The sequence below is a fragment of the Paenibacillus ihumii genome, assembly GCF_001403875.1.
Taxonomy (GTDB): Bacteria; Bacillota; Bacilli; order Paenibacillales; family Paenibacillaceae; genus Fontibacillus; species Fontibacillus ihumii.
Map to the genome: position 1 here is coordinate 4,014,387 of NZ_LN884299.1, position 57,671 is coordinate 4,072,057.

At 51.0% G+C, this 57,671-nt stretch carries 50 protein-coding genes, 2 pseudogenes and 1 riboswitch (1 of these 53 only partly in view); of the genes and pseudogenes, 14 read left to right on the plus strand and 38 right to left on the minus strand.

Annotated features, from left to right (window positions below):
• From BN2762_RS25225 to BN2762_RS25275, 11 genes are all read right to left on the minus strand, one after another.
• Positions 1-574 carry the 5' end (the start) of a glycoside hydrolase family 43 protein gene (locus tag BN2762_RS25225; protein WP_055109671.1) on the minus strand. 1,034 nt of this gene lie to the left of the window's left edge, so 574 of the gene's 1,608 nt are visible here — the first part of the coding sequence; its start codon is at positions 572-574; its stop codon lies beyond the left edge, outside the window.
• A gap of 610 nt (positions 575-1,184) precedes the next feature.
• Entirely contained in the window at positions 1,185-1,457 is a 273-nt protein-coding gene (locus tag BN2762_RS25230) for a hypothetical protein (protein ID WP_055109673.1), read from the minus strand.
• Positions 1,458-1,569: 112 nt separating this feature from the next.
• A complete protein-coding gene (locus BN2762_RS25235) occupies positions 1,570-2,823 on the minus strand; it encodes an ABC transporter substrate-binding protein (RefSeq protein WP_055109675.1) in 1,254 nt (417 codons plus the stop codon).
• A gap of 57 nt (positions 2,824-2,880) precedes the next feature.
• The gene (locus tag BN2762_RS25240) at positions 2,881-3,777 is read right to left on the minus strand and encodes a carbohydrate ABC transporter permease (RefSeq protein ID WP_055109677.1); all 897 of its coding nucleotides are present in this window, start codon (positions 3,775-3,777) and stop codon (positions 2,881-2,883) included.
• Between the two features lie 214 nt (positions 3,778-3,991).
• Positions 3,992-4,900, minus strand: a complete 909-nt coding sequence (locus BN2762_RS25245) for a carbohydrate ABC transporter permease (protein ID WP_222861121.1) — start codon at positions 4,898-4,900, stop codon at positions 3,992-3,994.
• Positions 4,901-6,607: 1,707 nt separating this feature from the next.
• A complete protein-coding gene (locus BN2762_RS25250) occupies positions 6,608-7,225 on the minus strand; it encodes an NUDIX hydrolase (RefSeq protein WP_055110406.1) in 618 nt (205 codons plus the stop codon).
• Positions 7,226-7,483: 258 nt separating this feature from the next.
• Entirely contained in the window at positions 7,484-8,758 is a 1,275-nt protein-coding gene (gene ilvA, locus BN2762_RS25255; protein WP_055109681.1) for a threonine ammonia-lyase IlvA, read from the minus strand.
• 254 nt (positions 8,759-9,012) lie between these two features.
• The gene (locus BN2762_RS25260) at positions 9,013-9,993 is read right to left on the minus strand and encodes a ring-cleaving dioxygenase (protein ID WP_055109683.1); all 981 of its coding nucleotides are present in this window, start codon (positions 9,991-9,993) and stop codon (positions 9,013-9,015) included.
• A gap of 163 nt (positions 9,994-10,156) precedes the next feature.
• Positions 10,157-10,405, minus strand: coding sequence for a hypothetical protein (locus tag BN2762_RS25265; protein ID WP_055109685.1), 249 nt, complete (start codon positions 10,403-10,405; stop codon positions 10,157-10,159).
• A gap of 95 nt (positions 10,406-10,500) precedes the next feature.
• The gene (locus tag BN2762_RS25270; RefSeq protein WP_055109687.1) at positions 10,501-10,689 is read right to left on the minus strand and encodes a helix-turn-helix transcriptional regulator; all 189 of its coding nucleotides are present in this window, start codon (positions 10,687-10,689) and stop codon (positions 10,501-10,503) included.
• A 16-nt stretch (positions 10,690-10,705) separates the two neighbouring features.
• Entirely contained in the window at positions 10,706-10,912 is a 207-nt protein-coding gene (locus BN2762_RS25275) for a hypothetical protein (protein WP_055109689.1), read from the minus strand.
• Positions 10,913-11,228: 316 nt separating this feature from the next.
• Here BN2762_RS25275 and BN2762_RS25280 point away from each other — a divergent pair, with 316 nt between their 5' ends.
• Positions 11,229-11,753, plus strand: coding sequence for a GNAT family N-acetyltransferase (locus BN2762_RS25280; RefSeq protein WP_055109691.1), 525 nt, complete (start codon positions 11,229-11,231; stop codon positions 11,751-11,753).
• 93 nt (positions 11,754-11,846) lie between these two features.
• On the opposite strand, the gene purD is transcribed toward BN2762_RS25280, so the two are convergent.
• From purD to purE, 14 genes are all read right to left on the minus strand, one after another.
• Entirely contained in the window at positions 11,847-13,112 is a 1,266-nt protein-coding gene (gene purD, locus BN2762_RS25285) for a phosphoribosylamine--glycine ligase (RefSeq protein ID WP_055109693.1), read from the minus strand.
• A gap of 192 nt (positions 13,113-13,304) precedes the next feature.
• A complete protein-coding gene (gene purH, locus BN2762_RS25290) occupies positions 13,305-14,852 on the minus strand; it encodes a bifunctional phosphoribosylaminoimidazolecarboxamide formyltransferase/IMP cyclohydrolase (protein ID WP_055109695.1) in 1,548 nt (515 codons plus the stop codon).
• Between the two features lie 337 nt (positions 14,853-15,189).
• Positions 15,190-15,822 carry a phosphoribosylglycinamide formyltransferase gene (gene purN, locus BN2762_RS25295; protein WP_055109697.1) on the minus strand — a complete coding sequence of 211 codons (633 nt, stop codon included), beginning with the start codon at positions 15,820-15,822 and terminating at the stop codon, positions 15,190-15,192.
• On the minus strand, positions 15,822-16,865 hold the full coding sequence (purM, locus tag BN2762_RS25300) for a phosphoribosylformylglycinamidine cyclo-ligase (RefSeq protein ID WP_055109698.1): 1,044 nt from the start codon (positions 16,863-16,865) through the stop codon (positions 15,822-15,824). Before purM ends, purN begins: the two co-directional genes overlap by 1 nt.
• 89 nt (positions 16,866-16,954) lie before the next feature.
• Positions 16,955-18,433, minus strand: coding sequence for an amidophosphoribosyltransferase (purF, locus tag BN2762_RS25305; protein WP_055109699.1), 1,479 nt, complete (start codon positions 18,431-18,433; stop codon positions 16,955-16,957).
• Positions 18,418-20,661 carry a phosphoribosylformylglycinamidine synthase subunit PurL gene (gene purL, locus BN2762_RS25310; protein WP_055109701.1) on the minus strand — a complete coding sequence of 748 codons (2,244 nt, stop codon included), beginning with the start codon at positions 20,659-20,661 and terminating at the stop codon, positions 18,418-18,420. The genes purF and purL overlap by 16 nt, the downstream gene beginning before the upstream one ends.
• Complete coding sequence (gene purQ / locus BN2762_RS25315; protein WP_055109703.1) at positions 20,639-21,328, minus strand: phosphoribosylformylglycinamidine synthase subunit PurQ; 690 nt, start codon at positions 21,326-21,328, stop codon at positions 20,639-20,641. The genes purL and purQ overlap by 23 nt, the downstream gene beginning before the upstream one ends.
• 3 nt (positions 21,329-21,331) lie before the next feature.
• Positions 21,332-21,577, minus strand: a complete 246-nt coding sequence (purS, locus tag BN2762_RS25320) for a phosphoribosylformylglycinamidine synthase subunit PurS (RefSeq protein WP_055109705.1) — start codon at positions 21,575-21,577, stop codon at positions 21,332-21,334.
• A complete protein-coding gene (locus tag BN2762_RS28005; RefSeq protein ID WP_222861122.1) occupies positions 21,574-21,738 on the minus strand; it encodes a hypothetical protein in 165 nt (54 codons plus the stop codon). Before BN2762_RS28005 ends, purS begins: the two co-directional genes overlap by 4 nt.
• Before the next feature lie 132 nt (positions 21,739-21,870).
• Complete coding sequence (locus BN2762_RS25330; protein WP_055109709.1) at positions 21,871-22,770, minus strand: phosphoribosylaminoimidazolesuccinocarboxamide synthase; 900 nt, start codon at positions 22,768-22,770, stop codon at positions 21,871-21,873.
• A 25-nt stretch (positions 22,771-22,795) separates the two neighbouring features.
• The gene (gene purB, locus BN2762_RS25335) at positions 22,796-24,094 is read right to left on the minus strand and encodes an adenylosuccinate lyase (protein WP_055109711.1); all 1,299 of its coding nucleotides are present in this window, start codon (positions 24,092-24,094) and stop codon (positions 22,796-22,798) included.
• Positions 24,091-25,206 (minus strand): 5-(carboxyamino)imidazole ribonucleotide synthase, encoded by a 1,116-nt coding sequence (gene purK / locus BN2762_RS25340; protein ID WP_392391608.1) that lies wholly within the window; start codon positions 25,204-25,206, stop codon positions 24,091-24,093. Before purK ends, purB begins: the two co-directional genes overlap by 4 nt.
• 152 nt (positions 25,207-25,358) lie before the next feature.
• Entirely contained in the window at positions 25,359-25,535 is a 177-nt protein-coding gene (locus tag BN2762_RS27170) for a hypothetical protein (RefSeq protein WP_154674790.1), read from the minus strand.
• A gap of 90 nt (positions 25,536-25,625) precedes the next feature.
• Positions 25,626-26,129, minus strand: coding sequence for a 5-(carboxyamino)imidazole ribonucleotide mutase (gene purE / locus BN2762_RS25345; protein ID WP_055109716.1), 504 nt, complete (start codon positions 26,127-26,129; stop codon positions 25,626-25,628).
• Between the two features lie 524 nt (positions 26,130-26,653).
• Positions 26,654-26,755: riboswitch (purine riboswitch) on the minus strand.
• A gap of 361 nt (positions 26,756-27,116) precedes the next feature.
• Here purE and BN2762_RS25350 point away from each other — a divergent pair.
• Both BN2762_RS25350 and BN2762_RS25355 read left to right on the plus strand, forming a co-directional pair.
• Positions 27,117-27,461: a transposase gene (locus tag BN2762_RS25350; protein ID WP_230202599.1), complete on the plus strand. Its 345-nt coding sequence runs from the start codon at positions 27,117-27,119 to the stop codon at positions 27,459-27,461.
• On the plus strand, positions 27,368-28,378 hold the full coding sequence (locus tag BN2762_RS25355; RefSeq protein WP_148500013.1) for an IS3 family transposase: 1,011 nt from the start codon (positions 27,368-27,370) through the stop codon (positions 28,376-28,378). The genes BN2762_RS25350 and BN2762_RS25355 overlap by 94 nt, the downstream gene beginning before the upstream one ends.
• Before the next feature lie 512 nt (positions 28,379-28,890).
• Here the strand turns inward: BN2762_RS25355 and BN2762_RS25360 are convergent.
• The 5 genes from BN2762_RS25360 to BN2762_RS25375 all read right to left on the minus strand — a co-directional run bounded on the left by BN2762_RS25360 (position 28,891) and on the right by BN2762_RS25375 (position 32,648).
• Positions 28,891-29,172 carry a hypothetical protein gene (locus BN2762_RS25360; RefSeq protein WP_055109722.1) on the minus strand — a complete coding sequence of 94 codons (282 nt, stop codon included), beginning with the start codon at positions 29,170-29,172 and terminating at the stop codon, positions 28,891-28,893.
• A 46-nt stretch (positions 29,173-29,218) separates the two neighbouring features.
• On the minus strand, positions 29,219-29,653 hold the full coding sequence (locus tag BN2762_RS25365; RefSeq protein WP_055109724.1) for a universal stress protein: 435 nt from the start codon (positions 29,651-29,653) through the stop codon (positions 29,219-29,221).
• A gap of 82 nt (positions 29,654-29,735) precedes the next feature.
• Positions 29,736-29,999 carry a DUF1294 domain-containing protein gene (locus BN2762_RS25370; RefSeq protein WP_055109726.1) on the minus strand — a complete coding sequence of 88 codons (264 nt, stop codon included), beginning with the start codon at positions 29,997-29,999 and terminating at the stop codon, positions 29,736-29,738.
• Between the two features lie 125 nt (positions 30,000-30,124).
• The gene (locus BN2762_RS28120) at positions 30,125-30,256 is read right to left on the minus strand and encodes a hypothetical protein (protein ID WP_262362842.1); all 132 of its coding nucleotides are present in this window, start codon (positions 30,254-30,256) and stop codon (positions 30,125-30,127) included.
• Between the two features lie 259 nt (positions 30,257-30,515).
• A complete protein-coding gene (locus BN2762_RS25375; RefSeq protein ID WP_055109728.1) occupies positions 30,516-32,648 on the minus strand; it encodes a DNA topoisomerase III in 2,133 nt (710 codons plus the stop codon).
• Between the two features lie 814 nt (positions 32,649-33,462).
• Between BN2762_RS25375 and BN2762_RS25380 the strand changes: the two genes are divergently transcribed.
• Together BN2762_RS25380 and BN2762_RS25385 are read left to right on the plus strand one after the other, a co-directional pair.
• Positions 33,463-34,461 carry a ketoacyl-ACP synthase III gene (locus BN2762_RS25380; protein WP_148500014.1) on the plus strand — a complete coding sequence of 333 codons (999 nt, stop codon included), beginning with the start codon at positions 33,463-33,465 and terminating at the stop codon, positions 34,459-34,461.
• A 35-nt stretch (positions 34,462-34,496) separates the two neighbouring features.
• Positions 34,497-35,066 (plus strand): thymidine kinase, encoded by a 570-nt coding sequence (locus BN2762_RS25385; RefSeq protein ID WP_055109732.1) that lies wholly within the window; start codon positions 34,497-34,499, stop codon positions 35,064-35,066.
• A 467-nt stretch (positions 35,067-35,533) separates the two neighbouring features.
• Here BN2762_RS25385 and BN2762_RS25395 read toward each other — a convergent pair whose 3' ends face one another.
• Positions 35,534-36,169 carry a hypothetical protein gene (locus tag BN2762_RS25395; protein ID WP_055110407.1) on the minus strand — a complete coding sequence of 212 codons (636 nt, stop codon included), beginning with the start codon at positions 36,167-36,169 and terminating at the stop codon, positions 35,534-35,536.
• Positions 36,170-36,389: 220 nt separating this feature from the next.
• Between BN2762_RS25395 and BN2762_RS26400 the strand changes: the two genes are divergently transcribed.
• The 4 genes from BN2762_RS26400 (at position 36,390) to BN2762_RS25415 (ending at position 39,868) form a co-directional block, all read left to right on the plus strand.
• A complete protein-coding gene (locus BN2762_RS26400) occupies positions 36,390-36,602 on the plus strand; it encodes a hypothetical protein (RefSeq protein ID WP_074048691.1) in 213 nt (70 codons plus the stop codon).
• Positions 36,603-36,624: 22 nt separating this feature from the next.
• Positions 36,625-37,476 carry a sulfurtransferase gene (locus tag BN2762_RS25405; RefSeq protein WP_055109738.1) on the plus strand — a complete coding sequence of 284 codons (852 nt, stop codon included), beginning with the start codon at positions 36,625-36,627 and terminating at the stop codon, positions 37,474-37,476.
• A gap of 237 nt (positions 37,477-37,713) precedes the next feature.
• Entirely contained in the window at positions 37,714-38,853 is a 1,140-nt protein-coding gene (locus BN2762_RS25410) for an amidohydrolase family protein (protein WP_230202600.1), read from the plus strand.
• Positions 38,795-39,868 (plus strand): LacI family DNA-binding transcriptional regulator, encoded by a 1,074-nt coding sequence (locus tag BN2762_RS25415; RefSeq protein ID WP_083485178.1) that lies wholly within the window; start codon positions 38,795-38,797, stop codon positions 39,866-39,868. The genes BN2762_RS25410 and BN2762_RS25415 overlap by 59 nt, the downstream gene beginning before the upstream one ends.
• A gap of 865 nt (positions 39,869-40,733) precedes the next feature.
• On the opposite strand, the gene BN2762_RS25425 is transcribed toward BN2762_RS25415, so the two are convergent.
• Positions 40,734-41,708, minus strand: a complete 975-nt coding sequence (locus tag BN2762_RS25425; RefSeq protein ID WP_230202601.1) for a helix-turn-helix domain-containing protein — start codon at positions 41,706-41,708, stop codon at positions 40,734-40,736.
• A 450-nt stretch (positions 41,709-42,158) separates the two neighbouring features.
• On the opposite strand from BN2762_RS25425, the gene BN2762_RS25430 reads away from it, so the two are divergent.
• The 4 genes from BN2762_RS25430 to BN2762_RS25445 all read left to right on the plus strand — a co-directional run bounded on the left by BN2762_RS25430 (position 42,159) and on the right by BN2762_RS25445 (position 47,204).
• Positions 42,159-43,520, plus strand: a complete 1,362-nt coding sequence (locus tag BN2762_RS25430) for an MFS transporter (RefSeq protein ID WP_055109745.1) — start codon at positions 42,159-42,161, stop codon at positions 43,518-43,520.
• Between the two features lie 75 nt (positions 43,521-43,595).
• Positions 43,596-45,083, plus strand: a complete 1,488-nt coding sequence (locus BN2762_RS25435) for a serine hydrolase domain-containing protein (protein ID WP_055109747.1) — start codon at positions 43,596-43,598, stop codon at positions 45,081-45,083.
• 29 nt (positions 45,084-45,112) lie between these two features.
• Entirely contained in the window at positions 45,113-46,015 is a 903-nt protein-coding gene (locus BN2762_RS25440) for a polysaccharide deacetylase family protein (RefSeq protein WP_083485179.1), read from the plus strand.
• Positions 46,016-46,073: 58 nt separating this feature from the next.
• Positions 46,074-47,204, plus strand: coding sequence for an alpha/beta hydrolase (locus BN2762_RS25445; RefSeq protein WP_055109751.1), 1,131 nt, complete (start codon positions 46,074-46,076; stop codon positions 47,202-47,204).
• A 203-nt stretch (positions 47,205-47,407) separates the two neighbouring features.
• On the opposite strand, the gene BN2762_RS25450 is transcribed toward BN2762_RS25445, so the two are convergent.
• From BN2762_RS25450 to BN2762_RS25460, 3 genes are all read right to left on the minus strand, one after another.
• Positions 47,408-49,669 carry a beta-glucosidase family protein gene (locus BN2762_RS25450; RefSeq protein ID WP_055109753.1) on the minus strand — a complete coding sequence of 754 codons (2,262 nt, stop codon included), beginning with the start codon at positions 49,667-49,669 and terminating at the stop codon, positions 47,408-47,410.
• 13 nt (positions 49,670-49,682) lie between these two features.
• Positions 49,683-50,930: a PTS sugar transporter subunit IIC gene (locus BN2762_RS25455; RefSeq protein ID WP_055109755.1), complete on the minus strand. Its 1,248-nt coding sequence runs from the start codon at positions 50,928-50,930 to the stop codon at positions 49,683-49,685.
• Positions 50,931-51,142: 212 nt separating this feature from the next.
• Positions 51,143-53,638 carry a GH39 family glycosyl hydrolase gene (locus tag BN2762_RS25460; protein ID WP_055109758.1) on the minus strand — a complete coding sequence of 832 codons (2,496 nt, stop codon included), beginning with the start codon at positions 53,636-53,638 and terminating at the stop codon, positions 51,143-51,145.
• A gap of 501 nt (positions 53,639-54,139) precedes the next feature.
• On the opposite strand from BN2762_RS25460, the gene BN2762_RS25465 reads away from it, so the two are divergent.
• Positions 54,140-55,021 (plus strand): alpha/beta hydrolase, encoded by an 882-nt coding sequence (locus BN2762_RS25465; protein WP_055109760.1) that lies wholly within the window; start codon positions 54,140-54,142, stop codon positions 55,019-55,021.
• Between the two features lie 373 nt (positions 55,022-55,394).
• Here the strand turns inward: BN2762_RS25465 and BN2762_RS26405 are convergent.
• The 3 genes and pseudogenes from BN2762_RS26405 to BN2762_RS25475 all read right to left on the minus strand — a co-directional run.
• Positions 55,395-55,972, minus strand: a pseudogene (locus BN2762_RS26405) (FGGY-family carbohydrate kinase); the annotation flags it as partial.
• A gap of 34 nt (positions 55,973-56,006) precedes the next feature.
• Positions 56,007-56,195: pseudogene (locus BN2762_RS28260) on the minus strand (SDR family NAD(P)-dependent oxidoreductase); the annotation flags it as partial.
• A 737-nt stretch (positions 56,196-56,932) separates the two neighbouring features.
• The gene (locus BN2762_RS25475) at positions 56,933-57,634 is read right to left on the minus strand and encodes a hypothetical protein (protein WP_055109764.1); all 702 of its coding nucleotides are present in this window, start codon (positions 57,632-57,634) and stop codon (positions 56,933-56,935) included.
• Positions 57,635-57,671 lie beyond the last annotated feature (37 nt).

Below are 57,671 nucleotides of genomic sequence, written 5' to 3' on the forward strand. Positions count from 1 at the left end.
AAATATGAGGGCCTTCCGTGAGCCCCAGCGGCGTTCCCCTGAAGATGTTGTAGATCGGCCCGGTCAGACGCTGTTCCTCTTCCGAATACTGCTGCATAACGATGCCGCCGAAGTGGTTTTTCCCTTTGCGGTGGTCCCATACCATGTTCAGCACCCACTTCGTGCCGTCCTCCTCATGATACATCGATGGATCGAAGCCGCTGCTGTTCAGGTAGATCGGCTCCGACCACGGGCCGCGGATATCCTGGGCGGTAACCAAATAATTATGCGTATCCTTGAACGGCCCCATATGGCTTTTGACATCGGTATATATTAAATAATAAGTACCTTCATGGTAACTCAGACAAGGGGCCCATACGCCGCCAGAGTCGGGATTCCCCATCATATCAAGCTGGCTCGTCCGGCTCAGCGGATGGCCGATGAGCTGCCAGTTCCTCAAATCCCGGGAATGATGAATCTGAACCCCCGGGAACCATTCAAACGTTGAAGTCGCGATATAGTAATCCTCGCCTACCCGAATGATCGATGGATCCGGGTTGAAGCCCCTCAAAATCGGATTGATAATTTCAGACACCGCATATTCCTCGCTTCCATTCTAGTTGTCTGCATAACTGCCGTTTCACTTAATATGTTCAGTCTTACACTGAGCAATCGTGCATTAAACTGCCATACACTAAGCTGTATCGCACACTGAGCAATCGCATCCTAAATTGCCATGCACTAAACCGTGTCGCACACTGAGCAATCGCATCCTAAATTGCCATGCACTAAACCGTGTCGCACACTGAGCAATCGCATCCTAAATTGCCATGCACTAAACCGTGTCGCACACTGACCAGTCGTGCACTAAACTGTGTCGTACACTAAATGGATTTCATGTGACTAATTACACTCCAAACCAATGTTTCGAAAAATTAGATGGATTTCATGCATCTAAAATCAAGTATCTAGCCCATGATGGCCATCTTCCTTCTTCTAATGACATGAAATACATTTAAATCTACTTTCCATTCCTTAACACAGAAATTAGCTGCTAAAAATCCATTTATACAAGTGTGAACCATGGAAATGAAAGTTGAACGAAAGGGGATGCAGGGCAAGTTCCGCAAAATGTTCCTGCGATCGCTGTTGCTCCCAATTTTCTTAGATGATTCAGGTTCATATATGTCCATAAGAGGTAGAAATCAGGTCACTAAGGCGACCACAAGCTTAGGCTTTCGAGCAACTTTTAAGTAGATCACAAACTTAAGCTCTCGAAGCAGCTTTAAGCCGATCACAAACTCAAGCTCTCGAAGCAGCTTTAAGTAGATCACAAGCTTAGGCTCTCGAAGCTGCTTTAAGTAGATCACAAGCTTAGGCTCTCGAAGCTGCTTTAAGCCGATCACAAGCTTAGGCTCTCGAAGCTGCTTTAAGCCGATCACAAGCTTAGGCTCTCGAAGCAGCTTTAAGCCGATCACGAGCTTATCCGCCCCAAGCAGCTTTCTTTCAGCAAGCTTGCAAATTCTCCGGAATCATTGATCTCCCTTGCCCGCATCCCATTTCGTAGTTCAACTTATAGTTTCGCCGCCCTTACTTAATCTTCGCCAATTCTTCCTTCACATCATTGCTGCTCTGGCCGACGATAGCGCCCATCAGATCCAGGAATTGGTCGGCCCGTCTCGCATCAAGCGTCTGGTCGTAATAGCCGAAGAAGCCTTCCAGATTGTCGCTGATCGACTTATCGTATTCATAAGCAAGCGGATGCATCTTGGAATCGTCCAGCCCCGGATTCTTCATTGGGCTGATATTGGCGCCTTCGTAAATTTCCTTTCTCTGTTCCGGACTGGACAGGAAACGAATCGCGGTATATGCTGCATCCTGATCCGCCTTGGCCGAGATCGCCATGCCTACGCCGAAGCCGCCTTGATACACATTGATGCTGCCTTGGCCGCCATCAACCGCAGGGAACGGCACGAAGCCCACCTTCTCCGCAAACTCATCGTTCAGAAAAGCCTCCATCGCCCATTCTCCCTGCAAATACATCGCCGCACGCTCGTTAACGAACAGCGATTCCGCAGCGGCATAATCAAGTCCCAGGAATCCGTTTACAAATCCCTTTCTATCAATGGCTAGTTCTCTTAACATCTCCCCGGCCTGCACGAAGCTGTCCTGCGTGAAATCGGCTTCCCCGTTTTTGGCCTTCTCGAACGGCTCCGTTCCACCGACCCGCTGAGCCAGGTAAGAGAACCAGTGCAGCATCGGCCAGCGTTCCTTGCCGGCGATCGTAATCGGCGTAATCTCCTTTGCATTCAGTTGATCCACCACACTTAAAAGTTCATCATAGGTTGCAGGCGGAGTCAAGCCGTTCTCGGCGAAGATCTCTTTATTATACCAGAGCGACACCCCGCTGAATAAGACGGGAATGGCGTAGGTCTTATCTTCATAGGTGAACGTATCCAGTCCACCTGGGAGCACGTTATCCTTGAACTCAGCATCCTGGGCCAGCTTGTCCGTAATATCGCCAAGCATATTCGTGGACACCAGCGTATCGAACGTTTCCCCGCTCCAGTACGTAATAATGTCCGGCAGCTGATTGCCCGCAATCGCTACCTTCATCTTCGTTTTCAAAGCCTCATCCTCAAAAAACTCCGCCGTCAAATGAATATCCGGATGCGTATCATTGAATTCCTTGATCGACTTCTCGATCGTCTCCCGGCTGCGTGTCTCCATGCTCCACATCGTCAATTCCTTGACATCGGCCTGCTTCTTGCTCTCTCCTGGAGCAGAGCATGCTGTTACAGTTAGCAAAACAGCAAGCATAACGATTACGAATGCCTTTTTCATTGGTGTTTCCCCCTCGTTTTCTCATGTTTTATTATAAACCCCGTCCTGTCCCTGCACCTAGCCCTTTACCGAGCCGGCTACAACCCCTTTATGAACGTATTTTTGCAGGAACATATACAGAATCAGGATTGGGGCTGTAGTTATGACCAATGCTGCACTGATCAGTGAATAGTCTGCGCTAAAGTTGCCTTTGAACATCATTAATCCGATCGGCAGCGTTTTCAAAGATTCCTTGGAAATCATCACTAACGGGAAGACGAAATCATTCATGATATTGAAAAAAGAAACAATCGTCACCGTAGCCAGCACCGGCTTGGCCAGCGGAAAGTATACGCGGAAGAAGCTCTGGTAAATGCCGCAGCCGTCCACTGTGGCCGCCTCTTCGATCTCCCTTGGTACCTCCCGGAAAAATCCATAGGACAGAAACACAGCCACCGGCAGATTGAAAGCGATGTAAGGAAAAAATAATGCCCAAAACGTATCATAAGTGCCGATCCGGTTCGAGATCATGAACAGCGGGATCAGCGTGCTGTGAACGGGAATAAGCATGCCTAGAAAGAACATTCCCAACAATAGCCCGGAGCCTTTGAACGGACGGGCCGCAAAATAAAACCCGATCAAGGTCGCCACAATCAGCAGACCGATCACAGAGAACAGCGTAATGTACATGCTGTTGAACAGATAGCCGCCAATTCCCTCGCTCCAGGCTTTTGCAAAATTGTCGAACCGCCACTCTGCCGGCAACCCCCACGGATTCGCGAAATACTCCTTGTTGCTCTTAAAGGATGAGATGACCATCCAAACAAAAGGATATCCTGTAAATACCAAATGAGTCAGCAGAATGGCGTACAGCAGGGCTCTCACGGCGGTTTTTCGGCTAAAAAAGCGCCTCTCGCTGTTCACTCCCGTAGTCTTTGGCTGTGGATGATGTGCTGCCGCTTGGGCTCTGAGCAAGATGACCCACTCCTTTCTTAAGGTGATGAAATTCATTCATAAGCTTGCTCAGCCTACGTTTATTGCTTCTTGGCCTATGTTTAAGCTCTCTCAGCCTACCTCTTGGCTTCCTCTCCTCGGCTTACGTTTGAGGTTCCTCAGCCTACGTTTAAGCCCCCTTAACCGACGTTTGAGCTTCCCCGGCCTACGTCTAAGCCTCCTCAGTCTATTTTTCTTATTGGAATTTAGCGTTTCCCTTGTTTAGCAATTTAAAAATGATCAATGCCAAGACCAACCCAAACAGCAGCAGGAAGGTTGATATAGCGCTCCCATAGCCGTAATCCATCAGCTTGAAGGCGTTCTTCATCATATAGCTGGCAATGACCTCGCTGGAGTTGTTGGGTCCGCCGCCTGTCATAATGTAAATGAGGTCAAAGTACTTCAGCGAGTTGATAACGCAGTTCAGCACCGTGAAGGTGATCGTCCCCCAAATGAGCGGAATTTGAATGTTGAACACGATTCTCCATTCACTAGCCCCTTCAACCCGGGCGGCCTCGAGCACTTCGTCGGAAATATTCTGCAGCGCCGCGAAATATACGACGACGTAGAAGCCAATAAACTGCCAGGCGACGACTGCAATGACCGAAGCCAGCGCCGTCCCCGTTTCCCCGAGCCAGGCATGCGTCCAGCTCTGCAATCCGAGCTTAATCAGCAGATTGTTCAGCAGGCCGAAATTCGGATCATAAATTTGTGCCCAGAGGATGCCCAGCACTGCGGTTGACAGCATCACCGGCGTAAAGTAGATCGTTTTCATAAAATTGGAGCCTCTGAGCTTGTAGCCGAGCAGAATCGCCAGAAACAGCCCGACCGGCAGCTGGATTAGCAGCGCTCCCAAAGTAAGAAACAGCGAATTTTTCAACGAGATCCACAGGACCGGATCCTGAAACAGCCGCGTGTAATTGTCCATTCCGGTAAAAATCCTGGCAGAAATCGCATCCCACTGAAACAAACTGTAATACATGCTCATTCCGATAGGTATAATAATGACTGCAGCAAAAATCAACAGCGCAGGCCCCATAAAAAACGCCCCGCTCGTCAGCCGCTTCAAGCCCGTCTCTCTCATTGCAGCTCTCCCCTTTCTCATCTCATTTCCCCTGGTTTCTTTCATGGACAGTCCCCTAGATTCTCCCGCGAAGGGCTCGTGGCTTCTAACCAAACAACTCATCGCGAACGGCTTCTCGCGCGAAGGGCTCATCTCTCGATCAGCTCTTGGCTTCTCGCCCGAAAGGCTCATCTCTCTAGCACCTCTTGGCTTCTAACGAAACAACTCATCACGAACAGCTCACGATTTCTCGCGTGAACCACACCGTGCACCGCTACCGCCATGCGGCGTTCACTGCCTTGTCTTCCGTACCCGCGAGCCTTCCAACGGTGGGCGGTTGCAGTGCTTTCCCTTTCCGCACACACCCCAAAGGGGGTAGTGTGAGGCTTTGCTTTCCGCACATCCACACTCCAACGGGGGGGTGTTTGCATGCTTTTCCTTTCCGCACCTCACACAGCCTCAACGGAGGGGGGATGCATGCTTTCCTTTCCGCACCTCACACACTTCCAACAGGAGGCGGTACGATGCTTTGCTTCCACACTTCACACAGACCCAACGGAGGGGGGATACATGCTTTCCTTTCCGCACCTCACACAGCCTCAACGGAGGGGGGATGCATGCTTTCCTTTCCGCACCTCACACACTTCCAACAGGAGGCGGTACGATGCTTTGCTTCCATACTTCACACAGACCCAACGGGAGCTGTTTGGCGTCACATCACAACGGTAGGCCACCGCTCGCTCGCAGCCTGTATACGCTTACAGGAACAATTGTAGCAATTGTTCCTTCGCTTGTTATGGCACGATGATTAGTTAAAATAGGACATCGATTGGATTCTTCTCTAGCTCAGCTTGTAATTGCTACGCTGTCCGTATCGGTGGAGTTCAGCAGTATGGGCAACAAATACAAGGATAAATAAAGCGTGCGAGTAATAAGAGCAAGTATAGGGGCAAGTCGCGAATGTAGGGACTAAATATAGAGACGAGTCGCGAATGTAGGGCGAATATCGAATATAGGTGAAGTGCAGGGTATAGGTAAGGGAGCAGGGTGGGGCAAGTGGAGAGCGAGAAACTTACGGACACCAGAGGCGCTATCTGTGACAAAACTGCTAAATTACCATACCTATCGGACACAGAATACGCTATTTCGCTGAAAACCACCGCCAAAAGCTCCTTTTAAGCCGAATAAGGTCTCTCGGGTCCGTTAGCCTTGTGTTTGTGCTCAATTTTGTGAATATAGCGGATCCTCGGTCCGTTAGCCTTGAGCTAACCTCAATTTTGCGATTATAGCGATCCTCGGTCCGTTAGTAGCCTGCTGGCAACCAAAAAAGCAGCCCAGCTAGCTCAAATTAGATTCTGAGTCCATGGGCGAGAAACTTACGGACACCAGAGGCGCTATCTGTGACAAAACTGCTAAATTACCATACCTATCGGACACAGAATACGCTATTTCGCTGAAAATCACCGCCAAAAGCTCCTTTTTAGCCGAATAAGGTCTCTCGGGTCCGTTAGCCTTGTGTTTGTGCTCAATTTTGTGAATATAGCGGATCCTCGGTCCGTTAGCCTTGTGCTAACCTCAATTTTGCGATTATAGCGATCCTCGGTCCGTTAGTAACCTGCTGACAACCAAAAAAGCAGCCCAGCTAGCTTAGTGAACTGTGGCCCATTCCATAAATCGGGTCACAGTTCCGTTGGCCGCTATAGGCTGCTTTTAATTTTCACTTTTTTCATACTGGCTGGCTGCTAAGCATTAATCCACAATCGCCGGCTTATCCGGATTCTTCAGAAACTGGAACATCGTTCTGATCTGCTGCTCCGTGTTACGCTGGAGGGATAGCTTCGGAAGCTGTGTCTCTGCAAAGAAAGCCACGCCGCTCGTCTCCAGCCCCTCCGCCGCTTCGCCGCCGACAATTTCGCATTGGATAAAAAATTTATAGACGTGATAAGGTTCTGGAGGATGCTGATGAAATTTTTTGTCTAGGACAGCAAGCAGACGCACCGGCCTTGTCTCGTAGCCGGCCTCCTCCTTGATTTCCTTCACCGCTACCTCGGAAGGAGACAGCCCGATGTCCCCCCAGCCCCCGGGCAAAGCCCAGCAGCCGTCATGCTTCTCCTGAACGAGCAGCACTTTGTCATCCTTGAACACAACGCCGCGGATATCGACCTTGGGTGTTGCATACCCGCGCTCATTGGCGAACGACAGCTCGATGATCTCCCGATCCACGGTCGTATAGCTGTTCAGTATGTCAACGCTGACTTCCCGCAGTGCCTCATAGCGTTCCGCATCATACACATCCTTGGTATAGGCAAGCCCGGTCTGAGCGAGCGCCTGGATTTGCTTCGCCCATTCCAGCCATTTTGGAGTCATGTTCATCTGCAGCGACCTCCGTTTTATCAAACTCAGATTACTCAGAAATTTGAGCTGCTAGAAACCCTCTACGAAATATTCTTCTAAACGCTTTACGAAAAACTCTACGAATGCTCCTCTAAACGCTCTACAAAATGTTCTTCTGAATGCGCTCTAAGAAATATTCTTCTAAACGCTGTACAAATCTCTACAAAATGTTCCTACAAATGCTCTACAAAAGGCTCTACGAAAAGCTCTAAAACGAATCTGCCGTCCGGATCAAATCAACAAATTAAACAGATTCAAATCCCGGTTCAGCTCCGTATAGGCAATTCCCTTGGCGTCCATGCGGCCGATCAGCGCTTCGTAATCCGCTGGATCGCTTAGCTCGATGCCCACCAGCGCCGGCCCGTTCTCCTTATTATGCTTCTTCGTATACTCAAACCGGGTGATATCATCGTTCGGCCCGAGCACATCCTGCAGGAACTCGCGCAGCGCCCCGGCGCGCTGAGGGAAGTTCACCAGGAAATAATGCTTCAAGCCTTCGTATATTAGCGAACGCTCCTTCATTTCCTGCATGCGATCGATATCATTATTGCCGCCGCTGATTACACAGACGACCGTTTTCCCGCGAATTTCATCTTTGTACATATCGAGCGCTGATACCGGAAGCGCACCGGCAGGCTCGACGACAATCGCACTATCATTATATAAATCAAGAATGGTCGTGCATGCTTTTCCTTCCGGCACCTTTACGATATCGTCCAGCAAATCGGCGCAAATGCGATAATTCAAATCGCCGACTCGCTTCACGGCCGCACCGTCCACGAACTTGTCGATCGTCTCCAATGTGACGACCTGCTGCTGCTCGAACGACTCGCTCATCGAAGCGGCTCCCAGCGGCTCCACGCCGATCAGCTTCGTCTCCGGATTCATCGCCTTGATGTACGTTCCGACGCCCGAAGCCAATCCGCCGCCCCCAATCGTTACAAACACATAATCCGCAGCCGTGTCGAGATTCTCCAGGATTTCCATGCCAATCGTCCCGTTTCCCGCAACGATCTTCGGATCGTCGAACGGGTGGATGAACGTCATGCCGCGTTCCCGGCAAGCCTTCATCGCTTCTTCAAAAGCATCGTCATAAGTATCTCCCGTCAAAATGACCTCCACATGAGAGCCGCCGAACCGTTTAACCTGCTTCACCTTCTGATTCGGCGTCGTGCTCGGCATGAAGATGGCGCCTGGAATCCCCAGCGCATTGCAGGAGAATGCCACGCCTTGCGCATGGTTGCCTGCGCTCGAGCAGACGATGCCCTTCTCCAGCTCCTCCGGACTTAAACTGCGAATCTTATTATAGGCCCCGCGGATTTTGAAGGAACGAACGACCTGAAGATCCTCCCGCTTCAGAAATACCCGGCATCCGTATTTCGCCGACAGTGTCGCATCCAGCTGCAGAGGCGTGCGCACCACAACCTCCTTGAGCACATGATGGGCCCGAACGATTTCCTCCATGCCTACCGTACGTTGTTCTGTCTCTTGTTCCGTTTGACTCATCTTTTCTCCTCACTTCTGTTCAACAAATTATTAATCTATCTAACACAATAAAAGTTTGTCACCAAAAATATCTCTTCTACCGAAGCCAAACAAGCTGCTTGAGCTCCTGACTATGCGTCCTAACTAAGCGTTCTACCTAAGCGTTCTACCTAAGCGTTCTGCCTAAGCGTTCTGCCTAAGCGTCCTGCCTGAGCTTTATCCCGAGCTCTGCCTGAGCCGGATCGCCACAGGATCCATTCTACTCCAAATACGCCTCATTCCTTTGCCCCTGCCCCTGACTCTTCCTCCGCCTCCTCCTCAAACTCGAAGAACCGGACCTGAAAGCTGCTTAAATGGGACAGTATCGTGCTTCGATGCGGTTCGTACCGGTCTGGCAGCATCAGCTTCTCCCCGAGCTGCATAAGCGGCTCGTCAACCGTAAACCCTGGAGGATCGGTAGCGATCTCGAACAGGATGCCGCCAGGCTCGCGGAAATACAGTGCTTTAAAATAATCGCGATCCATGATTCGCGTTGGGTGAAGGCCGCACTGCTCGATCATCCGCCGCCATTCTTCCTGCTCCTCGTCATCCTTCGCCCGCCAGGCAATATGATGAACGGTTCCGGCTCCGCCGCCGCTTCTCGGAATATCCTCCGCATTCAAATCAATCCAATTACCGAGGTCACCCGCGGCCTGATATCGAATCAGCCCTTCTTCCTCGCCAATCCGCTTCATATCGAGAATCAGCTCCAGCACCCTTGCCGTGCTTTGGCTGTCGCTGCTGAACAGTAATGCGCCGCCAAATCCCTTGATCGCGTACTTCTGCGGGACCCCGCCAAAAGACCAGGTGCTCTCCGGCCCTTCCGCGCGCTCAACCAGATCGATCAGCAAACCGGAATTATCCGTAAAACGAACATAATCCTCACCGAAGCGGGAATTGTCCATAATCGGAATGCCGAATTTCTTCAGGCGCTTGCGCCAGAACAGCAGACTCCCCGGCGGGACGGCAAACACAGTGACTCCGACCTGCCCTCCCCCGATCATTCCGACCTCCGCGCCATCCTGCGGGAAGAAGGTGATGATCGTTCCCGGACTGCCTGATTCATTCCCGAAATATAAATGATACACCTCTGGTGCATCAAAATTGACCGTCTTCTTGACCAATCTCAAGCCGAGGACGCCTGCGTAAAAATCCACGTTCCCTTGAACATCTCCTACAAACGCCGTAATATGATGTATTCCTGTTGTAGTTGGCATGGCTCGTCCTCCCGAATAAACTTCTTCTCGTTATTATACGTAACCTGAGCCAACAATTCATCTTCTATCGAAAAATATAGGCCAAAAAATAGCAAAAAGCACCAGATAATATTCTGGCGCTGAAGCGGATTGCTCTTGTTTCAGGTACAGCATTTGGGTAAGATCACTCCACTTGGCCGCTGCGGCGTTTACCTGAATGCCCTGTATTCTCGAAGTCATCCGAAATATCGCGGTCAGCCGCATCCTCGGCAAGCTCTGTGAGCTTCCATTCCGTCGTGCCCATAATGAGATCCGCAGGAAACTCCTGCCCCCGGTACAAATATTCCGAACGTCCCCATTCATCCGTGTACAGCCCTTCAACCTCCACCCTCTCGCGGGAGACTGGAAGCATATCCTTCTTTTCCTTGCTCATGATCGATTCGACGCCTCCTTCATCAATAATCGCAATAGCTATTACCTTTAAGATGCATCAGAAACAGGCTGCTTATCCGGGAATTTTGGATTGCGCTATTCAAAGAACAGCTCCTCCACGGTTACTTGGAGAACCTTGGCGATGTTCATGGCCAGCTTCAAGCTCGGGTCATACTTATTATTTTCTACCGCATTAATGGTTTGGCGCGTCACCCCTACCCTCTCAGCCAGCTCCAGCTGGGACAGGCCCAATTCCTTTCTCTTTGAATGTATGTGATTTTTCATCGTACCCCGCTCTCCGTCATTGCATTCTTTGTCTCATAATCATCATCGAAACGAAAAAGATAATTAATCCCATTAATAAAATAATAAATTGTATGCCTAAATGATTGTTAAAAACCAAATCTAAAATGGTCCAAACTAATAAACTGACTGTATAAAAAATACCAAGCCATTTCGTAGCTTTTGTAGCTAGCGACAGCTGCATTTCATCGGCTTTCCTTTTCATTTCTACACCTCTTTTTCCGCTGTATTTGTTAATAATTGTAACAATAATAAGGCGAAATGTAAAACATGTTTTACATTTTGGGCCGTAGGTCAGTGATATTAGCGGCGGTTTGTCAGAGGTTTTCCTTATGAACGGCGGAGTCACTTTATAAAGGGCCATATTGTACGATAATGTGCATAACCGCAAATCGGGAACAAACATACTGCAATTTTAGGTGTAACCCTTTTGGGAGTTGATATATATAGGCAAGGATTTTGAAAACACAATAACGAATAAGAAAAATGGTACTCAGCCAAACGAAAGGAGGGATTTCGAGATGATAATAAAAATGAGGCGCTCAAATCTATGTGATTTTAACAAGCCGAACGAACGCTTCGTGGTATCGGGGAGGATTATCCCTAAGTATGAAAACGACCATTGGACCTATACGGAAGAGGCATTCCCTGAGCCATACTTTAAGCAATATGAGAATGAAGATATCGACACAACTTACACCGAAGATCCAGGAAAAGCTGTTTTTTTATATTACGTTGATCATATGTGCATCGGACAAATTAGGCTTCGTTCAAATTGGAACGGATATGCTCTTATCGAAGACATTGGAGTATCCAAAGACTGGAGACAACAAGGAATTGGAACCAAACTATTAAAAAAAGGTGTGCAGTGGGCAAAAGAAAATAAACACGTTGGTCTGATGCTTGAAACGCAGGATGTCAATATATCGGCTTGCCGGTTTTATGCAAGCAACAGCTTTATTATTGGCGGAGTTGATAGCATGCTCTACTCCAATTTTTCAAATGCTAATGAAAAAGCCATCTTCTGGTACTATAAGTTTGAATGACGTTTGAATGGCTTAACGATGGTCCTAATTAAGAAAGCCGTCCTACAGCAAAACAACTGCTTGGACGGCTTCTCCTATTAGTCTTGCATTTTATTATCGCAACGCTTTAACCGCAATGTCCGAGCGCTGATGCTTGCCTTCGAAGGTGATGCGCTCCGCTGCAGCATAGGCCTTCTCGCGGGCTTCCGCAATACCCTGCCCCAGCCCTACTACACCAAGCACACGTCCGCCGTTGGTAATCCACTCCCCGGCTCCATTCCTTGCCGTTCCTGCATGGAATACAAGCGCATCCCCGGCCTCATCCAGCCCGGAAATCGGCAGTCCCTTCGGATAGGAAGCAGGGTACCCGCCGGAAGCAAGCACGACGCATACCGCCGCTTCATGGCTCCACTCGATCTCCACCTTGTCCAGCGTGCCGTTCACCGCAGCCAGGAAAATTTCCAGCAGATCGCTCTTCAGCCGGGGCAGTACGACCTGGGCCTCCGGGTCGCCGAACCGGGCGTTGAACTCGATCGTCTTCGGCTTACCATCCGGCGAGATCATTAGACCGGCGAACAGTACGCCGCGGAATGGGCGGCCTTCCGCCACCATCGCTTTGGCTGTAGGTTTAATGATCGTCTCGACCGCTTCCTCGATGATGGTATCCGCGATATGCGGCAGCGGTGAGTAAGTACCCATGCCGCCCGTGTTTGGTCCCTTATCGTTATCATAGACCTGCTTATGATCCTGCGCTGCCGACATCGGACGAACAACTTCTCCATCTACAAAAGCAAGGATCGACATTTCCTGCCCTTCGAGGAACTCCTCGATGACCACCTGGCTGCCGGCATCGCCGAATACCTTGCCAACCATAATATTCTTCAAAGCCGCGTCCGCTTCCTCGCGGGTGAAGGCTACCGTTACCCCTTTGCCCGCAGCAAGCCCGTCTGCCTTGATGACGATCGGCAGCTTCTGTTGGTCAAGGTATGCCTTGGCCTCCTCATAATCGTCGAACTTTTCGTAAGCGGCTGTCGGAATGTTGTATTTTTTCAGCAAATCCTTCATGAACGTCTTGCTGCCCTCAATATGAGCTGCATTTTTGCGCGGCCCGAACACCGGAATGCTCTTCGCTTCGAACGCATCCACGATGCCGTCCGCCAGCGGATCATCCGGACCGACGACCACCAGTCCTACCTGCTTCTCTTGGGCGAACGCCGTTAGCTTATCAAATTCGTTCACCGCAATCGGAACGGTCTCCGCTACTTGAGCGATCCCTGCGTTGCCCGGCGCGCAATAAATTCTGCCTGCCTTCGGGCTTTTGGCCAGCGCCCAGCAAATCGCATGCTCCCGGCCGCCGCCGCCAATTACTAAAATGTCCATACCACTGCTCCTCCTCATATCCAAACAGCAAACGGCAGGCCGCCGCTGCGGTCCACCGTCCCTGTCCATCTTGAAAGTTTTATTCAATTACACGTTCTGTATCAGAAGCTCCCGCTGGATTCAAGATTCGACGCCGAATTCGCTCCTTTGAAATTACTTCGTGATCAAAAGCCGACTTTTAAAACTACCTCTCTAGTGCTTGAAGTGGCGGACGCCGGTGAACACCATGGCAACCCCATACTTGTTCGCCATCTGGATCGACTCCTCGTCCTTGACCGAGCCTCCCGGCTGGATGATCGCTGTCACACCAGCTTTAGCCGCGGCTTCCACCGTATCGCCCATCGGGAAGAACGCGTCGGAAGACAGTACGCTGCCCTTCACTTTGTCACCGGCCTGCTCGATGGCGATTTTCGCCGAGCCGACACGGTTCATTTGACCAGCGCCTACACCGATCGTCATATCGTCCTTCGCCAGTACGATCGCATTAGATTTAACATGCTTAACTACTTTCCAGGCGAACAGGAGCTGCTTCAATTCTTCCTCGGAAGGAGCGCGGTCAGTAACGACCTTCAAATCGGACTCCTGCAAGGAATGAACGTCGCTGTCCTGAACGATCATGCCGCCGTCGATCGAGGTGACCACAAGCTGGCTCTTGCGATTGGCTCCAAGCTCCAGGCCGTTTACCTTCAACAGGCGAATGTTTTTCTTCTGCGTCAGTACGGCAAGGGCTTCATCCGTAAAGCCGGGAGCGAGGATAATTTCCAGGAAAATCTCCTTCAGCAGCAGTGCCGTTGCTTCGTCAATGATGCGGTTCGCCGCGACGATGCCGCCGAAGATCGATACCGGATCAGCCTCATGCGCTTTGCGGAACGCCTCGTAAACGCTCTCCCCAATGCCAACCCCGCAAGGATTCATATGCTTAACGACCACGACCGCAGGCTCTTCGAATTCCTTCACGATTTGCAGAGCCGCATTCGCGTCATTGATGTTATTATAGGATAGCTCTTTGCCATGCAGCTGCTCGGCCGAAGTGAGCGTGTCCGCCGCAGCCAGAGGCTTGCGGTAAAACGCGGCCTTCTGATGTGGATTCTCGCCATAACGCAGATCCTGAATTTTCTCGTAAGTAACTGTTAAACGTTCAGGAAGCGGATCCCCGTTCACATTCGACAAATAATCGGAGATCAAGGCATCGTAAGCCGCCGTATGACGGAAAACTTTGGCCGCAAGCCGTTTGCGCGTTTCCAGGGTTGTATCTCCTTCGGCCGCAATCTCATCCAATACCTTGCTGTAATCGCCGGAATCCACGACGACGGAGACGAAAGCATGGTTTTTGGCAGCGGAACGCAGCATGGTCGGCCCGCCGATGTCGATATTCTCAATCGCATCCTCGTAAGTAACGTCTGGCTTCGCAATCGTCTCCTGGAACGGATACAGATTGACGACGACCAGATCGATGTAATCCAGGCCAAGCTCCTTCATTTGCGCCTGATGCTCGGCGCTGTCCCGTACCGCCAGCAGTCCGCTGTGCACAGCAGGATGCAGCGTCTTCACGCGGCCGTCAAGCACTTCCGGGAAGCCCGTGACATCGGAGATGCCGATGACAGGAATTCCTTCCTTCGACAGCAGGTTTTTCGTGCCCCCCGTTGAAATGATTTCTACTCCTAATTGCGACAGCCCGCGGCAAAAATCCACGATACCCGTTTTATCCGAAACGCTAACCAGCGCTCTTTTGATACTCACGATTGGCTTCCTCCTCTATATTATGGCAAGAATAAGGCCATGGCTTCAGGCCGTACTGACTAATAGCAATGGTGCTCCTCTATTCAACCGCTTGGATCCATAACCCGATATTTCTCGGGAAATATCGAAAACAATCCATTTAACCAAAATTATAAAAACGTTAATCGACATATACTCTCGGAAAACAGACTGCAATTAGCGGCAGTTCTTGCAAAACGACAGTGTTATTTCGCTAAACCATGTTTGGAATCCACATCTAGGCTCGTTTTTAACATGCAGCACAGCCAATCCCGTACATTCATATCGGCTGGTTTGACTTCATTCTGCTGGTCTGATTTCATTCTATCGTAATTCGCCGTCCATCGACCCGAACCTTGCCCACGGCAAACCAGTTTACCACCTGCGGATACAAATCCCGTTCAGCGGCGTGAATCTTCTCCTCAAGGGATTCGATCGAGTCCCCTGGCTCGATTTCAACAACTTTTTGGGCAATGACCGGCCCCGTATCCATGCCCCCGTCAACCAGATGCACGGTAACTCCGGTGATCTTGACGCCGTACTCCCATGCCTGCCCGATCGCGTCTTTTCCCGGAAAAGACGGCAGCAAGGACGGATGGATATTAATCATGCGCCCTTGATAAGCGTCAACGAGAACCGGAGTCAGCAGCAGCATATATCCAGCTAGCACAATCAGGTCAACGCCTCTGCGCTCCAGCTCCTGCGCGATCTCTGCCTCGTAATCCTCGCGGCGGGCATAGGCCCTCTTCTCGAACAGGAAGCAGTCCACGCCAGCGCGCCGTGCTCTCTCCACAACGGGGGCCTCCGGCTTGTTGCAGACAAGCAGCACGATTTCTGCGCCGAGCTGGCCCTCGCGGGAGTGATCCAGCAGCGCCTGGAAATTGCTGCCCTGCCCGGAAGCGAAGACCGCGATCCGGTAGGGCTTTGAGCTCCCTACAGTTGTATCCGTCATTATACGTCCGCTCCTGTAAACTTCACTTCCCGGCTGCCTTCCGTAATCCGGCCGATCACATAAGGCGTTTCTCCGGCGGCACGCAGCGCCTCAACCGCCTTCTCGGCATCTTCCTTCGCTACAACTATAACCAGTCCGATACCCATGTTAAAGGTCGTGAACATATCACGGTTGCTGACATCGCCCTTCTGCTGAAGCAGCTCGAAGATCGGCAGGATCGGCCATGAGCCATGATCGATCTCAGCGTTGACGTTATCAGGCAGTACGCGAGGAATATTCTCGATGAAGCCGCCGCCTGTAATATGCGCCATTCCTTTCACTTGTACCTGCTCCAGCAAAGCCAGAACCGGCTTCACATACAGCTTGGTCGGCGTAAGCAGCACATCGCCTAACCGTGCTCCGTCAAGCTCAGGCAGCGTATCATGCAGACTGTAGCCGCATTGCTCCAATAGAAGCTTGCGGACGAGCGAGAAGCCGTTGCTGTGCACGCCGCTCGAAGCCAGGCCGATCACCGTATCGCCTGCCGCAATTGTGCTTCCGTTGATAATCTTGCTCTTATCGACTACGCCTACCGTAAACCCGGCGATGTCATACTCGCCCTCGGCGTACATGCCCGGCATTTCCGCCGTTTCTCCGCCGATCAGCGCGCATCCGGACTGGCTGCAGCCATCCGCGATGCCCGATACGATCGCTTCGATTTTCGCAGGAATGACCTTGTCGCAAGCCAGGTAGTCCAGAAAGAAGAGCGGCTCCGCGCCTTGAACGACCACGTCGTTGACGCACATCGCCACCGCATCGATTCCGATCGTATCATGCTTGTCCATCGCGAAGGCGATCTTCAGCTTCGTTCCCACGCCATCGGTTCCCGACACGAGAACCGGCTCCTCATATTTATCCTTGTTCAAGCCGAACAAAGCCCCAAAACCGCCCAAATCCGTTAGCACTTCAGGGCGGAATGTCCGCTTCACGTGACTTTTCATCCGCTCTACCGCTTCATTGCCCGCTGCGATATCCACACCGGCATTTTTATAGGCTTCAGACACGAAGGACACTCTCCTTAAGCAATCATTTTTATTTAATCATATTAATTTAGTCATAACAGCTTTGTTCACATTGGTTTAATCAAATTACCTTAGCAGCTGCAGCCGAACTTCTTTTCGCCTTCAAAATCCGTCCGCGTCGGATAATCGTTGTCAAAGCAGGCCATGCACAGGCCGCCCTTATAATCCCTCGCGTTATCCCCTTCCACCGCGCTGATCAAGCCTTCGGCGCTTAGAAACTCCAGCGAGTCCGCATTGATCTCCTTGCGGATTTCTTCAATGGACTTCGAGGAAGCGATCAGCTCGGCCCGGCTCGGTGTATCGATGCCGTAGAAGCAGGGGTTTTTGAACGGCGGCGAGGTAATCCGCACATGCACCTCCGTCGCCCCGGCTTCGCGCAGCAGATTGACGATCCGGCGCGATGTCGTCCCGCGAACGATCGAATCATCAATCATGACGACACGCTTGCCTTCAACCACCCGGCGCACAGCGCTCAGCTTCATCTTCACGCCCTGCTCGCGCAGCTCCTGGCTCGGCTGGATAAAGGTGCGTCCCGTGTATTTATTTTTGATCAGGCCAAGCTCGTAAGGAATGCCCGTCTGCTCGGCGTAGCCAATGGCCGCGGAAATACTGGAATCCGGCACCCCGGTTACGACGTCGGCATCAACGAACGATTCCTGTGCCATCACCTGGCCCATCCGTTTGCGGGCCGCATGCATATTGGAGCCGTTCATATCGCTGTCCGGTCGGGAGAAGTAGATATACTCCATAGCGCACAGCGCCTTGCGCTGAGGCTGCGCATAACGGTCCTCATGCAGACCTTCCGCATCCAGCACCAGCATTTCACCAGGTAAAATATCACGGATCGACTCCGCTCCGACCACCTCGAACGCGCAGGTCTCCGAAGAGAACAGATAGGCGTCGCCGAGGCGGCCCATCGTGAGCGGGCGCAGTCCATGCGGGTCGCTGGCTATAATCATTTTATCGTTCGTCAGCAGCATGAACGCGAACCCCCCAACCAATTGCGCCAGCGCTTCCCTTGCCGCCTCGACGAAATCCTTCGGCGAGCGGGCGATCAGATGCGCGATCACTTCGGTATCACTCGTCGTCTGGAAGATGGAGCCGCTCTGTTCCAATTGATGACGGATTTGCGGCGCATTGACGATGTTGCCGTTCGTGGCTACCGCGAGATCTCCGTCCCGATATTTGAAGACGAGCGGCTGCGCGTTCATCAGGCTGCTGTCGCCGTTGGTAGAATAACGGACATGCCCGATGGAACGGTCCCCATGCAGCGAAGCGAGCAAATCCCGGTCGAACACTTCCTTCACGAGGCCCATGCCGCGATGGTAATTGAACTCATCGCCGTTCGTTACGCAAATCCCTGCGCTCTCCTCACCGCGATGCTGCAGCGCATGCAGGCCGTAATAGGACAAAGAGGCGGCCTCAGGGTGCCCGAACACCCCGAATACGCCGCATTCCTCTTTTAATGTGTCAAAAATATCGCTCTTGCCTGTTCCTTGATTATAATAGTCTCCTGTCCAAAGCCCTTGCGGAATTATTGCATCAGACATGGAATTACATCCTCCCAGACCTGCTTCAGCTCGCTTACCGGTCTAGCCAGCACGGAGCGGGCATTCACAGAAATCTCCAGTTTGTCGCCTGTGACTTGACCGATCTTTTGAACCGGAACGCCGTAGGACGCGATCAATTGCTCAAGCTCGGCAGCCTTGTCCGGCGCAGCCGACAACAAGATGCGGGATTGCGATTCGCTGAATAGAGCAAAGTCAGGACGAAGCTCTGTCGCAAAATCGACTTTCGCGCCTAGGCCGCCGCTGATGCAGGATTCGGCCAGGGCTACGGCCAGACCGCCTTCGGACAAATCGTGTGCCGATTGCACAAGTCCTTTTTGAATCGCGGCCAGTACGCCGTCCAGCAATTTTTTCTCGACATTCAGATCCAGCGCCGGCGGACGTCCTTCTGTCACACCATGAACTACGGCCTGGAATTCGCTGCCGCCCAGCTCTGCGAAAGTCTCGCCGAGCAGGAATACCACGTCGCCCTCAGCCTTGAAGCCTTGAGTTGTAATGTGATCTGTATCGTGCACAAGACCGACCATACCGACGACAGGCGTCGGATAAATTGCGCCTTTGGCATTCTCGTTGTACAAGCTGACGTTACCGCCGATAACCGGCGCATTCAGCACACGGCAGGCTTCGGCCATGCCGTCAACCGCTTTTTCCATCTGCCAGAAAATATCCGGCTTCTCCGGGCTTCCGAAGTTCAGGTTGTCCGTAATTGCCAGCGGCTCGGCTCCCGAGCAAACGACGTTGCGCGCCGCTTCGCTGACCGCGATGCGTCCGCCCACTTCCGGATCCAGGTACACGAACCGTCCGTTGCAGTCCGTCGTCATGGCCAGTCCCTTGCGCGTGCCGCGGATCGTCACAACCGCCGCGTCAGAGCCCGGCTGAACCGCCGTACTGGTGCGAACCATGTAATCGTATTGGTTATATACCCACGCTTTGCTCGCTACGGAAGGAGAGGACAATACTTTGTCCAGCGCTCCGTTCAAATCCGTAACTTCTTCATAACGCAGAGTATCTACATTTGCATTTTCTTCATAGTAAGCCGGTACAGCGGATGGCTTGTTGTAAATTGGGCATTCGTCGACAAGCGCCGTCACCGGCATGTCACCAACGACCTCTCCTTTATGGATCAGTCTGAGGCGGCCGTCGTCGGTCACCTTACCGACTTTGGCGCAAATAACGCCCCAACGCTCAAAAATTTCCATCGCCTGGGCCTCATCCTTCGGCTCCACGACGAACAGCATGCGCTCCTGAGACTCGGAGAGCATCATTTCATACGGAGTCATGCCCTCTTCGCGCTGTGGAACCTCATCCAGGTACAGCTCCAGGCCGTTCCCCGCTTTACTTGCCATCTCCGCGCTGGAGCAGGTTAGTCCTGCCGCGCCCATGTCCTGAATACCAAGGACGATGCCGGAATCGATCAGCTCGAGACAGGCTTCCATAACCAGCTTCTCCATGAATGGATCGCCGACCTGGACGGCTGTCCGCTTCGATTCGGACTCCTCCGTCAGCTCCTCGGATGCGAAGGTTGCCCCGTGGATGCCGTCGCGGCCTGTTGGAGGACCCACGTAGAATACCGGGTTGCCTACGCCTTTCGCTACGCCGCGCTGGATTTTGTCATGATCGATCAAACCTACGCACATCGCGTTAACAAGCGGATTGCCTTCATAAGCTTCATCGAACACCACTTCGCCGCCAACGGTTGGAATGCCGATGCAGTTGCCGTAGCCCGCGATCCCGGAGACGACATGCTCGAACAAGTATTTCACGCGGTCGCTTTCCAGCTTGCCGAAGCGCAGGGAGTTCAGCAGTGCCACCGGTCTTGCGCCCATCGAGAAAATATCGCGAATAATGCCGCCTACGCCTGTCGCCGCGCCTTGGTAAGGCTCTACTGCGGAAGGGTGGTTATGGCTTTCGATTTTGAAGACGACCGCCTGGTTATCGCCGATGTCGACGATGCCGGCGCCTTCGCCCGGCCCCATCAGGACGCGCGGTCCGTCGGTCGGGAATCTGCGAAGCAGCGGTTTGGAATTTTTATAGGCACAGTGCTCAGACCACATGACGCTGAATACGCCAATTTCGGTATAGTTCGGTTTGCGTCCCAGAAATCCGCAGATCAGCTCGTACTCACTGTCGGATACACCCATCTGTTTGTAAATTTGCTGTTCAGCGATTTGCTCTGCATTTGGTTCCTTAGCGGACACTTGCTGACTCATGCCGATCCCTCCAAGCCTTTAATATCGATGTAAACATGCGTTTTCCGTCCTCAGACCCCAGCAGGCTGTCCACCGCACGCTCAGGGTGCGGCATCATGCCGACGACGTTGCCGCGTTCATTGGAAACTCCCGCAATGTCGTCTACGGAACCATTTGGATTATCTACATATCGGAAAATAATTTGATTGTTCGCCTTCAATTGCGCGTGCGTCTCTTCATCACAATAGTAGTTCCCCTCGCCATGAGCGATCGGAATATGAATCTCCTCGCCCTTCTGGTATTGGGTCGTGAACGGATTGTCGTTGTTCTCTACGCGAAGAACGGTATCATGGCAGCGGAATTTCAGCGACGTGTTGCGGCGCAGCGTGCCTGGCAGCAGCCCCGCCTCGGTCAGAATCTGGAATCCGTTGCAGATGCCAAGAATATATTTACCTTGTTCGGCGGCTTTAGCGACCTCGGCCATCACCGGAGCAAATCTCGCAATCGCTCCGCAGCGCAGATAGTCGCCGTATGAGAATCCGCCTGGAACAAGGATGCAATCATAAGCGGAAAGATCTGTGGCGGTATGCCACACATAATCGACTGGCTCGCCTAATGTGTCTTCAACGGCTTTGTAGCAGTCGATGTCACAGTTGGAACCGGGAAATACGAGTACTGCGAATTTCATGGATTAGCCCTCCAATTCAAAGCGGTAATCTTCAACGACCGTATTGGCCAGCAGCTTCTCACACATCTCTTTGACGCGGGCTTCCGCCTCGTTGCGATCATTGGTATCAAGCTGCAGCTCCAGATATTTACCGATGCGGACACTTTCAACCTCTGCAAATCCCATGGAATGCAGAGCACCTTGTACGGCAACCCCTTGCGGATCAAGTACGCTTTGCTTGATGGTGACATAAACGGACGCTTTAATCATATTCCTCGTGTTCCTCCTAAAAAGAATGATAATAAAAATAATTCATGACTTTGATGCTGTTTGTTGCTTGGTTGCATTGCTTGTTGCATTGCTTCTTGCGTTGGTTGTTGCGTTGCTTCTTGTATTGCTCCTTGTATTGCTCCTTGTATTGCTCCTTGCATTGCTTGTTGCGTTGCTTCGTTTCTTTGCTTTGTTGCAATATATAGTGAAAGCCTTAGTGCCTGCCTAGCGCGATCCGGAGATCACACATGCTTGCCGCTGGTCACTACTGCCTTACTCCCGTTAAAAACACCTCAAGATAACCGTTCGCCCGTCAGACGAGCATAAATGTCAAGGTAGCGCCGGGCCGTCTCTTCAACGACGAAAGGGGGCAATGGCGCCGGTCTGCTGTTCTTGTCCCACCCTGAGCCGGCCAAATAGGCTCGTACCGGCTCTTTATCCATGCTGTCGATATCTGTGTCGAGCGCGTAATTTTCCTTGGCCCAGAAGCGTGCAGCGTCAGGGGTGAAAATTTCGTCGATCAGGATGAGCTTGCCGTCCACGATACCGAATTCCAGCTTGCAATCCGCGAGGAGAATTCCCCGTTCATCGCAATACCGACGTGCGAACTCGTACAATTCGAGGCTCCGGCTGCGCAGCTGCTCAGCTAGTTCCGCTCCGACCAGCCCCGCCATCCGTTCAAACGAAATATCCTCGTCATGGCCAACGTCGTTCTTTGCAGCAGGCGTAAAAATCAGCTCCGGCAGCTTGCCATTCTTCCGCAGACCTTCCGGCAGCTTCCTGCCGTTGATCTCGCCCGTCTCTTCATACTGCCTCCAGCCGCCGCCCGTCACGTAGCCGCGCACGACGCATTCGACGGGAATCCGCTCCGCTCTCCGGGCCACCATAATCCGATCCTTCAGCAGGTGCTTGTGCTCCGGCTTCACTACATCGCCAAGGCGGTCTATATCGGTATGGATGACATGATTGCCAATCAGTCCGCCAGTTAGCGAGAACCAATGGGCGCTTAAGCGGTTGAGCACCTTGCCCTTGTCCGGCACGGCCGGCTCGAGCACGTAATCGAAAGCGGAAATACGATCCGTCACCACGATCAGGAAGTGCTCTCCCAAATCGTACAGCTCGCGGACTTTGCCTTTATACATTAGCGGCGCATTCACCAGCTCCACTGCAGTTGAAATTGCTTGTGATGCCATTGTTCCAGCCCCCTTAGCTTCGTAGTTATTCAGACAATCCGAGCTTGCGGAAAATCGTGTCTACATGCTTCAAATGCCAGGACGGATCAAAAGCATCCTCAATATCTTCCTTGCTTAGTACGGCGGTAATTTCCGGCGTCTCCTCGATCAGCTCGCGGAACTGGCGCTGCGTCTCCCAGGCCTGCATCGCCCGGGGCTGAACCGTGTCGTAAGCCTGCTCGCGGCTGAAGCCCTTGTCGATCAGCTTCGTCATCACGCGTCCGGAGAACGGAACGCCGAACGTGCGGCTCATATTGCGCTTCATGTTCTCCGGGAACACCGTCAGGTTCTTCACGATATTGCCGAAGCGGTTCAGCATGTAATTGAGCAGCATCGTCGCATCCGGCAGAATGACGCGCTCGACCGAGGAATGCGAGATGTCGCGCTCATGCCACAGCGTCACGTTCTCGTAAGCGGACACCATATGGCCGCGGATGACGCGGGACAAGCCGGAAATGTTCTCGCTGCCGATCGGGTTGCGCTTATGCGGCATCGCTGAGGAGCCCTTTTGGCCTTTGGCGAAGGCCTCCTCCACTTCCCGGAACTCGCTCTTCTGCAGAGCACGGATTTCGGTCGCAAATTTATCGAGCGATGTCGCAATCAGTGCCAGCGTAGCCATATACTCAGCATGGCGGTCGCGCTGCAGCGTCTGCGTCGAAATCGGCGCCGGCTTCGTGCCCAGCTTCTTGCAGACGTATTCCTCGACGAACGGGTCGATGTTCGCGTAGGTGCCAACGGCACCGGAAATCTTGCCGTACTGCACGCCGTCTGCGGCCCGGCGGAACCGCTCCAGGTTCCGTTTCATTTCCTCATGCCACAGGGCCATTTTTAAACCGAAGGTCGTCGGCTCCGCATGAACACCGTGGGTACGGCCCATCATCGGGGTATTCTTGTAGGCAATAGCTTTTTCGCGGAGGATTTCAATGAAGTTCACAATATCTTGTTCGAGTATCTCATTCGCTTGTTTCAGCAGATAACCTAGAGCGGTATCCACAACGTCTGTGGAGGTCAGGCCGTAATGCACCCATTTGCGTTCTGCTCCCAGGCTTTCCGATACGGCTCGGGTAAACGCGATCACATCATGGCGGGTCTCCTGCTCGATTTCGTAAATGCGGTCTATATCGAAGGAGGCATTGCGGCGAAGCAGCTGAACGTCTTCTTTCGGGATAACCCCTAGCTCTGCCCAAGCCTCACACGCGCAGATTTCTACTTCCAGCCAGGCTTTGAACTTGTTCTCTTCGGTCCAGATCGCTCTCATCTCGGGTCTGCTGTAACGTTCGATCATATGAGCTGATTCCTCCAGATTGTAGTTTGCTGTATAAAATCAATCGCGTCCTGCACATCGCTGCACAGTACGTTGACATGTCCCATTTTGCGTTTGGCGGCCGATCCGGCCTTGCCGTACAAATGCACCTTCGGCACAACGTTCGCCAATGCGGTGCTGCCTGCTTCAACTTCGCCCCAGCGTCCCGTCGCCACGGCTTCCGTTACGGCTTCGACATGCTCGCCAAGCACGTTCACCATAACGACCGGCGTCAGCAGCTTCGCCTCGCCGAGCGGCAAATTGCAAATCGCCCGGACGTGCTGCTCGAATTGCGATGTTGTACAGGCCTCCATCGTATAGTGCCCGGAATTATGCGGCCGCGGCGCCAGCTCGTTCACGTAGATCCGTCCGTCCCCGGTCAGGAACATCTCGACCGCGAGCAGTCCGACGGCTTCCATTGACTCTGCAATCCGCGATGCCAGCCGTTCTGCTTCACGCTGTACTTCCTGATCAATTCTCGCCGGCACGATGGAGGCGTGCAGAATATTATCGACGTGAATATTCTCAGCCACCGGGAATGTTCGGATTTCGCCGCGCGGGCTGCGGGCTGCAATAACGGACAATTCCTTCACAAAAGGAATGAATTTCTCCAGCACGAGCTCGGTGCCCGCCCGGCTTAGCTCAGCATAAGCAGGGCCGATCTCCGCTTCCGAGCGGATCACCCATTGCCCTTTGCCGTCGTAGCCGCCGGTCGCCGTCTTAAGCACGCTTGGGATGCCCAGCCGTGCCACGGCCTCGCGCAGCTCCTGCTCGCTGCCGATCTCCGCGTAGGGAGCCACCGCAGCTCCCGCCGCTTCAACGGCCCGCTTCTCGCGCAGGCGGTGCTGCGTCGTATAGAGCAGCCGGCTGCCCTGCGGCACGTGCGACAGCTCCTCGAGCAGCGCTGCTACGCCGGCGTCCACGTTCTCGAATTCGTACGTGATGACGTCCGACCGCTCGGCCAGCTTCTTCGCCGCCTCCTGATCGTCGTAGCTGGCGACGATCTGCTCGGCTACTTGTCCGCAAGGCGATGATGGCGTTGGATCGAGCGTGACGAACCGGTAACCGAGGTTCGTTCCTGCCAGCGTCATCATGCGTCCCAGTTGTCCGCCGCCAAGCACGCCGATCGTCGACCCCGGCGGGATCACTTTTACAGAGCGCTTGGTATGCTCAAGGCCTTCAGATTGCCCAGTGTGACCAGCAACAGCATCGGCTTGTCTTGCGTGTCCTGCTTGTCCAACTTGCCTTACGTCTCCAGCGTCTCCAACGTGTCTTGCGTCTCCAGCAATAACATCAGCTTGTCCTCGGTGCCCCACTTGCCCCGAATGGCCTGCAACAACATCAGATTGTCCTGCGGCATCACTTGCTTGTCGCACATCAACATCTTGCCCACTTGCTTGTCCAGCAGCGACATCTTGTCCATCTAATTCCGCCTGCTGCTTCGTTTGCTCAGTTTCGTGATTTCTAGCACTCTTGTCCCGTGCGCCATTTGCTGACTTAGTGGATCGATTCATTATTGGCTCTCCCCCAGATCGGCCGAGCTTGCCAGCACTTCTTCACGAATCCGATCGCGGCGTTCCTGCACACGGGACGCTATCTCAGGATCGAAGGCTCCGATCATTTGCGCTGCCAGCAATCCGGCATTGATCGCACCAGCCTTGCCGATGGCCACCGTAGCCACCGGAATTCCGCCCGGCATTTGCACGATGGACAGCAAGGAGTCGAGTCCGTTCAAGGCCGCCGATTTCACCGGCACCCCAATTACGGGAAGAACCGTCTTGGACGCGACCATGCCCGGCAAATGCGCTGCTCCCCCGGCACCGGCGATAATGACCTTCAACCCCCGGCCTGCAGCTTGCTCCGCGAATTCAAACATCAAATCCGGCGTGCGGTGCGCGGATACCACCTGCTTCTCGTAAGGTATTTGGAGCTCCTCCAAAACGGCGCAAGCATGGGACATTGTCTCCCAATCCGATGTGCTGCCCATGATCACTGCCACCTGTGCCTGTGCTGACATGCCTCAACCCACTCCTTCGATAAAGTATTTGATCTATTTATGCTCTTATTCCCTCTTGCTCCACAGCCCATAAAAAAATCCGGAGCATTCTGGAAAATAACAAGTATTTTCAGATTCCCGGACCAAGAGAGAATACACCTGACACCTGACTGCGGATTCACAGGGCTCATGCCTCAGGCGTTATAAAGATCGCTCAGCACCCTATGATACCGCTAATACCGGATTAGTCTAAATGATTGCAAATGCAAATGTGCGGAAATTTCGGCATAGATTTGCAGTCGGCTAACCCCATGTATGCTTGCAACTCCATGCATAACCGGATCTGCCATTTCGCAGCTTTGCCGCGTACCCTATCCAAGCCGTAGTGTTGGGAGACAGCCCAACAAAACCTAGCCCCCTGAACATTTTGCAATCATATGAAGAATGCCTCGTACCGCGCGCAGCACCTAGCTCGTACAGTTCCCAGCACACGGGTGCGCTGCTTGACAGTGGTCGGTCGACCACATGTCTTGCGGCAAAGGCCCTCTTCTGGTGTATTCGCTCGTAGTCCGAAAATTTACGGTTTTCAGGTAGAGACTTCCGGGCCATATTCCCGGATTTATACGAGTTCAATTCATATTGGCGGTTTACCCGCCGTCCTCTATCAGTGTAACAATCCTGGATAGCTCATGTCAACTCAAACACGAACATTATTAAATACAAAGAAAATAATGTTCGTTTTTTAGCTTGACATCTCCACTAAGCAACCCCGCGTTATTTTCACAAAAGTGACCCTGCGTCAGTTCCACCAAATAACCCTACGGCATTTCCAGCAAGTAAGCCTACGCATTTCCAGCAAGAGACCCTGCATCATTCTACCAAGTGACCCTGTATATTAATGGAATTATCCATTTCGTACGCATGTGGTCCCTTTTAGTCCCTTATGGACATGAGCTATTTAGCCCCCTAATCCAATTGGACACTCTAATCCACCTCAGATACACTAAAATGAGTGAGGAGTTAGAATCCATGAAAAGACGATTTAGGTGCCCCAATGAAACGAAGAAGGAGCTTGTGGTAGAGGTGCTCTCGGGTTATCGGACGGAGATAGTAGCCCGGAAGCATGGAATGTCTCCTAGAACGTTAAGCCAGTGGGTTCGCCAGTATCAAGATGAGGTGGGTGACCTTATGAAAAAGAAGCAAAACGATGCAGAAAAAATGAAGCAGGATGCAGCCAATCTCAAGGAACTAGAGAAGAAATACAACGATGCCATGAAGCTACTAGGCGAAAAAGAGCTCGAGAACAGCATTCTACGAGACCTGGTAAAAAAAAAGTATCCCGATTGGAAGTAGCTATCTATTGGATTCAGCAAGGGTATCCCGTTCAAAAGGTGCTCCTTCTATGTGGAGTCCCACGTTCAAGTTACTACTATCGCCTAAAGCATCCTGAACGCCAGCAGCCAGTCAGCAGCGGTCGGCCTGTTCCAGGCTTCTCCTATGACAAGGATGGAAAAAAGGTAGGAGATGCTCGCATTAAAGGATACCTCAGACGCTTGATTCAAGGCCTTAACGCTGCCTTCGGCTATCGGAAGCTGACGACGTTGTTGCGGCGAAAATACCGGCTAATTATTAACAAAAAGAAGACCTACCGTCTCTGCAAAGAAATGGGGATTCTCCATCCACAGCGAGAGTTGAAAAACCCCGTACCTAAAAAGCTCGCCAATAACCGTATTGTGAGCGGACCAAACCAGCTATGGCAAATGGATATTAAGTATGGTTACGTAGCCGGCAAACGCCGACATTTCTACCTGGCCAGCATCATTGACGTGTTTGACCGGAGCATTGTCGCCCATTACCGTGGAAAGGTCTCCAGCACCCAAGACATTCTCCACACGCTACAGAACTCGCTCTTTAAACGTAGAATCCACGAACAAGAACACAAGTTGGTGATCCGGACGGATAATGGGCCGCAGTTCATTAGCAAAGCGTTCCATGCCTTTTGCGAGCAAGCGGGGTTAGAGCATGAAAGGATCCCCAACCAAACGCCAAACAAGAATGCTTTTATTGAGTCGTACCACAGCATTGTAGAGCAAGAATGCTACCAGCGGAATTGTTTTGAAACCTACGAAGAGGCTTTTGCAGTGGTCGACCGATTTATTCGATACTACAACACAGAACGCATCCACGGCAGTCTCTACGATTGGCCGCCCAAGGAATACTTGCGTTTAGTCACCGCGGGCTTGATTAACCCAAAGAAAATTGCGCTATAATGTGATTTCCTAAGTATGATGTGGAAAGTGTCCAAACTTAGGGGGTTGAACCGTGAGATCCGCTATTTCGCTTATTTTGCCAAAATATATCTGCTATCGGACACAGAAGACCTTATTTAGAGGAAATCCATGCGAAATATGATCTTTTTAGCCTAATAGCGGATCCTGTGTCCGTTAATCCTAAAAATTCCCCTTTTTTTGTGAAATAGCGCCCTCTATGTCCGTTAGCAACTGATGGTATTGGCACTGGATCACGTAAGCCCCGGGTAGTTTAGGATCGGTCAGGATTAGCACCAAGTAACGTTAATCCAGGCAACGCTGCCTCCGAATATCGTTAGCATAGGTAACGTATAGCACCAGATATCGTTACCTGGAGGTAGCAGCTAACACCAAGCAACGATGACCCAGGTAGCCGCTAACACCAAGCAACGCTATAACCGGTAAATCCAATTTAGGAAAACATCGCCGCCAAAGTAACGTTATCCCCAAGCCACTGTTAACACCGCGCAGATTCATATGCCTACAGCTAGCAAAATACCGCTCATCAGCAAAATCTCCATCCGCTCTCCTTTCCCAAAGCTCAGCTGTTCACTGTATCCCCCTGAATCGGACACTCCCCAAGTCAAATTAAAGATTGTATCACCATGACCATAAGCCAACTCACCCTGCCCAAAGTAAACCCAATTTCCAAGCAAGTCCCCTTTCAAAACAAAGTAATAAACCAGCTTCAACAAAACAAACCAACCGCACTTCAAACAAAGCAAACCAAACCCCGCTTCAAACAAAGTAAACAAAAAAGAGCGCCCCTATAAACGCTAAGGACACTCTCTCCATATATGCTTATTTAACTACCAGCACAGGCACCCGGGCATGCTGAACAACGTTATGGCTAACGCTGCCAAGCACGAATTCGCGGATTCCTCCCAGGCCGCGGCTGCCGATAATGATGACGTCATTATTATGCTTCTTCACATAGTCTAAAATGACTTCGGCCGGCGCTCCCTGAATCAGCTCGACCTTGCCTTTTACGCCCGCGGCCTCCAGTCGGCTTCGTGCTTCCTCGGCCGTCTTCTCTGCCAGTTCATAGAAATCCTGATTCACCGAAGCCGGCACAGGGGCATAACCCTCCGCAACGTAGAAGCGAGGAAAATCAAAAACATGAATCACTTCAAGGGTAGCCCCCGGCGAAAGCTTCACCAGTTCAATCGCTTTATCCAGCGCTTTGGTAGCTGCCTTCGAACCATCATAAGCCGCAACAATCTTGTTAAATAACATAAGTCAGCACCTCTCCTTGTCCTTTTGATGAGTACAAATGAAGCGAGATCGTGCAAAGAAATCTACTCAATTAAATAAACCATTAGAATAGAAAATAACCCAACAAAACTGCATTCAACAAAAGCAACAGCGGAATGCCGATCCGGAAGCTGGCGTGCTTCGTTTTGTGCCGCTTCACATTCATGGCCGCTAGAACACCGAGCGAACCCCCGATGGCAGCCAAAAGAAACAACGTTCGCTCCGGAATCCGATCGCGCCTCTGACGGGCACGGCGTTTATCGTCGGCCATGACCAGGTATGAAACTATATTAATAATTAGAAACCAGAGCAGCAGCCCGGATCTCATGCTCACCGCCCCACCTTCATCCGACTTTGGGAACATGTATCCCTTAACTTTATTATAACGCTAACGGAATAAATGCAAAAGGCTCCCACAAAGGGGAGCCTTGCCTATGGAAAGGTTCGTCTGCTTTACATTTTCGGGACTTCGTTCAAGCTGGGCGGCCTCTTGGCTTGCTTCTTCAGCTTTGGCTCTATCGCTTCTTCCATAATGCTGGACTTATTCTGCTGATCTTTAATCTTGGTTGATTTATGATGGGGCATGCTGATCACCTCCTAATTTATAGGTTCCCGAGCATCCCCCTGTTTTATGCGAGTGTGTGCAGTGTACACAGCGTACGTGCTGCGTATACGAGTTGGTGCAGTGCACACACCGTACGTGCTGCGTATGCGAGTGTGTACAATGCACACAGCGTACGTGCTGCGTATGCGAGTGTGTGTAGTGCACACAGCGTAAGTCTGCGTATGTGCAGCATATGCGAGTTGGTGCAGTGCGCGGAACGCTACTGCTGTCCACCCGATGCTATTTGTTCTTGTTCTCCATCGCCGCCTTCAGCAACTCTCCCAGGTTCGAGCCGATGGATTCCTGCTTCTTCGTATACTGACTTACGAGCCTCTTCTCTTCCCGCTTGTTCATGCGTTTAGGATCATTGTTGCCGAGCGTTTCCGTAATGCCGCAAGGAAGGCACTGCACGTATCGTCCCGCCTTGCCTTCTTTCATTTCCATTTTCTTATGACACTGCGGGCAGCGGCGGTTCGAAAGGCGCTTCTCGCCGGAGCGGCGATAACCGCAGTCCTCCCCGGGACAGACCAGCATCAGCCCGCGTCCCGTCTTCTTCTCCAGAAGACGAGTACCGCAGTCCGGGCAATGGCTGTTGGACACGTTATGCGGCTTGTAGGTCGCCTCGCTGTTCTTCACACCACTTACGAGCCCCTTAGCCATATTCCGGATTCCTTCCAGGAAAGGCCCCGGCTTGCCCTGCCCGCGCGCGATCCGCTCCAGCTCGGCCTCCCATTTGGCCGTCAGGTCCGGCGAGCGCAGATCGCTCGGGGCCAGCTCGATCAGTTGCTTGCCTTTGCCGGTCGGATGCAGCAGGTTGCCCTGCCGCTCGATCGTATCGGAGCTGACCAGCTTCTCGATAATGTCGGCGCGGGTCGCCGGCGTGCCTAAGCCGTGCTTCTCCATTTGCGTCAGCAGCGCCGCTTCGCTGTAACGCTTCGGCGGCAGCGTCCGGCCGTTCTGAATGCGGCAGCGCTTCACGGTCACGCTCTCGCCTTCCTTCAGCTCAGGAAGCAGAGCGCTGCCTTCTTCGAGCGCATCCTCGTCCTCTTCGTCCTCGTCTACCGCCTGCCCATCATACACAGCGCGCCAGCCGCTATCCTTCATCGTTGTCCCCTTGGCATGCAGGGTCTCACCGGAGACTTCCAGAGTCACAGAGACATGATCGAAGCGGGCCGCCGGGTAGAACAAGCTAATGAACCGCCTTACGATGAGGTCATATAACTTGCGCTCCTCTGAGCTGAGCGCATTCAGCAGCACAGTCTGCTCGGTTGGAATGATGGCGTGATGGTCGGTAACCTTGCTGTCGTCAATAATGCGCTTGCTGAGCGGGAGCGGCTTGCGCAGCAGCGGCCTTGCCAGCGAAGTGTACGGTCCGACAGCTACGCTCGCCAATCTCTCCTTGAGCGTATCCTTCATGTCGGACGTCAAATAACGCGAGTCCGTGCGCGGATAAGTTACGAGCTTATGCTGCTCATACAGCCGCTGCAGCACATTGGAGGTCTGCTTGGCGGAAAATCCGAGCAGGCGGTTCGCATCCCGCTGCAGCTCCGTAAGGTCATATGCCAGCGGATGGGGCACGGTTTTTTCGCTTTTTTTCAGCTTAACGATTTTGCCGCTGCGGCCGTCCAGCTTCGCTTGAAGCTGCTTCACCTGCTCCGGGTCAAAAATCCGGGAATCGTTATTCGCCCCCCGCCAAACCGCCTCAAACGAGCCCAGGTCCACGCGGAGCGTACTGTATTCCTCCGAGCGAAAAGAGAGGATTTCCCGCTCCCGCTGCATGATCATGCCCAGCGTCGGCGTCTGAACGCGCCCTGCCGATAGCGGTGACCCGAATTTGGTAGTAAGCGCCCGGGTTACGTTCAGCCCGATCATCCAGTCCGCTTCCGCCCGGCATCGGGCGGATTGATACAGCCGATCATACTGATTCCCTGGCTTAAGCGAAGCAAAGCCCTCCTTGATGGCTTTATCCGTCTGCGAGGAGATCCACAGTCGCTGGAATGGCTTGTTCCATTTTGCCATGTCCATGATCCATCGAGCCAGCAGCTCGCCCTCGCGCGCGGCATCGGTGGCAATGACCAGAGAAGCGATATCCTGCCTTCTCATTAGCTGCTGTACCGCCTTAAACTGGTGGCTGCTCTCCCGCAGCACTTTCAGTTTCATTTTGTCAGGCAAAATCGGCAGATCCTCCAAAGCCCAGGTACGATACTTTGCGTCATAGTCCTCCGGCTCGGCGAGCCCTACCAAGTGGCCCAGCGCCCAGGTCACGACGTACTTGGGCCCTTCCAGGTGGCTCTTATGCTTATCGCGGCAGCCCATCACCCGCGCAATTTCCCGCGCGACGGACGGCTTCTCCGCCAGTACTAATGTTTTCATGAGTTCACTGATGCACTCCTTTCATAGTTCATTATAACATCCGGAGGAATGGGGAACTAATGCTGACTTAGTACCTCCCCCCTCAAATCCGTTCAACCTGAATATCTGCATCATTTTTATTTTCCACATTACGTTACACAGCCATATCTGCTACATGTGCTTTACCGTCTATATATATCCTTATATAATCTCTATACATGCCTATATTGTCTCTACTGTCTGCATCATCCCTATTATGCGTGCAGCTCTCAGTATGACACCTGCATCTGCTCTAAGTACACGCCTTCATCTGCATAGTAGACACTGTATCTGCTCTATACAAGCCTTCATCTGCTTAGTAGACACTGCATCAGCTTAATCAAGCCTTCATCTGCTTAGTAGACACTGCATCAGCTTAATCAAGCCTTCATCTGCTTAGTAGACACTGCATCAGCTTAATCAAGCCTTCATCTGCACAATATACACTGCATTTGCACAATACACGCTTGCCATCATTTTTCTATACATGCCTATGTCATCTCCATACAAGCATGCATTATCTCAATGCACGCCTATACCCTCTCTATAACATCCCTATTTCGCTATCCAGGATGACCTTAATCAGCCGCAGTATTCATTCACAAATAGGTTGCAATAATTATACAATGCTGATACTATTCAATTATTAGTACTAGGTACTAAAACCTGATAACAACACCAAGTATTAATCACATAAAAAATTTATGCCATTAAACATCATGATCCGCTGTTTTTTCAACCTATTGAATACGCGGTTTTCCATGGTATCTACCAACAATTCTAAGGAGTGATTGATTTGACGCTTGTATCCAGATCCCGGATTACCGCCATCGGCACCTACGTTCCGGAGAGAATTTTAACGAATGAAGATCTCGAGAAAATGGTTGAAACCAGCGACGAGTGGATCGTCCAGCGAACAGGCATCCAGGAACGGCACATCACGTCAGACGACGAATTCACCTCCCACTTGTGTATCCGGGCTATTGAGAAGCTGCGCGATACTTATAACAAATCGCTAGAGGACGTGGATCTGATCCTCACAGCGACAACGACGCCGGATTATTCCTTCCCCAGCGTAGCGTGCCAAATACAGGGTCACTTTGGAATAGCAAGCACCGGAGCGGTCGATCTGAATGCGACTTGCGCGGGCTTCTCCTATGCCTTGCATTTAGCCAATGGACTGATTACTTCAGGATTGCACAGGAAGATACTGGTTGTCGCAGGAGAGACGATGACTAAAATAACCGATTACAGCGACCGCAGCACATGTATTCTGTTTGGCGACGGTGCCGGTGCGGTTCTGGTCGAGCGGGATGATACAGAGGCCGGCGGCTTTGAGGCTACCGTTATGGGAACGCAAGGAACCGGAGGTATCAGCGTTTACCGTTCGGGTCTGTCCTCGTCCATGAACGGCATCCCTCTCGAAGGCAGCGGAAAAATTGTCCAGAACGGGCGCGAGGTGTTCAAATGGGCCGTACGCACGGTTTCAGCCGGCATTGAGCAGCTGCTGAGGCAGGCTGGCGTAGACCGGGAGCAGATCGACTGGTTCATCCCGCACAGCGCCAACCTGCGCATGATCGAATCGATCTGCGAGAAAGCGAATATCCCCTTGGGCAAAACCTTGCAAAGCGTGCAGCTGATGGGCAACACCTCCTCAGCCTCTATTCCGCTTGCCCTGCAGGCGGGGGTCGATAGCGGCCAGCTGAAGACTGGAGACCGGCTGCTCATTTATGGCTTCGGCAGCGGCCTTACCCATGCCGGACTCATTGTGCGATGGGGTGTCCCCGCTATATAATTAATCGAATGAACAACCAGAGAAGGGGCGCAGCGATGGCACAGCTATTTTTTAAATACGGGGCGATGAACAGCGGCAAATCCATTGAGATTCTCAAAGTGGCGCATAATTACGAGGAGCAGAACAAACCGGTCATGCTCTTCACTTCGGCTCTCGACGACCGGGACGAGGTCGGCTATATCTCCTCACGGATTGGCCTGCGCAGGCCAGCGGTCCCAATTAAGGACGACACCGATATCTTCGGCATGGTCAGCCGCCAGGAGCCACGGCCCTACTGCATACTTGTGGACGAGTGCCAATTTTTGAACAAGGATAACATCGAGCAGCTTGTCCGGATCGTGGATGAGCTGAATATTCCGGTTATGGCCTTCGGCCTCAAGAACGATTTCCAGAATCAGCTGTTCGAGGGCAGCCGGCTTTTGCTTATTTACGCGGATAAAATCGAGGAAATGAAGACGATCTGCTGGTTCTGCGAGCGCAAAGCGACGATGAATCTCCGCGTCGAGAACGGGAAACCCGTCTATACGGGCGAGCAAATCCAAATCGGCGGCAACGAATCGTATTACCCCGTATGCCGGAAATGTCACCGCAATCCTCCACTATAATTTATTTAAGAGAAGCGTATGCAAATACATGCGCTTCTCTTTTATAGCTTCTTCCCTTTCTCTTCTTTCTTCTCCATTCTTGCTTCTTGTTTCTCTGCTTCTTGCTTATCGCTTCTTTGCTTTTTTATCGCTATATGCTTCTCACTTTTTGCTTTTCGCCTTTTACTTTCTTACCTCTTGCTTCTTTGCTTCTTACTCTCTCTTCTATCTTCTCGCCCTTCGCTTCTCGTTTACACGTTTCCTCATTTCCTGTTTTTCGTTTCTCATTTCCGTTTCTTGCTTCCGACTCTTGTTTCCCATTAACGGGCACAGTGGCTTCCTGGAGGGTAATGTTTGGGGGGCCGGGAAGTTGAGAGTATGCCGTGCGGCATTGGCCATGGTTCTACGCATACCTGCATTCCTCACGCTTTCCCACGCTACCCGCAAACCCTGTATCTCCATATCCTGCTCTCACTTTTACTCTTCAATCAAATGCCGTTCCTTCGTCTTAGTCTTCTTCTACGGCCAAAAAATGTCTCACGAAACAGCAGGTTCCGATATTTGAATTTAGCAAACGGATATTTAAAGGACAAGGCGGTGCCCTCGTCCTCGATATGGACGGCCTTCAAGGCCCGGGTATGCACCACACTGCGCACAAGCGTGTTCACCAGCCGTTGATTGCCACGGCGAATTGCAATGGCCAGCTTGCAGGCAAAGGTTCTGTCGCTGGCAAGTCTGCGGTATAACGGCAGAACCGCCCGGGCTATCGCCTGATGAACCTTCGGCTCGAATACAAATTGCACGGTTCCCGGCGGAATCGTCGTGCCGTTGGTGTATACCAGCTTGGGAAAGATGAAATCTACAAAATAGCCGATCCCGTTCGTGCCCAGCCCCTGCCTGGCTGCTCGCGGAGCCACAGAGGCAAGCAGCTTTTTCATCAAATCCAGATTTGCCGTGACAACTGCCCTGCTCCACGAAATCGCAAACCTGTCACTCGTCGCGACAGCTCTATAGAACGGCAGCATGCTGGTCGCAACCCTTTGCAATACATGCGCATTTACCTTAAACCCAGACCATGAAGACGATGTCCCCTGCCGATTGCACAGCTTCGCCCTTTTGAACATGCGGCTTCCGATTCTCCTCCGCCATAATGGCCTTGCCATAACCCATCCTCCTTGTAGAAACGATTCGCAATTGCTCCGTTCATCGTTGCTCTAGAAATCTTTTCTATAATATATGGAGTAGTCGCTTGTCACGGTTGGGCTAATGTCTCTACAATAGAGAAGTCAGATGAGTTTACAGGAGAGCAGGCCAACTGCTCGCTCCAAAGGAGATGGTACAACAATGCCCACGGTTCGGCGTCTCATCACTGAACATGATTTGCAAACGGCAATGGAGCAAGGCCTTCGCATTCGCGTCTTTCACGACAACCACCTTATCGAATCGGGATCGGTCATTATCCGCCTCACCGAGGATACCGTCATTACGCAATCCAGCGTCAGCGACCTTTCTTACCATAACCGCAGCAGCTGCCAGTTCTATGAACTCAAGAAATAAAATTTGGAAGGAGATCCATACCATGACGAACCCACTCGTATCCAAAAAGTGGCTCCTAGCACGCATGTACGAGCCCAATATGGTCATCGTCGATTGCCGCTTTCAGCTTGGAGCGCCTAAGGCCGGCAGGACGGCTTACGATGAATCCCATATCCCGGGCGCAATCTACCTCGATTTGGAAAGTGACCTTTCCGCGCCTGTCAGCGAGCATGGCGGCCGGCACCCGCTGCCCGCCCCGGACGTCCTTGCGAAGCGCCTCGGCCAGGTCGGTATCAACAACGACTGCATTGTCGTAGCTTATGACGACCAAGGAGGCATGAACGCCTCTAGGCTCTGGCTGCTGCTGCGCTGGCTCGGCCATGACCAGGCGTATGTCATGGAGGAGGGATACTCGGCATGGCAACAAGATGGCTATCCCGTAACCGCAGAGCAGCGGGTCGTCATCCCTTCATCCTTCCAGCCGGCCATCCGGCCAAATTTAATCGCCGACGTCAATGACGTCCGCAGCGCGATCGGCAGCCCTGGGGTCCTTCTGGTCGATTCCCGCGAAGCGCCCCGGTATCTTGGACAGACCGAGCCGATCGACGCCAAAGCCGGACATATCCCCAGCGCGATTAATGCTTTCTGGAGGAACAACCTCGACGCCCATGGAAAATGGACGTCCGAGGAGCAGCGCCGTTCGGGACTCTCTGAAGTGACAGCTGCCTTGGATGCCGGCCGCGAGGTCATCGTCTACTGCGGCTCCGGCGTCAGCGCCTGTCCCAACCTCGTAGCGCTCCATTCGCTCGGTTATGACAATGTCCGGCTGTATGCCGGGAGCTGGAGCGATTGGATCAGCTATGAGGAGAATCCGGTGGCTACGGGAGAAGAGTAAGTGTCGAGAGGCCGCGTTTGGACGCAGGCTTAGGGGCTGTGACAGGCTGCCAACGGGCAGACGGTTGCGGCCCTCTTTGTTTTTTGCGCACCTTACAATAGCTTGCTCATAAAAAGCACCTCTGTCCTGCTATTTAGGGAACGATCCCAAATTATAGTTTACAATTTATTGATAAATGGAGTATATTATATTCAATTTTGGGAACGTTCCCAAAAATAAAGAGAGGAAGTGTTCATAATGAAAATGAAGCTGAAGCCGAGACATGCGAGGATAGCTCTGCTGGCAGTCGGCTGTATTATCGTTCTTGTCATCGTTTGGCTGAACGGCAGCCGCTTCATACCGTTTGGAAGGGCTGAAACAGATCCGTCAGGTTCCCTTAAGACGGTAGAGAAACGCCTAGCAAAGCTGAAGCAAGCCGGGGGCACCCCAACGCTGGAGCAGCTTGCCGAAGCCTTCCAGCCACTGGGATTAATCGACGCGCATAACCACAATGCCTCCAGCTCGCGTTATTTGTCTATGCTGGATGCATGGGAGGAATATCATATCGACAAAGTCGTTCTCTTCGGCAACATATCCGAGCCGAGCGCGATCGAGACAGATGCAGCCGCCTGGAGGGCCTATCAGAGCTCACCCGATCTGTTTTTCCCGTTCTTCTCAGGCTTCGACCTACATGACGAAGGCAGTTTGGACGTCATTCGCGACAATCTGGAGAAAGGTTACTTCGGCCTTGGCGAGATTGCCGGAGCCTCGACCTATTCACCAATCGTATCCCTCGCTGACTGGAAGGCCTCGGATCCTATGGATGGGTTCCTGCCGGAGATCTACGACCTCATTGCGGCTTATAAAGCGCCGATACTGCTTCACATTGATCCGCCGAACGGCTTGCCAATTCTCAAGCTGGAACAGGCGCTGGAGGCTCATCCGAACACAACCTTTATCTTCGCTCATATGAATGCTTACAATTCGCCGGAAGAAATCGATCGATTGCTCGGGATGTATCCGAACCTGTATGCCGACTTTTTCGCCGGGTTCTCCGTCTATAATCCCGATGGAGGGGGTAATCCCGAGATCTTTATACCCATTATGAAAAAGTACCCGGATCGCTTCCTGCTTAGTTCCGACTCCGGCTATGACCTCGAGAGCGAGGAACAAGCGATCGACGCGATGTATCGGATCCTGTACCTGCTGGACGACCCGGCGGTGGCAAAGAAAATTGCCCACGACAATATGATGGCTATCATCCAGGCGCAGCCGGCAACGAAGACGCAGCTAGCGGCCATTCAGGAGCTGGCTTCTAAAAACGGAAAAACTTATAATTATGACAAACTATCAAAGTTGGAAGCCGGCAAAATATTGGCAAAAGACGGGAAAGGGTGATGGTGCGCTGGAAGCTACCATTCAAGACATTGCGAAGAGAGTAGGTTTATCGACAAGTACTGTGTCCCGGGCGCTGAACGGGAGCTATGGCGTCCACCCTCGAACGGCCGCCAAGGTTCAACAGGCGGCGGCAGAGCTCGGCTATGTGCCGAATCTCGGCGCGAAGCAGCTGGTCACCCGCAAGAGCAATCTTATAGGGGTATTCATGCCCGAGCTCGACAATGAATTCGTTCGGGAGTACGATGAGCTGTTCGCTCCGCTGCGCAAGGCGCTCCGGCTGATCGGCAAGGACATGCTCATCTTCTCCATACCGGTTTACGATTATAAGCCTAACAGCTTGTCCCAATGGGTAGGCATGCGCAACCTCGAGGGCTGTATCTTCATGCAGCCGTTCGGGAAGGAGCACCCGCTTATGAAGGGAGCGCTGCGGCTGAAGGTGCCTGCTGTCTCGTTGGGAGAGAGCATAGGCTTCAAGTGCTCTCTGGTTATGTCCGACAACTACGAGGGAGGGCGGCTCATCGGACAGCATCTGACCCAACTAGGGCACCGGAAGATCGGCTATGTGAACGGTCCGGCTAATCTGCCGTTCTCGCAGGAACGGTACAAGGGCTTCTGCGACGCGCTCCGAGAGGCGGGCATTGAACATGAACCGAGACTCTTAGAGGCCGGCGACTTCAGCGGCTCGAGCGGTGTTCATGCCGCTCGCCTGCTGCTGGCTCGTGCCCCGGAGCTCACGGCTATCAGCTGCGCCAACGACCTGATGGCGATGGGGGTGCTTCAAGAGCTGCATCGCAGCGGGATTGCGGTGCCTGGCAGCATCTCGGTTACCGGCTACGACGGCGCATATTTTACCGCGTATACGAGTCCGCCGCTCACCACGATCCGCCACCGTTCGGATCGAATCGGTCTGCTGGCGGCAGAGCTGCTTATTGAGCTGCTTCATGGCGGGAATGCGCGTACAGTTCGCCTGGCACCGGAGCTTGTCGTTCGTGAATCCGTCGCCGCGATACACTAAGTTGGACAAGAGCGACTAATGCCACTGAAGCTAATGGCCACTGAATGGCTGAACATTGAATGGCTGAAGCGCTGAAGCTGCTGATGAAGCTAATGCCATTGAATGGCTGAAGCGCTGAAGCTGTGAAACAGTACGGACAGTCCAATTTCCAACGTGAGACGTGAGCGTAAGACCGCGCCGGACGCGGGATGGAGGGCTGCGACAGATTGCCAATGGGCAGGCTGACGCGGCCCTCTTTGGGCATTCCGTTCAACAGCTTGCAAACATGATTCGAACGAGAAGAGTTCCAAGAGCCCCGGGGCCAGCCACAACGGGGAGGTCGGGACAGCTGTCGTTGAACGGGTCAACTGTTAGCTTTGGCAGATGAATCACTCCCTCGAAAAGGGTGCAAAAAAACTGCCAAAGCTCTGGCGGTAAGCCTACTTATTTACACTTGTCGTGCTAATAGTAAATCTGTAACTGTATATATGATTTTTCGTATAGAATCGTCGAAATAAACGTCAAATGACAAGTTCTATATGATTTTTCATACCAAATTCATCATTCTTGCCTTTACGCGGTCAAATCTATATGATTATTCATACATAATCATACGAAACCAAGGGTCAAATCAAAATCTAATTGCTATGCTTGACCGGAAGGAGAAATTCAACGAGGCGTTATTTGATATTTTGGAGCGAATGAATGTTATGGCGACGGCCAAGTGAGTCTCTGATCGGGGTTCGTTAATACAGGCAGATACGCTTATTGTCGCGGTTAATGTCCATACAACTCTACGAAATGCCGAAGTGTTACGAAATGCCGAAGTGTGTTGAGCGAATGGAGGAACAATCATCTTTACTCCATATGTTCAGCCTCTAATCGACTACCACGCGCCGTTTGAGTTTTTGAAATGTCTAGGGGTCACGCCTGTAAACTTCTTAAACACCTTAGTAAAGTAGCTCTGATCATAAAAATTAAGCATGGTGTAAATTTCGGATAAAGAGTGGTTGGTGTAAATCATCAGTTTCTTGGCTTCCTCAATTTTTTCACGCTGGATAAATTCACTTATGGAAATGCCGGTTTCTTTCTTGAAAAGATCCGACAAATAGCAGGGATTCATGCCAGCGGCTTCAGCAAGCTGGGAAAGGCTGATCTCCTCGTACAAATGCTTGAAAATATAGTCCTGGCATAATGTCACCGACTTCGAATACTTTTGACTCTTGACGTTTTGCACACGCTCGGCGAAATCATATAGAGCATCCTTGAATAAAATATCTACCGCCTTAACCTCGTTCATCTCTTCCAGATTCTGAATATACAAATCGCTCAAGGTATAAGCTACCTCCGGATGAACTCCCCCTTCTATAGCGGCCCTGGTAGAGAGGGCAATCCCGACAATGGCTACATTTTTCTGATTCCGCAAGCGACTTCGCCTCGACATCGTCCCAAAGCTGCCCTTTTCCGGAGCAATCGACGAGTACTTCGTTAGTTCCTCTTTCCGTCCCTCCTTCACATTCTGAAATAACTTCTTTTCAAATAAGGGATCATGATGAAAAGCAATATGCTCTCTATTTTCCGAAATGGCCAAATCTACATGTTCAACGGGTATGGTCTTCCGCGCAATAAGCTTGTTTTTCTGAATCACTTCTGCCGTATCCAATTTTTTACTATAAATCATGTAATAGAGAAGGATTCCCGCATTAATAAGCTTCAAATTATCGAGTATCGGAAGCGAGCGGTAATAGTCGATCATCCTGTCTTTGTTCACAGCAGGGCTTGTCCCGGCCGCAAGGTCATTCATCATATGCTGATAGGATTCCGGATCCATCGAAGGGCCCACCAGGATGCTTCCGCTCACGGATCCCTTCCCCTCCAAACTAACAGAAAAAAATTTTTCGTGGGAGGATGTCGTTTTGAATACAGGAAACTCCCAGGGATCCTCGGAATCGAATATATGCCCCACCAGCTCCTGCTTTGAACTGTATAAAGGGTTTAGAGCATATCTGGACGAACACTCGAACAGTATTTCTCCCAGCTCATTCAAATGGAAAACCGGGATATGGAACGTCTCATATAAAAGCTTGCAGATGCACTCCAAATCCACAGAATTAGGCTGAGTCATGGAAAGGACTCCTTTCTGCTGCATGCTATGCACAAAAATCCAATAATTTTATTACTAAAATAATAAAAATTATACCATAAAATAATTCGGTCAGCGGATATAATCAGGGAAGCGCTAACATTATATAACTTTTGATTTGCAAGATGCATCATTAGCAGATTACAGCCTTTAAAGGGGGATTTCCTCATGAAAGAGGAGAATGTGGTTCAGGGGCAAAAAATCGGATGGGGCGAGAAGTTTTCCTATAGTCTGGGAAATGCCGGGGGTACGATTGCTTTTGGGGCGATCAGTTCATTTATTGCCTTTTTCTATACGGACATTGCAGGGATTAGTGCGGCAGCAGTAGGAACCTTATTGTTTCTGTCCAGGCTATTTGACGGGTTCAGCGACATTGGGATGGGCATCCTCATCGATAAGACAAAATCCAAATACGGGAAGGCACGGCCTTGGCTTCTCTGGATGGCTGTTCCTTCCGGGATTGCAACCGCGCTCCTGTTCATGGTGCCTGACGTTGGACCTGCGGGAAAATTAATTTATGCCTATATTACGTATAATATCGCGATCGGCATTATCTACACCGCGATTACGAATCCTTATCAAGCTCTGATCTCGCTCATTACGCAGGATCGCCAGGAACGGTCTGTCCTTAATATCAGCAGCAGCTTTATGGCTACGCTTGTGACCATTTTGATTGGCATGACCACATTACCGCTTGTGAACGCAATGGGCGGCGGTGCGCAAGGGTGGAGGAATACCTTTATTATCTTGGGAGCGCTCTCTACCGTTTTCTTTCTGATTTGCTTTTTCTTCACGAAGGAAAGGGTCAGGGCTGCCTCAAGCCAGCCGGAGCACAACATCCCCGTTAAAGACGGTTTCAAGGCATTGTTTCGTAATAAATATTGGTTCATCCTGTCGCTGATGGTCGTTTTCACATTCATGAACCAGGGAGCCATATTGGGAACTAACGTTTATTATGCCAAATATTTATTGGGTGATGCCAATTATATCGGGATACTGACGCTGGCCACCTTCCTGCCTGTTGGACTGTTGATGCTTGTGCTGGCACCTATTATTAAGAAAATTGGAAAACGGAATGCGGCGATTGTCGGGAGTATCATTCTGATTTCAGGTCAGTTGGTCATGATGGTAGCGCCGGAGAACATTAATGTGGTCGTTGCAGGCACCGTTTTGAAAGGCTTGGGCATGGGGCCGTTACTGGGAACATTATTCGCCATGCTGGCTGATACGGTTGAGTACGGGGAATGGAAGTCCGGGATACGAACCGAAGGGCTGGTCTTCAGCGCAGCGGGCCTGGGCACCAAGATCGGGACAGGCCTTGGTACGGCGGTAGTCGGTTGGGTGCTGGCCATCGGCGGCTATAGCGGAAGCTCGGCCATCCAATCGGCGTCCGCAATAGCTGCCATCAAATTTTTATCCATTTACATGCCGATCGCACTGGCTATTATTCAAATCGTGATCTTGTGCTTCTATAAGCTGGATAAGGAATTTCCTTCGATGATGGAGGAGCTTAAATCCAGAACAAATTAGAGGAGATAGTATAGACAAAGCGGCGGCCGCAAATCCGATATACTTTATTCTGTATTTTAAAGGAGTTGTCAGACTATGAAACCATATTCATTGCCACGCAGTACGCCTGAACAGCAGGGCATGACGTCAAGCTCGATTCTGTCTTTTATCCAAGGCATTGAAACCGAGCAGCTAGAGCTGCACAGCCTTATGATAGTTAAAAATGATCATGTTATCGCGGAAGGCTGGTGGGAGCCATACCAAAGGCAGGATCAGCACCAGTTGAATTCACTGACCAAAAGCTTTACTTCAACGGCGATTGGTCTGGCGGTAGATGAACAACTCCTGTCACTTGAAGATCAGGTACTCCGATTTTTTCCTGAGCATGTAACCAAAGAGATTGAGGCTAATATGCGTAACCTGAAAGTGAAGCATTTGCTCTCCATGGCCACAGGGCATACGCAGGATACATTGCCTATCTTATGGAATAACCAAACCGACTGGGTAAAAGCGTTTCTGGAGACTCCCATTGAGCGGGAGCCAGGCAGCTACTTCCTGTATAATACCGGCGCCAGCTACATGCTCTCCGCCATTATTGAGAGAGTGACCGGCCAGAGGCTGTTGGATTATCTCCGCCCAAGACTGCTGGAACCGCTTGGCATAGAGAACGTAAACACCCTTACCTGCCCGCAAGGCATTCATGCCGGCGGTTACGGGATGAAAATTACGACGGAGGACATCGCCAAATTCGGACTGCTGTACTTGCATAACGGGGAGTGGAACGGGAAGCGGATATTGTCCAAGGAGTGGGTTCAAGCTGCTACGGCCAAACAGGTATCCAATGGCGAACCAGGAGATCCCAGCGACTGGTCGCAAGGGTACGGCTATCAATTTTGGCGCTGCAGGAACGATGCGTACCGGGGAGATGGGGCATTCGGCCAATTCTGCGTGGTCATGCCGAACCAGAATGCCGTCATTGCTATGACCGCAGGTTTAATGGAAATGCAGTCCGTGTTGGATTTGGTGTGGGAGCATCTGCTTCCGGGAATGGAGCAACTGGCGCTGGAAGCGAATCCTGTGATGTACGATAAGTTAATAAAAAAGCTCAGCGGGCTCTCTTATCTGCCGGAATCCGCTCCTGGATCTTCCCAGATGCAATGGGATCAGACCGGGGTAACCTACAGCCTGGAACCGAACCGCGCCGGATATACGGATCTCTCGTTCTCAGCGGATGAACAGGCGATTAAGGTAACGCTAGCGGATAAGGATCAAGAATCCCATTTTGAGGTCGGACTTGGCAGTATGGCTAGAGGCACAACCGAGATCTCCGGTTTTCCATTTCAATATGCATCGTATGGCGTATGGCGCAAAAAAAATGTGCTGGAGATTAAGCTGTTCATGACGGAGTATGCGATAAATGACCAAATCACCTGCCATTTCGTGAACGACAGTGTTCAAGTCAAATCTTCCCGCAATGTATGGATGGCGCCAATATTGTCCGACATGGGTGTACTGCCGACGCTGATCGGTTCCCGGTTTAAAGAAAGAGATACGTGGATCGGCGTGACCAATAAAGCTGAATAATCCGGATCTGGCGCGAGGTGTTGTGCAGAATGATTGCTAAAGGAGAAGATACAATGCTGCTGAAGGAATTGGGATATAAAAGCGGAGACCGGCTTCTTATTATCAACGCTGATGATTTCGGCATGTGCAATAGCACGAATCGGGCAATTCGCTCTCTGCTAGAGGATGGATTTATAACTTCCACTTCCTTGATGTTTACGTGCCCATGGATGAGAGAGGCTGCCGCTATTGCCAAGGCTTATCCAGAATTTGATGTAGGGATCCACTTAACCTTTACGAGCGAGTGGGAAAATTTCAAATGGGGTCCTATCACACCATTTGACCGCAGGATTTCCTTTGTGGATGAGCTTGGTCATTTTCCAAAAGACGTGGTTCCCGTCGGCTTGGCTGATCCTGATGATATCAGAAAAGAGTGCATCGCCCAAATCGAGACGGCATTTAGATTAGGCGTGGATCCTACCCATCTGGACAATCATATGATAAGTTTGCACGGGGCAGCAGGAACGAAAAGGCATTTCATGGAGCTCGTCATAGAACTCAGCGCTAAATACGGACTGCCCCTTCGAATGCCTAGACATGCGTATGACTTCATTCCTTATGAGGAACAAATGATCCGATTGGCGGATGAGCAAGGCGTGATTATTCCTGATTATCTTCAAGTTCTGCCCTTCACTCCGGCTCAAGACATGGACTATGGCACCTTTATACAGTATACGGCGGATATTCTCCGTGGTCTTTCGGAGGGGGTAACGGAGCTTATTTTCCATCCTTCCCTGGAGTCGGAGGAGTTAAAAGCAATAACCTCCACATGGCAGCACCGGAATATGGAATATCACTTATTTCGTGATCCTCTAATCCAATCCGTCATAAGAGAAGAGAATATTATCCTGATCAAGTGGCGGGATCTGAGAGAATTACAGCGGAGCAGATAAATCCTCTGTTTCTCTTCATCAAGAAGATAGAACAGGAATTAAGGAGTGTGCAGGGATAATGAAGGATTTATGGACTTACGATCAATGCGTTCAATTACTTCATGACGAGACAAGGACCGAGATCCGTAACGGATTGAATATGTTAATCAAAAAGGTACCCGGCTCAGACACTAACAAAGGTGTCCTGGATCCTAGAGTGCGAGCAGTTCTCCAGGAGCAGCTTTTATCTGGCGGTGGTTTGCCGGAAGTAACGGGTGCCGAACATATGGAGATCGAGGATATCCCTATTGCCCAGCTTAGAGCGCAAATGGGTTGCCCGAATAAAGATGTCACCCGTACCAGAATACAAACGAGGGATCTCGATATTAACGGGCAAAATGGAACGATCCCGATTAGGATCTATCGGCCGGAGACTAGCCGTAATCGATTGCCGGGCATTCTTTTTTTTCACGGCGGCGGATTCATGGGAGGAACTGTTGGAGTCATTGAGAATTCCTGCAAAATTCTGGCCGAAAAAGCAAATGCGGCAGTTATTGCGGTAGATTACCGGCTGGCGCCGGAGCATCCCTTTCCAGCAGGAATGACGGACTGCTTCGATACCGTGGAATGGGTATTCCATAATGCCTCACAAATCGATGTGAATCCTGAACAGATTGCCGTAACCGGAGATAGTGCCGGAGGCAATTACTCAACCGTGTGTGCGTTGAAAGATCGTGATCTGGGAAAGAGAATAATCAAGTATCAGGCTCTGATATACCCTTCGGTCAACCTTGCAGAAATCGATACAGATGACCATGCATGGCATATTGAAGAATATACGATAAACAACCATGAGCATAGGGAATTGATCCTGGCGAGCATTTATGGCCTAAAGGATTCTTTGCCGCTTGTTCGCAGAGTGTATTTGCAAGGTAAAACAAGTCCCAGAGACCCTTATGTGTCACCACTGCATGCCGTGGATTTAAGCGATATGCCGGAAACGTTAATCATTACTGCAGAGTATGATAAATTTCGGCTGGAATGCGAGGCCTACGCGAGACGGTTAATACGTTCGGGGGTTAAAACCCAGTTGATTCAATACAACGGCATGGATCATGGTTTTATCGATAAGATCGGGATATACCCTCAGGTGGAAGATTGCATGAATGAAATTGCCCGGCATATAACGCGTTTTTTCTCATGCGCCTAAGCATTTCCGTGTTTTCTTAGTAATCGACGTTCTGGCATCCTGATCTTTAATTCGCATAATTCGCTATAATCGCCATTAAAAAAACACCTCCAGAGCTGTTCTTAGATCTAAGAAGATATAGAACATACTCTAGGAGGTGCTTCAAACGAGACTTGCATTATAAGAACTTCGCCTACATCCAGACCAATGAAATGACTTCCTGCTTACTGTCGTTCGAACTCCGCAATCATCTCTTCGATCACATCATCCGGCGAGCGATCAACGAGCCAGCTCTGACCGAACATCTGAATGATTTTCAGCGCCGGGAAATCGCCCCAGAAACCAACAAACTCCTCGTCGATGACCACTTGCTCGGTGACATGCTTGTTCATTTCCTTGAGACAGTTCTCAAAAATGACTCTGGCCTTCGGCTCGTTAAGCCAGTCATTCACCAGACTGAACTTGTGGAAGGAGATCGGCTCTTGTCCAAAATCGCAAAAGATGCGCTCACGCAGACGGATGTCCCGGGAGGAGCTGCCGACGGCGATTTGGAAATATCCGGTCTCAGCTACCCATTTGTTGTATTTGGTGTTGTAGTACGCAAAGTCGCGTTCTTCAAGTTCAAAGACGACCTCCTGCTTCTCCCCCGGAGCGAGCGCAATTTTCGCAAAGCCCTTGAGCTCCTTCTCTGGACGAACCCATTTGCATTCTTCATCCTGAACATAGAGCTGTACAACCTCTTTGCCTGACATCGTTCCGGTATTCTCCACGGTCAATGACACATGGACTTTTTCGCCCTGCTGAACAGCCTTCAGATCGGAATAAGCGAAGGTCGTATACGACAATCCATGTCCGAACGGGAATTGGGGGGCCAGCTCTTTGCGGTCATAGTACCGGTAGCCGATAAAGAGCCCCTCGCGATAATAGAGCTTGCCGTTCTCCCCGCGTATCCGCATATGCGCCGGATTATCCGACAACTTGACCGGGAAGGTCTCCGACAATTTTCCAGAAGGGTTCACACGCCCGAACAGAATATCGGCAATCGCCCGACCGCTGCCTTGTCCTGTAAGCCAGGAATGGATGACGCCGGGTACATACTGAACCCAAGGATGCATGGCAAGCGCCGAGCCGCTGCTGGTTACGACAATGCAATGCGGTTGAATCTCTGTTACCGCCTTGATCAGCTTCTGCTGGTGCAGAGGAAGCTCGATCGTATCCAGATCATGCATTTCCGATTCAACATATTCCGGCTGACCGACGAACAGTACGGCTACATCGGCCGATGCCGCAAGAGCTGCACTCTCCTGAATCATTTGTTCATCGATACGGTCATCCTGAGGATAACCTTCAGCATAGACCATTTCGACCTTGTCGCCCACGATATTCTTCATTTCATCCCACGGAACATCCACGCGGGTTGGCGTTACCTTCGCACTGCCTGCGCCCTGGATTCGCGGCTGTTTGGCGAATTTCCCGATCACGGCCACTTTAGAGATCTTCCCGGAATCCAGTGGAAGAATGCGATTGTCATTCTTCAACAGGACGATACTCTCAACTGCAGCCTTGCGTGCCAGCTCATGGTAGTCGATGCTCGAAGCTGCAGCCTCCGCCTTCGGCTCCGTTGTTTTGCGAACAAGCTCAATAATGCGGGCTGCGGATCTGTCGACAACAGCTTCATCCAGTTTACCGTCTTGAACGGCCTCGACAATCGCTTTGGTGTTGTAGTAAGCAGGGCCAGGCATTTCAAGGTCAAGCCCTGCACCCAAGCCGCGAATCCGGTCATTGACAGCTGTCCAGTCGGAAATCACTACACCTTCATATCCCCATTCTTCACGCAAAATATCATTCAGCAAATGCTCATTCTCACTGGTGTAGGTGCCGTTCAACAGATTATAAGAGCACATGACGGTCCATGGATCGGCTTTTTTCACGATACGCTCGAAAGCGCTCAAATATATTTCGCGCAATGTCCGTTCGTCGACCTCGGAGCTGGTTACGATCTTCTCGAATTCCTGGTTGTTGCAGGCAAAATGCTTCACGGAAGCGCCGACCCCCTGGCTCTGCAAGCCTTTCACGAACGCGGCTCCAAGCTCACCCGACAGGCATGGATCCTCCGAATAATATTCAAAATTCCGTCCGCCGAGCGGAGTACGCTTCATGTTGATGCCCGGCCCCAGAAGCAGCTCAACTCCCATCTCGCGTCCTTCAATGCCAAGCGCAACGCCGAGCTCATGCAGCAGATCCGTATTCCAGGACGAGCCGATCGCCGAGCCCGTCGGGTAGCAGGTGGCGGGAATATTCTCCCCGGTGACCCCCATTTCCTCATCGCTGTTCGTCTTGCGAATTCCATTCGTACCATCATACATATGAATGGCTGGAATTCCATGTTGTTCGAAGCCCTTCGTCATCCACATATTAAGTCCGGCGCATAATGCCGCCTTTTCTTCTAGCGTCATCTCTGCGAGCAATTCTTTGGTTGATTTCATCGTCTTCTCTCTCCTATCCTTGGACTATTTCAGCAGCAAGCTGTTCCTTCTTTAACTCTTGCTTGTCGTACACTTTGAAGAACGGGAACCAGACAAGGAACATCTGAAGCAATACTATCACTAGAAGCACGACGCCCTTGAAGCCGGTTAAAATATACGTTGATATGCCGATCGGCGTGTACCAGAGCTGGAATACTTTACTCGGGATATCTACAAGCCCGAGATCAAGCACGACATAAACAATGATCGGCGTAATGATGCCGTTAATCCACATCGGGATCATCAGAATCGGGTTGAAGGCAACCGGCGCTCCGTAAATGACCGGTTCGTTGATATTGAACAGGGAGGGTACAATCGTTGCCTTCCCGATCGATTTCAGTTTTTTCGATTTAGCGAACAGAAACCAGACGATTAGCGGCAGCGTGGCCCCGAGGCCGCCAACCCCGACCCAGCCGGAGAAGAAGGTCTCGAACGTATTGATATTGACGGGCTCCATCCCTTGAGCAACGAGCGATGCGTTCTGTTCGATCGCCGGAATCCAGATCGAGTAGAAGATCGGTGTCATCACCCACGGACTGACGCCGAAGGAATAGAGCAGAACTCCGATGAAGTTGAACAGAACGAAGCCCGCAAGAGTCTGGCTGATCGTTTGCAGCGGATTGAAGATGGTAACGATCAGATTGAACATATCAAAATGCAATTGATAGGTCAGAACCCAGCCGATGACCAGGATCAGGGCAATCGGGACAAGGAAATCGAACCAGTCCTTGATAAACTCAGGCAATGTCGTATCTTTTTTGAAAAAGGAAAATCGATTGAAAGCATTGATAATGACAGCAACAAATACGCCGACCAAAAGCGCCGTAACCATTCCCGAAGGCCCGAAGCGTTCAAGAACGAATTGTACCGTTCCGTCTTCATGGAAGGTTGGCTTGAGCAGCATCAGGAACAAGGATAAGCCAGTTGCACCCGCAATGAGCTTAATCTTGTCATGTCCCTTCTTCTGCATGACGATATATGGCGTTAAAAAGGCAATAAAAATCCCGAGCAATCCGAAGCTGAACGTCGTGATTGGTGTCAAATCGGGCATACCCGGGATGAAATCATTCAGAATGGATACTAGCGTAATTAGTGATCCAATGAAGATCATCGGCAAGGTTACCATGATCGCTTCCTGAATGGAGTCCACCCAGACATTCTTCGTAAATGCTTCTAAGCGCGGGGCGAAATTCTCTTCCATCCACTTCATTAGACGCTGCATGAAGATTCCTCCTATATCGTTAGGCTTGGCCTTGATTACTTACATGCTCATTGTAACCAAATGCTGATAGCGCTTTCTTGTCGTTCCTTGTCCTGAGCAGGTGTGTTTTTTGCCGTCTTGGCTGCCCCCTAACTAAGATGCTGCAAACGCTGTACTGATATACAGCAAAAAACACCTCTTCATTTGAAGAGGTGTTCCGAAACTCTTTGATATCAATACTGGGGCTCCAGGTTCAGCAGCAGCAGGCCATGCGGAGGGACGACATAGGTAAGCTCAATGCGCTCTGTCTCATGGATCATGGCGATTTGCATTTCCGGAACACTCCTATACTGCAAAAATCGCAGCTCTTCCTCTGTCGGATTATCCGGTGCCCCTAAGCGCAGCCACTCGTCGAAGACCGATCCGTGTTCGCGATCCAGCCGATAGCTTGTCCATTTATAGGGTTGCTTCAGCCCGTCCAGCTTCAGATGGAATGAACGGTTGCCTTTTTCCTCAAAAACGGTATACCGGCTGTCCTCCGTCAATCCCGACCAGTCACCGCTGGCGAAGAGCTGATCCACATGGGTGTAATTATACATCAATATTTGCAGGCTTCCGTTTCGGCCCTTCGTTACGATATAACCATCGCCTCGGGATACAATACGATCGCCCAGCTTGGCCAACAGCTCAAAGGCGTAATAACTAGGCTTCTTCAAGCCGTTACGATTCATAAGACCGAAGCCCCCGTACAAAATCGAAGCGGCCGCTGGGCTCTCCTCAAATACGTCCGTAAACGACCAGAAGGCAATAGAACGCAATGTACCTAAGGTATGCAGCGCATGATGAACGACAAACGCGCCCATGAACATCGTATCGTGAATCAGGTTACGGTCATAGAGTGAGAAATTCCATTCCGTCATATGAAGCTCCAGCTCCGGCATAGCTGTCCCTGCAAGCTTCAACCTGAGCCGCTTCACACTGTCCATATAGAAAGAAGGAGGCATAATCGTCGTAAGCTTAGCCTGTTCCTCTTTCTGATTCGGATATTCCGAATAGACATGGAATGAGAAGAAGTCGATCGGTGCCTGCCTGCTGCTGCAGAAAGCAATGAATTCCTCAGCCCAGTCGTCGTTCCAGAGGGAGCCGTAGCCCATAGCAGGGCCGCCTACGCGGAGCTGGGGAGAAATCGATTTGACAGCGGCTGCCGTCTCGGCATAGAACTCAAAAAATTCCTGCCTGGAGCCCGCCCAGCATACCCCCGAAAGATCGGGCTCATTCCATATTTCAAAATACCATGTCGATACTTCCTCCAGTCCATAACGGTTCAAGCAGTGGCGCACAAATTCCCGGACCAGCGCATTCCACCTATTCTGGTCTTTCGGCGGAGCAATATGCCCTTTCCACCAGAAGATCGTTTCCTTCGAGCGGGCAAGCGCCGAAGGCATGAAGCTCAGGGCAACGAACGGGCGGCAGCCTGCCCGAAGCAGGAAATCGTACAGCTTGTCGACATAAGCCCAATTATAGACAGGCTCGCCGTCCTCCGTCTCCGAATACACCATCATCTCATCATTAAAAATGCCGTGAAAGCGGATATGCGAGAACCCGAGTCTGCGCTGAAGCTCCAGAAATTGCTCCTGCCAATCAGCACGAAGTCCTTCAGCCGCCCTCCCGGCCGTGGTGAGCCAGCCCCAATGCTTCGTGTAAGGAGTGCCTGCTGCTTCAGCGTTGATGAGAATCTCAGTCTGATCGTAAACGACGCTAGATGCTGGAGATATGACCGCAGATTGTTGAGCCGGCTCCAAATACCGATAAAGCGATTCCATAGCCTGAATCGTATCGACCTCATAATAATCGGCACTTGGCGATTCCTCGTAAGTCAGCGGTAAGCGTGTGGGATCTGCGGATTTTGCCTCCATAACAGTCTCGCGAAAAGCCCCAGGGGTAGAATCGTATTTTTCTTTAAAATATTTATTGAACTGCTTGACGTTCGCAAAGCCGCAATCGAGAGCGATTTGCGTTACGCTGTGCTTCGTATTCATCAATGCATTGACTGCTTTCTCCAAGCGGACAGAAGTCAAATACTTCTGGAACGGAATACCGATTTTATCGCTGAAAAAATGAGAGAAATAATGCAGGCTTAAATGCTCCTGATCGGCAATGGATTGCAGCGTAATCTTCTGGCTGTAATTTCGGTCGATAAATTCCAACACGCGATTCAGGCGCTGATAATCATAATCCTTGTCGCTGCTCCGCTTCTCTTCAGTCATGTGGATGGAGAAGTAGCGCATGAGATGTCCAGCCAGCAGGTGCAGAAGGCCCATCGAATAATTCCGGCTTCCCTGCTTCTTCTTGCTGGCTTCCCAGGTCATTTGCGCCAGGTAGCGGCGAATTTGATCATAGATGTCCCTGTTCTCCGGCATTTGGTACAAAGAATTGCAGAGCACTGCCCTATGCTCATCTAGCAGCTCCGGGCTAAATTGGAGCGTAAGCAGCACGTTATCCTGGTTTGAGCGCTCGATCTGATGAACGGACATGCTGTTCATGACGATAATATCGTCCTGGCTCAGCTCATAACTCCGCTGGTCGAGATGAATCGTGACCTCGCCCTGCAGGACATAGATAATCTCAACTTCCTTATGCCAATGAAAAGGGACGTACGCGACGCTGTTTACGAACAGCCTGATCGGCAGATCCTCTTGATAATTGATAAATTCGTAGAGATAGTTCATCGGCAAGGACTCCTTTTACACTTTATAGACGATGTTCGCTCCCCTCTAACTTGCAGCAAGCTAATGAGGAAGAACCCTCTTTATTCTTGAGGTTCAAAGCTATTTTATTCGTACAAGGACTGCTCTATGGAACTATTGAAGCATATTTCGACTCCCAGTGAAATAAAAAAGAAAGCCCTTGAAGAATTCAGGGCCTGGCTCAATCGTTTCTTTTCGTTTGCGGTATAACTGCTTGCCGTCCCGACTTAGCCAAGAGGAAATTTACATTATTTACTAAATGTGGTAATATTATTTTGAAATCGTTAACCTTGTGGCCATGCGCGGCTTGCTTCCTGCAAAATTGCCGCTGGTCTCGAAAGGGGGAGCCGCCACTGTTTTGATAGGAGTTACATTTCATATAGTAGTAAGGAGATTAGCTGCTAAGAGAGTAACAGAACTGAAGCACACACACATTCATAACTCACTCCAATCTGCCATCTAAAAACAAGGAGGACAAGTGAAATGAAAAAACTTTTTACTCTCGTTGTGCTCATTACGCTGCTCGTCCCATCGATGTCCTATGCCCAATCTCCAACGCAAAATACAAGCGGTCCCGCCGCCGCATCTTCCGGTGGAAGCGTAGTCCCGGCACCCCAGGGATACGACGCTTACCGTCATAATATTCCTCACGGAAATGTGCAGCAAATTTCCTATTATTCTACAACAGTAGGCAAAACACGGAATGCAATGGTCTATACTCCTCCGGGCTATACAACGTCGCAAACCTATAATGTCCTCTACTTGCTGCACGGCATTGGCGGGGATCAATATGAATGGCTCAATCAGATGAACCCTAGAAATATTTTAGACAACCTGTACGCGGATAAAAAGCTGGAGCCGATGATTGTTGTGTTCCCGAACGGCCGCGCCATGCAGGATGATCGTCCAATCGGCGATATTTTTGCACCGGACAAGGTAGCTGCCTTCGAAACCTTCGAGTTTGATCTGATCAACGACCTCGTCCCTTACATTGACACTCATTTTCCGGTATATGCCAATAATCAGCATCGAGCTTTGGCTGGTCTGTCAATGGGCGGCGGACAATCGCTGAACTTCGGGTTAAAGCATTTGGACAAATTCTCCTGGATTGGCGCATTTTCATCCGCCCCTAATACAAAGCCGGCGTCGCAGCTCATCACCAACCCGTCCCAGACAGCCGGTCAACTAAACCTGCTATGGCTGTCTTGCGGCGCGTCGGACAATCTGCTGTGGGTAAGTCAAAACTTTCATAACAGCCTGGATTCCATGAATATTCCCCACATGTGGTATCTCGATGTCGGCGGGCATGAAGGTAAGGTATGGAGCAGCGGGCTCTATCAATTCTCTCAGCGTATTTTCAAATAGCTTCATGACACACTTCAAATAACCCCAGGAATGCTGCGGCATTTCTGGGGTTATTGCTTTGCTCGGCCACCGGATTCCCCTCATAGCTAATCCAATTACTCCAGCTTTATCTGCCCGCGGAAAGTGTCCTCAGCGCGGGTCGGGCGAGCCACGGGAGGGGTCGCCTGCAGCGGGGTTGGACTTGGGATACACGGACAATACGATTGCGACGGGCTTCGTCAACCTTGCGCTTGTCACCCGGGAACGTAAGAACAGTAGTGCGGCGAATCGGCCCGGAACCGCACTTGGCGGGCTTTGCGTCACCCTTATGATGCTCGTGTGGGCCACGTACGGACAGCAAAAGGGAGCAGCCCGAAAGCCACTCCCACTAGCCTCATTTCTTCCAATTTTCTACAAAATGATCTACCGCTGCCTGCTCAATGGCCAGCCCTTCCGTGTAACGCTCCATAAACAAGGCAAAGCCATTCACATCTGCGCTGTCAGGATAAACCTCTTGTACTTCTTCATCATTGAACACTTTAGTGGCAAGGTACTCAGCCAAGCCCTCGTGCTGCTCCTTATTAACCATATAGGATGCCAAAATGGCCATGCTCCATGCGCCGCCCTCACCAGCCGTAGACATGACCGAAACAGGAACATTCAGTGCTGCGGCACATATTTTTTGACCGACTAGTGGCGGTTTAAACAATCCGCCATGCGCCAAAATACGGTCAATCGTTACATGCTCCTTCTGTGTCAAAATATCCATCCCCAGCCTTAGTGCAACAAACGCGGTAAACAGATGTACCCTCATAAAGTTAGCCAGATTGAAGCGGCTTTCTGGAGAACGAACAGCGGACGACCTTTTGCAAGCCCGGTAATGTTCTCGCTTGTAATGTTCTCCCTTGTAATGTTCTCGCTTGAATAGTAGCCGTAGCTCAGCAATCCGCGGCCATCAGCATCTGCTTCAATACAACCTTGATTCGTGCGGATCCAAATTCAATGCCAAGTGGGGGTGAAGGGTGAATGCTTTCCCTCCATTGTGCTCAATCTCGCGAAAGACTTCTTCTGCGTCCCCCCGATTCTTGCCATGATGAACGGCTACCAAGGCGCCTTCCTGCCCCAAACGCAGCACGATGACACGTCCAATCCTCCGACTCGCACCTGTAACGAGAGCGATTTTTCCACTTGATATTTTATCAACTCATCCTCTTATTTCAATTTCAGTTATAGTACAGGATTTCAGTTATAGTACAGGAGGGATTTCAAAATGTTGCTCCTATATTCCCATATCCTCGTGCAGAAAAAGAAGGGAAACAGGCAAAAAACTGCTGACAAGCTTCATATGGCACACGTATTATCCACCTGAACACGCCTTGTCTTCCTGAACACGTATTATCCACCCGAACACGTATTACCTACCCGAACATGTATAATCCACCTGAACACCCATTACCTACCTGAACATGTATAATCCACCTGAACACCCATTACCTACCTGAACATATATAATCCACCTGAACACCTATTACCTACCTGAACGCGTATTATTCACCTACTATCCACCTACTATCCACCTACTATCCACCTGAACATGTATTCCACATGAACACCTGTTATTCTGTATAATTTTTCGTATAGAATTATCGAAATAAGCATAAAATAATAAATTCTATTTGATTTTTCATACAGATTCGTCCATTTTGCCTACTCAATGTAAATTCTATATGAATTTTCATATACAATCGCACAATGTCTCTTGAATCAGTCGAATCGGGCAAACCGATCGACCCAAGGCGAACAATAAAGCCAAGAGACCACACGAGCCACACGAGCCAAACGAACCGATCGAGCCAAACGAGGCAAACGAACCGATCGAACCTAATCAATCGATCCGATCCAGAGCAATTATATTCATCCCATTCCAATCGCTCAGACCAAATCCGGACTTTGGATGGAACCGACATATTCGTAGTAGATGACCCGCCCAGACGCGCCTCTTGCTACGGCTCTAAACTTCCCCTTCTCCACTAATAAGCGGCAATATTTAATGACCGTCATCGTATGCAGTTCCAGCTCCCTTGCCGCTTCGGTTGGGCGAATGACACGATTATGGCGAATGGCTGCCCGCATCAAATCTCGTTCGATTTTGGAATAAGGTCTTGAAACCTGTCTTTTAGCACCAAATCTCCCTTTAGAACCAAACTCCGCCGCCAGATATGGAGATAAAATGTTCCGCAATGCGGACAGAATGAACGAAGGATTCTCTTTCAACTCATCCAGAGAGATGTAGTAGACCGAACAGTCTTGAGCCTGAAGAAAGAGCCCTCGGTTCAAATCCCTTCTATACTTGGTTCGGTCTGTACCGTGGGAGCCAAAATCCATGACTTCAAAAATAATACGTACGGCTCCTATAACCCACATAAAATCTACAAAGTAGGATCTCCCCCGCCAATCCTTGACTTCATACTCAGGATGCAATCCGTGAAAATGTCCGGTAAGCGGCCACCATATACGTTCAACGAACAAACGATTCCCGTAGCCATGACCGCGTTTTAGAGCATCGAGACGCTCTCCTCTTCTTCGTCTAAGATGATCGCTCATCCATTTATCGTGTTCCATTTGAAAACTCATTCCCTTCCTCCCTTTCTCTCCTTTTTTCTAACAAATA

Bases quoted from the DNA above. Each gene is read 5' to 3' on its own strand.
- BN2762_RS25235 (WP_055109675.1), bottom strand. From the start codon at position 2,823: ATGAAAAAGGCATTCGTAATCGTTATGCTTGCTGTTTTGCTAACTGTA.
- BN2762_RS25245 (WP_222861121.1), bottom strand. From the start codon at position 4,900: ATGAGAAAGGGGAGAGCTGCAATGAGAGAGACGGGCTTGAAGCGGCTG.
- BN2762_RS25250 (WP_055110406.1), bottom strand. From the start codon at position 7,225: ATGACTCCAAAATGGCTGGAATGGGCGAAGCAAATCCAGGCGCTCGCT.
- ilvA (WP_055109681.1), bottom strand. From the start codon at position 8,758: ATGAGTCAAACGGAACAAGAGACAGAACAACGTACGGTAGGCATGGAG.
- BN2762_RS25260 (WP_055109683.1), bottom strand. From the start codon at position 9,993: ATGCCAACTACAACAGGAATACATCATATTACGGCGTTTGTAGGAGAT.
- BN2762_RS25265 (WP_055109685.1), bottom strand. From the start codon at position 10,405: ATGAGCAAGGAAAAGAAGGATATGCTTCCAGTCTCCCGCGAGAGGGTG.
- BN2762_RS25270 (WP_055109687.1), bottom strand. From the start codon at position 10,689: ATGAAAAATCACATACATTCAAAGAGAAAGGAATTGGGCCTGTCCCAG.
- BN2762_RS25275 (WP_055109689.1), bottom strand. From the start codon at position 10,912: ATGAAAAGGAAAGCCGATGAAATGCAGCTGTCGCTAGCTACAAAAGCT.
- BN2762_RS25280 (WP_055109691.1), top strand. From the start codon at position 11,229: ATGATAATAAAAATGAGGCGCTCAAATCTATGTGATTTTAACAAGCCG.
- purD (WP_055109693.1), bottom strand. From the start codon at position 13,112: ATGGACATTTTAGTAATTGGCGGCGGCGGCCGGGAGCATGCGATTTGC.
- purN (WP_055109697.1), bottom strand. From the start codon at position 15,822: ATGACGGATACAACTGTAGGGAGCTCAAAGCCCTACCGGATCGCGGTC.
- purF (WP_055109699.1), bottom strand. From the start codon at position 18,433: ATGTCTGATGCAATAATTCCGCAAGGGCTTTGGACAGGAGACTATTAT.
- purL (WP_055109701.1), bottom strand. From the start codon at position 20,661: ATGAGTCAGCAAGTGTCCGCTAAGGAACCAAATGCAGAGCAAATCGCT.
- purQ (WP_055109703.1), bottom strand. From the start codon at position 21,328: ATGAAATTCGCAGTACTCGTATTTCCCGGTTCCAACTGTGACATCGAC.
- purS (WP_055109705.1), bottom strand. From the start codon at position 21,577: ATGATTAAAGCGTCCGTTTATGTCACCATCAAGCAAAGCGTACTTGAT.
- BN2762_RS28005 (WP_222861122.1), bottom strand. From the start codon at position 21,738: ATGCAAGGAGCAATACAAGGAGCAATACAAGGAGCAATACAAGAAGCA.
- BN2762_RS25330 (WP_055109709.1), bottom strand. From the start codon at position 22,770: ATGGCATCACAAGCAATTTCAACTGCAGTGGAGCTGGTGAATGCGCCG.
- purB (WP_055109711.1), bottom strand. From the start codon at position 24,094: ATGATCGAACGTTACAGCAGACCCGAGATGAGAGCGATCTGGACCGAA.
- purK (WP_392391608.1), bottom strand. From the start codon at position 25,206: ATGATGACGCTGGCAGGAACGAACCTCGGTTACCGGTTCGTCACGCTC.
- BN2762_RS27170 (WP_154674790.1), bottom strand. From the start codon at position 25,535: ATGGACAAGATGTCGCTGCTGGACAAGCAAGTGGGCAAGATGTTGATG.
- purE (WP_055109716.1), bottom strand. From the start codon at position 26,129: ATGTCAGCACAGGCACAGGTGGCAGTGATCATGGGCAGCACATCGGAT.
- BN2762_RS25350 (WP_230202599.1), top strand. From the start codon at position 27,117: ATGAGTGAGGAGTTAGAATCCATGAAAAGACGATTTAGGTGCCCCAAT.
- BN2762_RS25365 (WP_055109724.1), bottom strand. From the start codon at position 29,653: ATGTTATTTAACAAGATTGTTGCGGCTTATGATGGTTCGAAGGCAGCT.
- BN2762_RS25370 (WP_055109726.1), bottom strand. From the start codon at position 29,999: ATGAGATCCGGGCTGCTGCTCTGGTTTCTAATTATTAATATAGTTTCA.
- BN2762_RS28120 (WP_262362842.1), bottom strand. From the start codon at position 30,256: ATGCCCCATCATAAATCAACCAAGATTAAAGATCAGCAGAATAAGTCC.
- BN2762_RS25375 (WP_055109728.1), bottom strand. From the start codon at position 32,648: ATGAAAACATTAGTACTGGCGGAGAAGCCGTCCGTCGCGCGGGAAATT.
- BN2762_RS25385 (WP_055109732.1), top strand. From the start codon at position 34,497: ATGGCACAGCTATTTTTTAAATACGGGGCGATGAACAGCGGCAAATCC.
- BN2762_RS25395 (WP_055110407.1), bottom strand. From the start codon at position 36,169: ATGTTCAAAAGGGCGAAGCTGTGCAATCGGCAGGGGACATCGTCTTCA.
- BN2762_RS26400 (WP_074048691.1), top strand. From the start codon at position 36,390: ATGCCCACGGTTCGGCGTCTCATCACTGAACATGATTTGCAAACGGCA.
- BN2762_RS25405 (WP_055109738.1), top strand. From the start codon at position 36,625: ATGACGAACCCACTCGTATCCAAAAAGTGGCTCCTAGCACGCATGTAC.
- BN2762_RS25410 (WP_230202600.1), top strand. From the start codon at position 37,714: ATGAAAATGAAGCTGAAGCCGAGACATGCGAGGATAGCTCTGCTGGCA.
- BN2762_RS25415 (WP_083485178.1), top strand. From the start codon at position 38,795: ATGACAAACTATCAAAGTTGGAAGCCGGCAAAATATTGGCAAAAGACG.
- BN2762_RS25430 (WP_055109745.1), top strand. From the start codon at position 42,159: ATGAAAGAGGAGAATGTGGTTCAGGGGCAAAAAATCGGATGGGGCGAG.
- BN2762_RS25435 (WP_055109747.1), top strand. From the start codon at position 43,596: ATGAAACCATATTCATTGCCACGCAGTACGCCTGAACAGCAGGGCATG.
- BN2762_RS25440 (WP_083485179.1), top strand. From the start codon at position 45,113: ATGATTGCTAAAGGAGAAGATACAATGCTGCTGAAGGAATTGGGATAT.
- BN2762_RS25445 (WP_055109751.1), top strand. From the start codon at position 46,074: ATGAAGGATTTATGGACTTACGATCAATGCGTTCAATTACTTCATGAC.
- BN2762_RS25450 (WP_055109753.1), bottom strand. From the start codon at position 49,669: ATGAAATCAACCAAAGAATTGCTCGCAGAGATGACGCTAGAAGAAAAG.
- BN2762_RS25455 (WP_055109755.1), bottom strand. From the start codon at position 50,930: ATGCAGCGTCTAATGAAGTGGATGGAAGAGAATTTCGCCCCGCGCTTA.
- BN2762_RS25460 (WP_055109758.1), bottom strand. From the start codon at position 53,638: ATGAACTATCTCTACGAATTTATCAATTATCAAGAGGATCTGCCGATC.
- BN2762_RS25465 (WP_055109760.1), top strand. From the start codon at position 54,140: ATGAAAAAACTTTTTACTCTCGTTGTGCTCATTACGCTGCTCGTCCCA.
- BN2762_RS25475 (WP_055109764.1), bottom strand. From the start codon at position 57,634: ATGAGTTTTCAAATGGAACACGATAAATGGATGAGCGATCATCTTAGA.